This is a genomic window from Amycolatopsis sp. NPDC114478 (genome assembly GCF_055633805.1).
Window position 1 is genome coordinate 1 of the sequence record NZ_JBVKDO010000037.1, and the last position, 56,924, is coordinate 56,924.

Annotated in this window: 48 protein-coding genes and 1 other RNA gene (1 of these 49 running past the window's edge); 17 read left to right on the forward strand and 32 right to left on the reverse strand. The window is 71.7% G+C overall.

From position 1 onward, the window contains the following. Nucleotides 1–408 precede the first annotated feature (408 nt). The 3 genes from ACZ7OH_RS48695 to ACZ7OH_RS48705 all read right to left on the reverse strand — a co-directional run bounded on the left by ACZ7OH_RS48695 (nt 409) and on the right by ACZ7OH_RS48705 (nt 4,647). Entirely contained in the window at nt 409–1,962 is a 1,554-nt protein-coding gene (locus tag ACZ7OH_RS48695) for an amidase (protein ID WP_470287174.1), read from the reverse strand. Then, nucleotides 1,962–3,305 carry a type I glutamate--ammonia ligase gene (glnA, locus tag ACZ7OH_RS48700; protein ID WP_086676528.1) on the reverse strand — a complete coding sequence of 448 codons (1,344 nt, stop codon included), beginning with the start codon at nt 3,303–3,305 and terminating at the stop codon, nt 1,962–1,964. The genes ACZ7OH_RS48695 and glnA overlap by 1 nt, the downstream gene beginning before the upstream one ends. 61 nt (nt 3,306–3,366) lie before the next feature. Then, nucleotides 3,367–4,647, reverse strand: coding sequence for an MFS transporter (locus ACZ7OH_RS48705; protein WP_470287175.1), 1,281 nt, complete (start codon nt 4,645–4,647; stop codon nt 3,367–3,369). A 98-nt stretch (nt 4,648–4,745) separates the two neighbouring features. On the opposite strand from ACZ7OH_RS48705, the gene ACZ7OH_RS48710 reads away from it, so the two are divergent. After that, nucleotides 4,746–5,402 (forward strand): LppX_LprAFG lipoprotein, encoded by a 657-nt coding sequence (locus tag ACZ7OH_RS48710; RefSeq protein WP_470287176.1) that lies wholly within the window; start codon nt 4,746–4,748, stop codon nt 5,400–5,402. Here ACZ7OH_RS48710 and ACZ7OH_RS48715 read toward each other — a convergent pair. Then, nucleotides 5,399–6,859, reverse strand: coding sequence for an alpha/beta hydrolase (locus ACZ7OH_RS48715; protein WP_470287177.1), 1,461 nt, complete (start codon nt 6,857–6,859; stop codon nt 5,399–5,401). The two genes, ACZ7OH_RS48710 and ACZ7OH_RS48715, sit on opposite strands and share 4 nt — an antisense overlap. Continuing rightward, nucleotides 6,844–8,400, reverse strand: coding sequence for an alpha/beta hydrolase (locus ACZ7OH_RS48720; protein ID WP_470287178.1), 1,557 nt, complete (start codon nt 8,398–8,400; stop codon nt 6,844–6,846). Before ACZ7OH_RS48720 ends, ACZ7OH_RS48715 begins: the two co-directional genes overlap by 16 nt. A gap of 156 nt (nt 8,401–8,556) precedes the next feature. Between ACZ7OH_RS48720 and secA2 the strand changes: the two genes are divergently transcribed. The 3 genes from secA2 to ACZ7OH_RS48735 all read left to right on the forward strand — a co-directional run bounded on the left by secA2 (nt 8,557) and on the right by ACZ7OH_RS48735 (nt 13,306). Beyond that, nucleotides 8,557–10,896 carry an accessory Sec system translocase SecA2 gene (gene secA2 / locus ACZ7OH_RS48725; RefSeq protein ID WP_470287179.1) on the forward strand — a complete coding sequence of 780 codons (2,340 nt, stop codon included), beginning with the start codon at nt 8,557–8,559 and terminating at the stop codon, nt 10,894–10,896. Nucleotides 10,897–10,973: 77 nt separating this feature from the next. Further along, entirely contained in the window at nt 10,974–11,525 is a 552-nt protein-coding gene (locus ACZ7OH_RS48730) for an RNA ligase 1 family protein (protein ID WP_470287180.1), read from the forward strand. Between the two features lie 59 nt (nt 11,526–11,584). Further along, nucleotides 11,585–13,306 carry an NAD+ synthase gene (locus tag ACZ7OH_RS48735; RefSeq protein WP_470287181.1) on the forward strand — a complete coding sequence of 574 codons (1,722 nt, stop codon included), beginning with the start codon at nt 11,585–11,587 and terminating at the stop codon, nt 13,304–13,306. Between the two features lie 13 nt (nt 13,307–13,319). On the opposite strand, the gene ACZ7OH_RS48740 is transcribed toward ACZ7OH_RS48735, so the two are convergent. Further along, nucleotides 13,320–13,970 (reverse strand): VOC family protein, encoded by a 651-nt coding sequence (locus tag ACZ7OH_RS48740; protein WP_470287182.1) that lies wholly within the window; start codon nt 13,968–13,970, stop codon nt 13,320–13,322. Between the two features lie 40 nt (nt 13,971–14,010). Here ACZ7OH_RS48740 and ACZ7OH_RS48745 point away from each other — a divergent pair, with 40 nt between their 5' ends. After that, on the forward strand, nt 14,011–14,535 hold the full coding sequence (locus ACZ7OH_RS48745; protein WP_470287183.1) for a methylated-DNA--[protein]-cysteine S-methyltransferase: 525 nt from the start codon (nt 14,011–14,013) through the stop codon (nt 14,533–14,535). Between the two features lie 5 nt (nt 14,536–14,540). On the opposite strand, the gene ACZ7OH_RS48750 is transcribed toward ACZ7OH_RS48745, so the two are convergent. The 3 genes from ACZ7OH_RS48750 to lysX all read right to left on the reverse strand — a co-directional run bounded on the left by ACZ7OH_RS48750 (nt 14,541) and on the right by lysX (nt 19,159). Continuing rightward, nucleotides 14,541–15,128 (reverse strand): DinB family protein, encoded by a 588-nt coding sequence (locus ACZ7OH_RS48750; RefSeq protein ID WP_470287229.1) that lies wholly within the window; start codon nt 15,126–15,128, stop codon nt 14,541–14,543. A 70-nt stretch (nt 15,129–15,198) separates the two neighbouring features. Next, entirely contained in the window at nt 15,199–15,771 is a 573-nt protein-coding gene (locus ACZ7OH_RS48755) for a hypothetical protein (protein ID WP_470287184.1), read from the reverse strand. A 64-nt stretch (nt 15,772–15,835) separates the two neighbouring features. Further along, entirely contained in the window at nt 15,836–19,159 is a 3,324-nt protein-coding gene (gene lysX, locus ACZ7OH_RS48760; protein WP_470287185.1) for a bifunctional lysylphosphatidylglycerol synthetase/lysine--tRNA ligase LysX, read from the reverse strand. 237 nt (nt 19,160–19,396) lie between these two features. On the opposite strand from lysX, the gene panB reads away from it, so the two are divergent. Continuing rightward, nucleotides 19,397–20,260 (forward strand): 3-methyl-2-oxobutanoate hydroxymethyltransferase, encoded by an 864-nt coding sequence (panB, locus tag ACZ7OH_RS48765; RefSeq protein ID WP_285999667.1) that lies wholly within the window; start codon nt 19,397–19,399, stop codon nt 20,258–20,260. On the opposite strand, the gene ACZ7OH_RS48770 is transcribed toward panB, so the two are convergent. Continuing rightward, nucleotides 20,257–21,126 carry a cytochrome c oxidase assembly protein gene (locus tag ACZ7OH_RS48770; protein ID WP_470287186.1) on the reverse strand — a complete coding sequence of 290 codons (870 nt, stop codon included), beginning with the start codon at nt 21,124–21,126 and terminating at the stop codon, nt 20,257–20,259. The two genes, panB and ACZ7OH_RS48770, sit on opposite strands and share 4 nt — an antisense overlap. A 1-nt stretch (nt 21,127) precedes the next feature. Further along, nucleotides 21,128–22,057 carry an undecaprenyl-diphosphate phosphatase gene (locus tag ACZ7OH_RS48775; RefSeq protein WP_470287187.1) on the reverse strand — a complete coding sequence of 310 codons (930 nt, stop codon included), beginning with the start codon at nt 22,055–22,057 and terminating at the stop codon, nt 21,128–21,130. Nucleotides 22,058–22,478: 421 nt separating this feature from the next. Between ACZ7OH_RS48775 and pip the strand changes: the two genes are divergently transcribed. Then, nucleotides 22,479–23,423 carry a prolyl aminopeptidase gene (pip, locus tag ACZ7OH_RS48780; RefSeq protein ID WP_470287188.1) on the forward strand — a complete coding sequence of 315 codons (945 nt, stop codon included), beginning with the start codon at nt 22,479–22,481 and terminating at the stop codon, nt 23,421–23,423. Between the two features lie 449 nt (nt 23,424–23,872). Here the strand turns inward: pip and ACZ7OH_RS48785 are convergent, their stop codons facing one another. From ACZ7OH_RS48785 to ACZ7OH_RS48805, 5 genes are all read right to left on the reverse strand, one after another. Next, nucleotides 23,873–24,661: an ABC transporter permease gene (locus tag ACZ7OH_RS48785; protein ID WP_400899830.1), complete on the reverse strand. Its 789-nt coding sequence runs from the start codon at nt 24,659–24,661 to the stop codon at nt 23,873–23,875. Between the two features lie 8 nt (nt 24,662–24,669). After that, nucleotides 24,670–25,509 (reverse strand): ABC transporter permease, encoded by an 840-nt coding sequence (locus ACZ7OH_RS48790; protein WP_400899832.1) that lies wholly within the window; start codon nt 25,507–25,509, stop codon nt 24,670–24,672. A gap of 75 nt (nt 25,510–25,584) precedes the next feature. Continuing rightward, nucleotides 25,585–26,787, reverse strand: a complete 1,203-nt coding sequence (locus tag ACZ7OH_RS48795) for an ABC transporter substrate-binding protein (RefSeq protein WP_400886945.1) — start codon at nt 26,785–26,787, stop codon at nt 25,585–25,587. Nucleotides 26,788–26,805: 18 nt separating this feature from the next. Further along, nucleotides 26,806–27,933 (reverse strand): ABC transporter ATP-binding protein, encoded by a 1,128-nt coding sequence (locus tag ACZ7OH_RS48800; protein WP_470287189.1) that lies wholly within the window; start codon nt 27,931–27,933, stop codon nt 26,806–26,808. A gap of 8 nt (nt 27,934–27,941) precedes the next feature. Continuing rightward, nucleotides 27,942–29,363, reverse strand: a complete 1,422-nt coding sequence (locus ACZ7OH_RS48805; RefSeq protein ID WP_470287190.1) for a gamma-aminobutyraldehyde dehydrogenase — start codon at nt 29,361–29,363, stop codon at nt 27,942–27,944. A 109-nt stretch (nt 29,364–29,472) separates the two neighbouring features. Here ACZ7OH_RS48805 and ACZ7OH_RS48810 point away from each other — a divergent pair, with 109 nt between their 5' ends. Then, nucleotides 29,473–30,207 carry a FadR/GntR family transcriptional regulator gene (locus ACZ7OH_RS48810; protein WP_470287191.1) on the forward strand — a complete coding sequence of 245 codons (735 nt, stop codon included), beginning with the start codon at nt 29,473–29,475 and terminating at the stop codon, nt 30,205–30,207. Between the two features lie 34 nt (nt 30,208–30,241). Then, the gene (locus ACZ7OH_RS48815) at nt 30,242–30,952 is read left to right on the forward strand and encodes a cache domain-containing protein (RefSeq protein ID WP_470287192.1); all 711 of its coding nucleotides are present in this window, start codon (nt 30,242–30,244) and stop codon (nt 30,950–30,952) included. Here ACZ7OH_RS48815 and ACZ7OH_RS48820 read toward each other — a convergent pair. Beyond that, a complete protein-coding gene (locus ACZ7OH_RS48820) occupies nt 30,949–31,332 on the reverse strand; it encodes a hypothetical protein (RefSeq protein WP_470287193.1) in 384 nt (127 codons plus the stop codon). The two genes, ACZ7OH_RS48815 and ACZ7OH_RS48820, sit on opposite strands and share 4 nt — an antisense overlap. Before the next feature lie 34 nt (nt 31,333–31,366). After that, entirely contained in the window at nt 31,367–32,806 is a 1,440-nt protein-coding gene (locus ACZ7OH_RS48825) for a PucR family transcriptional regulator (RefSeq protein WP_470287194.1), read from the reverse strand. A 104-nt stretch (nt 32,807–32,910) separates the two neighbouring features. Here ACZ7OH_RS48825 and gabT point away from each other — a divergent pair, with 104 nt between their 5' ends. The 3 genes from gabT to ACZ7OH_RS48840 are packed head-to-tail and all read left to right on the forward strand — an operon-like array spanning nt 32,911 to nt 36,087. Beyond that, nucleotides 32,911–34,266 carry a 4-aminobutyrate--2-oxoglutarate transaminase gene (gabT, locus tag ACZ7OH_RS48830; protein WP_470287195.1) on the forward strand — a complete coding sequence of 452 codons (1,356 nt, stop codon included), beginning with the start codon at nt 32,911–32,913 and terminating at the stop codon, nt 34,264–34,266. Beyond that, entirely contained in the window at nt 34,263–35,690 is a 1,428-nt protein-coding gene (locus ACZ7OH_RS48835) for an aldehyde dehydrogenase family protein (protein ID WP_470287196.1), read from the forward strand. Before gabT ends, ACZ7OH_RS48835 begins: the two co-directional genes overlap by 4 nt. 10 nt (nt 35,691–35,700) lie before the next feature. Then, nucleotides 35,701–36,087 carry a hypothetical protein gene (locus ACZ7OH_RS48840; protein ID WP_470287197.1) on the forward strand — a complete coding sequence of 129 codons (387 nt, stop codon included), beginning with the start codon at nt 35,701–35,703 and terminating at the stop codon, nt 36,085–36,087. Here the strand turns inward: ACZ7OH_RS48840 and ACZ7OH_RS48845 are convergent. Then, entirely contained in the window at nt 36,015–36,785 is a 771-nt protein-coding gene (locus ACZ7OH_RS48845) for a helical backbone metal receptor (protein ID WP_470287198.1), read from the reverse strand. The genes ACZ7OH_RS48840 and ACZ7OH_RS48845 overlap by 73 nt on opposite strands. Next, nucleotides 36,782–38,182 (reverse strand): RNB domain-containing ribonuclease, encoded by a 1,401-nt coding sequence (locus tag ACZ7OH_RS48850; RefSeq protein WP_470287199.1) that lies wholly within the window; start codon nt 38,180–38,182, stop codon nt 36,782–36,784. The genes ACZ7OH_RS48845 and ACZ7OH_RS48850 overlap by 4 nt, the downstream gene beginning before the upstream one ends. A 126-nt stretch (nt 38,183–38,308) precedes the next feature. Here ACZ7OH_RS48850 and ACZ7OH_RS48855 point away from each other — a divergent pair, with 126 nt between their 5' ends. Beyond that, nucleotides 38,309–39,253 (forward strand): ATP-binding protein, encoded by a 945-nt coding sequence (locus ACZ7OH_RS48855; protein WP_470287200.1) that lies wholly within the window; start codon nt 38,309–38,311, stop codon nt 39,251–39,253. Here the strand turns inward: ACZ7OH_RS48855 and ACZ7OH_RS48860 are convergent. Then, complete coding sequence (locus tag ACZ7OH_RS48860) at nt 39,250–39,447, reverse strand: hypothetical protein (RefSeq protein ID WP_400899856.1); 198 nt, start codon at nt 39,445–39,447, stop codon at nt 39,250–39,252. The two genes, ACZ7OH_RS48855 and ACZ7OH_RS48860, sit on opposite strands and share 4 nt — an antisense overlap. 730 nt (nt 39,448–40,177) lie before the next feature. On the opposite strand from ACZ7OH_RS48860, the gene ACZ7OH_RS48865 reads away from it, so the two are divergent. Both ACZ7OH_RS48865 and ACZ7OH_RS48870 read left to right on the forward strand, forming a co-directional pair. Then, complete coding sequence (locus tag ACZ7OH_RS48865; RefSeq protein WP_470287201.1) at nt 40,178–40,585, forward strand: hypothetical protein; 408 nt, start codon at nt 40,178–40,180, stop codon at nt 40,583–40,585. 321 nt (nt 40,586–40,906) lie between these two features. Then, nucleotides 40,907–41,212, forward strand: a complete 306-nt coding sequence (locus tag ACZ7OH_RS48870; RefSeq protein WP_470287202.1) for a hypothetical protein — start codon at nt 40,907–40,909, stop codon at nt 41,210–41,212. A gap of 1,864 nt (nt 41,213–43,076) precedes the next feature. Here ACZ7OH_RS48870 and ACZ7OH_RS48875 read toward each other — a convergent pair. From ACZ7OH_RS48875 to ACZ7OH_RS48925, 11 genes are all read right to left on the reverse strand, one after another. Beyond that, entirely contained in the window at nt 43,077–44,063 is a 987-nt protein-coding gene (locus ACZ7OH_RS48875) for a C40 family peptidase (protein ID WP_470287230.1), read from the reverse strand. 17 nt (nt 44,064–44,080) lie between these two features. Beyond that, nucleotides 44,081–44,683, reverse strand: coding sequence for a hypothetical protein (locus tag ACZ7OH_RS48880; RefSeq protein WP_400899862.1), 603 nt, complete (start codon nt 44,681–44,683; stop codon nt 44,081–44,083). A gap of 3 nt (nt 44,684–44,686) precedes the next feature. Then, entirely contained in the window at nt 44,687–46,771 is a 2,085-nt protein-coding gene (locus ACZ7OH_RS48885) for a magnesium transporter (RefSeq protein WP_470287203.1), read from the reverse strand. A gap of 97 nt (nt 46,772–46,868) precedes the next feature. Further along, on the reverse strand, nt 46,869–49,838 hold the full coding sequence (locus tag ACZ7OH_RS48890; RefSeq protein WP_470287204.1) for an ATP-binding protein: 2,970 nt from the start codon (nt 49,836–49,838) through the stop codon (nt 46,869–46,871). Between the two features lie 3 nt (nt 49,839–49,841). Beyond that, nucleotides 49,842–50,324 carry a hypothetical protein gene (locus ACZ7OH_RS48895; RefSeq protein ID WP_470287205.1) on the reverse strand — a complete coding sequence of 161 codons (483 nt, stop codon included), beginning with the start codon at nt 50,322–50,324 and terminating at the stop codon, nt 49,842–49,844. Nucleotides 50,325–50,333: 9 nt separating this feature from the next. After that, nucleotides 50,334–50,603 carry a hypothetical protein gene (locus tag ACZ7OH_RS48900; protein ID WP_470287206.1) on the reverse strand — a complete coding sequence of 90 codons (270 nt, stop codon included), beginning with the start codon at nt 50,601–50,603 and terminating at the stop codon, nt 50,334–50,336. A gap of 450 nt (nt 50,604–51,053) precedes the next feature. Further along, nucleotides 51,054–51,911, reverse strand: a complete 858-nt coding sequence (locus ACZ7OH_RS48905; RefSeq protein ID WP_470287207.1) for an SCO6745 family protein — start codon at nt 51,909–51,911, stop codon at nt 51,054–51,056. 72 nt (nt 51,912–51,983) lie between these two features. Further along, nucleotides 51,984–52,381, reverse strand: an RNA gene (gene rnpB / locus ACZ7OH_RS48910) — RNase P RNA component class A. Nucleotides 52,382–53,185: 804 nt separating this feature from the next. Then, nucleotides 53,186–54,436, reverse strand: coding sequence for an NAD(P)/FAD-dependent oxidoreductase (locus ACZ7OH_RS48915; protein ID WP_470287208.1), 1,251 nt, complete (start codon nt 54,434–54,436; stop codon nt 53,186–53,188). After that, a complete protein-coding gene (locus tag ACZ7OH_RS48920; protein WP_470287209.1) occupies nt 54,433–55,230 on the reverse strand; it encodes a ferredoxin in 798 nt (265 codons plus the stop codon). The genes ACZ7OH_RS48915 and ACZ7OH_RS48920 overlap by 4 nt, the downstream gene beginning before the upstream one ends. Nucleotides 55,231–55,238: 8 nt before the next feature. Next, nucleotides 55,239–55,907: a DUF4142 domain-containing protein gene (locus ACZ7OH_RS48925; protein ID WP_470287210.1), complete on the reverse strand. Its 669-nt coding sequence runs from the start codon at nt 55,905–55,907 to the stop codon at nt 55,239–55,241. A 234-nt stretch (nt 55,908–56,141) separates the two neighbouring features. Between ACZ7OH_RS48925 and ACZ7OH_RS48930 the strand changes: the two genes are divergently transcribed. Then, nucleotides 56,142–56,720, forward strand: a complete 579-nt coding sequence (locus tag ACZ7OH_RS48930; RefSeq protein ID WP_470287211.1) for a sigma-70 family RNA polymerase sigma factor — start codon at nt 56,142–56,144, stop codon at nt 56,718–56,720. Continuing rightward, on the forward strand, nt 56,717–56,924 hold the beginning of the coding sequence (locus ACZ7OH_RS48935; protein ID WP_470287212.1) for a zf-HC2 domain-containing protein. Its footprint extends 296 nt past the window's final position; only the first 208 of its 504 coding nucleotides appear in the window; the start codon lies at nt 56,717–56,719; its stop codon lies beyond the right edge, outside the window. Before ACZ7OH_RS48930 ends, ACZ7OH_RS48935 begins: the two co-directional genes overlap by 4 nt.

Sequence of the window (56,924 nt, forward strand, 5' to 3'; positions counted from 1 at the left end):
TTTAATGCTCTCAAAGGAACCTCATACGAGGTTCAATACATAAGCTCTACTGGCTTAGTTCACTAGCACACTGTTGAGTTCTCAAGCAACACACTCTGGACTCACCGCCTTATCAGCGGCTTTATCCTCGGCAGTTGTTCCAAGCGATATTCAAAGCTTTTGGTCGAGCATGCCTCAGCCTACGGTGTTAGTCGTAGGGATTCGGCGGCCGCTCGTGGGCCGACGCTGAACATTACCCGGTCCGATCCGCGGTGTCAACCCGCTCGGCCCGGCCGGATCTTCGAGGCTTGCGGCCCCGGGGCGACCCGGTGTTCCTGGCGACGAAGAGAAGATTACATGCCCTGAAACCGGTCCCGAACAGGGGGGTCACTTAACGCCATTGCCGCAGGTCAGAGCGTGTCCGGAACCCTACGACGGCAGCGTCGCCAGATAGCGCGGCGGAACGCGGGCCGGAGCCACCCGGGAGAAGTCCGCCGCGAGCGCGAGCATCCGGCCGTCCGACCACCGCGCGCCCATGAACGAGATACCCACGGGGAGCGGTCCGGCAAACCCGGCCGGCACCGTCACGTCCGGGTAGCCCGCGACCGCGGCCGGGGTCGACGACGGGATCACGTCGTCGTCCCCCACCGCGCAGTCGGTCTTCCACGCGGGCGGGTTGGTCGGCGACGCGATCGCGTCCAGGTGGTACTCGGCCAGGGTCTCGTCCAGCGAACGGCGGGCGAGGTCCGACAGCTCGGCGCGGCCGGCCAGGTAGCCGGGGTCGGTCGGCGGCGGCGCGGCCAGTGCCTGCTCGAACAGCTCCTGACCGGCGAAGCACGTCCGCTCCAGCGGGTCCGCGCGGTTGTAGGCGATCAGCTCGGCCAGGTTCCGCGGGCCGCGCGGGCGGGTCGCGAGGTAGGCGTCGATGTCGCGGTGGAACTCCGTGAGCAGCGCCGGGAACTCCAGCTCCCCGAGCCGGTCCTGGTACGGCGGGGTCACCTCGACGACCGTCGCCCCGGCCTTGACCAGGGAGTTCTTCGCGGACGTCATGACCGCGTCCGTCGACGGGCCGAGCACGGGCAGGCGCCACAACCCGATCCGCGCACCACGTAGGACACCCGGCCGGAGCAGCTTCGCGTAGTCCGTCGGCTGCGAGTCGGGGTACCGGAGCGTGGCCGGGTCCGCCGGGTCCCGTCCCTGCAGGACCGACAGCGTGAGCGCGACGTCGACGACGTTGCGGGCGATCGGCCCGGCGGTGTCCTGCTCGGCGGAGATCGGCACCACGCCGGTGCGGCTGACCAGGCCCAGGCTGGGTTTGTGCCCGACCGTCGCCGTCATGCCGGCGGGGCAGACGATCGAGCCGTCGGTCTCCGAACCGATCGCGACCTGCGCCAGCGACGCGGCGACGCCGGCCGCGGACCCGGCGGACGACCCGCACGGGTTGCGGTCCAGCACGTACGGGTTGTTCGTCTGCCCACCCACGCCCGACCAGCCCGACGTCGGTTTCGCGGCGCGGAAGTTCGCCCATTCGGAGAGGTTCGCCTTGCCGAGGAGCACCGCTCCGGCGTCACGCAACCGGGTGATCAGCGTGGCGTCTTTCGCCGGGTAGCTGCGCAGGGCCCGGGATCCGGCGGTCGTCCACTGGTCACGCGTGTCGACGTTGTCCTTGACCAGCACCGGGATGCCGTCGAGCGGCCCGCGTAGGCGGTGCGCGCGACGCCGCGCATCACTCTCGAAAGCCTGCCGCAACGCCGCCGGGTTGAGCGCCAGGACCGCGTTGACCTTGCCGTCGAGCCGGTGGATCCGGTCGAGGTACGCGCTGGTCAGGCCCACCGCGGTGAGCCGGCCCGACGCCATCCGGGCCTGCAGCGCCGGGATGTCGGCGGAGTCGAGGTCGAACTTCGGCGAGGCCACGGCGGGCGTCGCGGGAACGAACAGGAGTACGGCGGCCAGCAGGACGAGGAGTGCCGGCCGCCGACCCATCAGAGCACCGGCAAGAGGGTTCGGAGTTCGTACGGGGTGACCGCGCTGCGGTAGTTGTCCCACTCCACGCGCTTGTTCCGGAGGAAGAAGTCGTAGACGTGCTCGCCGAGCGCTTCCGGCAGCAGTTCGGACTTCTCCATCTCGGCCAGGGCTTCTCCCAGGTTCTGCGGCAGCTGGGCGTACCCGGCGGCGCGCCGCTCGGCGTCGCTCAGCTGCCAGATGTTGTCCTCGGCGGGTGGCGGCAGCTCGTAGCCCTTCTCGATCCCCTTGAGCCCGGCGGCCAGGATGACCGAGTACGCCAGGTACGGGTTGCACGCCGAGTCCAGGGTACGGATCTCCACCCGTCGGGATGACGCCTTTCCGGGTGAATACATCGGGACGCGGACGAGTGCCGAGCGGTTCGCGCGGCCCCACGAGACGGTCGTCGGGGCCTCACTGCCGCTGATCAGGCGTTTGTAGGAGTTCACCCACTGGTTCGTGACCGCGGAGATCTCCTTGGCGTGGTGCAGGACGCCGGCGACGAAGGCCTTGCCGGTCTCCGACAGCTCGTGCGGGTCCTCGGCGTCGTAGAAGGCGTTGCGGTCGCCTTCGAACAGGCTGACGTGCGTGTGCATGCCCGAACCGGGCTGGTCGGTGAACGGCTTGGGCATGAACGTCGCGCGCACGCCCTGGGTCAGCGCGACCTCCTTGACGACGTAGCGGAACGTCATCACGTTGTCGGCCATCGTCAGCGCATCGGCGTAGCGGAGGTCGATCTCCTGCTGGCCCGGTGCCCCTTCGTGGTGGCTGAACTCGACCGAGATGCCCATCGCCTCGAGGGTCTCGATGGCGTGGCGGCGGAAGTGCGTCGCCGTGGCGTGGCTGGCCTGGTCGAAGTAGCCGCCGTTGTCCGCGGGCTCCGGCTCGCTGCCGTCGTCGGGCATGGTCGAGAGCAGGAAGAACTCGATCTCGGGGTGTACGTAGCAGGTGAAGCCCGCTTCGGCGGCCTTCGACAGCTGGCGGCGCAGCACGTGCCGCGGGTCCGCCCACGACGGCGAGCCGTCGGGCATCGCGATGTCGCAGAACATGCGGGCCGAGTACGGGCCGCCGTCGGGGGTCTCCCACGGCAGGACCTGGAAGGTGGCCGGGTCGGGCTTGGCGACCATGTCCGATTCGTAGACGCGCGCGAAGCCCTCGATGGCCGAGCCGTCGAAGCCGATGCCGTCGTTGAACGCGCCTTCGAGCTCCGCCGGCGCGACCGCGACGGACTTGAGGAACCCCAGCACATCGGTGAACCAGAGACGGACGAAACGGATGTCGCGCTCCTCGAGCGTGCGGAGCACGAATTCCTGCTGGCGATCCATGGCCGCACCCTAACGACAGCGTGTTAACGGGATGTTTCACGACGCGCCGGGGTTGACCAAGTCACGTCGCGAGCACCGGTACCGGCTTCTTCGCGCGGGTGATGGCCAGCGAGGCGATCGACGCGAGCACCGCCAGGACCGCCGCCGCGTACCAGGCCAGGTCGTAGTTGCCCAGCTGGTCGCGGACCAGGCCGGCGGCCGAGGCCGCGAACGCCGCGCCCAGCTGGTGGCTGGCGAAGACCCAGCCGAACACGATCGGGCCCGCGTCGCCGAAGGCTCGGACGCAGAGCGCGACCGTCGGGGGGACCGTGGCCACCCAGTCGAGGCCGTAGAACAGGATGAACGCCCACATGCTCGGCTGCACCGAATCCGTGAACAGCTGCGGCAGCAGCGCCAGCGAGAGGCCGCGAAGCGCGTAGTAGACGCCGAGCAGGATGCGCGGGTCGACGCGGTCGGTCAGCCAGCCCGAGAAGATTGTGCCGACGACGTCGAAGACGCCGACCAGGGCCAGCAGGCCCGCCGCCGTCGTCTGGGGCATGCCGTGGTCGTGCGCGGCCGGGACGAAGTGGGTGCCGACCAGGCCGTTCGTCGTCGCGCCGCAGATCGCGAAGCCGACCGCCAGCAGCCAGAACGTCCGCGTCTTCGAAGCTTGCCCCAGCACCGAAAGCGCCCGGCGGGCCGAGCCGGTCTTCGATACCGGGCGCGCGACCTCGGCGTCGGCGGGCGCGCCGTACGCCGTGGTGCCGACGTCGGCCGGGTGGTCGCGGATGACCAGCAGGACCACCGGGACCACCGCCAGCGCGGCGATCGCGATCACCAGCGACGCCGTCCGCCAGCCCGAGGTCACCGCGAGGTTCGCGATGAGCGGCAGGAAGATCAGCTGGCCGGTGGCACCCGCCGCGGTCAGGACGCCGGTGACGACGCCGCGGCTGCGGACGAACCACCTGGTCGCGACCGTCGCGGCGAAGCTCATGGCCATCGAGCCGGTGCCCGCGCCGATGAACACGCCCCAGCACAGGATCAGCTGCCAGCTCGCGCTCATGAAGACCGTGCCGGCCGCGCCGACGGCGATGACGAACAACGCCGTCGCCGAGACGCGGCGGATGCCGAACCGCTCCATCAGCGCCGCCGCGAAGGGTGCGAAGAGGCCGTAGAGGACGAGGTTGACCGAGACGGCCGAGCTGATCGTTGTCGTGGACCAGCCGAACTCCTCGTGCAGCGGGTCGATGAGGACGCCGGGGGCGGACCGGAAGCCGGCGGAGGCGAGCAGCGCGACGAACGCGGCACCGGCGATGAGCCAGGCGCGGTGCAGCTTCGGGGCGGGGCGGGTCTCGACAGTCACCCCAGCAGTTTCGCCGCGCGCGCGTGACGCCGAAAGTGGCTTGAAGGACATCGTCCGAAAGGATCGAGCCACGCCCGGCCGCTCAGTAGGCTCGGGGGATGTCCCGCTTCGCCCTCCTGCTCGTGCTCCTGCTGACGGCCGGCTGCACCGGATCGCCGGACACGCGCGGGCCGTTCCCGGCGGGGTCCGAGCTGGTCCGCGACGCCGCGACGTCGTTCGCCGAGGTCCGGAGCGTGCACTTCGCGGCCGGCGTCAACGGCGTGCTGCCCGGCTTCCCGCTCCGGCTGATCGAGGGCGACGCGACCCTCGACGGCGGCGGCGCCGCGACCGGCACGGCCGACGTCCAGGACGGCGAAGGCCACACCAAGTACCGCTTCACCGTGCGGGACGGCCAGGTCAGCACCGAAGCCGGGACCACGCCGCTGCCCGAGGTGTACGCCGTCGGGAGGTTCCTCGGCCTGTCCGCCGGCTTGAAACGCCTGCTCGACGGGGTCACCGCCGCGAAGACCGAGGGCCGGGAGAACGTCGACGGCGCCGCCGCCCTGCGCGTCGGCGGCGTGGTGCCCGCGGCCGTCGCGCACGGCGTGCTTCCGCAGGTCAACGACGACGTCGTCGTCAAGGTCTGGGTGTCGGCCGACGGGCCGCGCCGGTTCGTCCGCCTGTGGGCGCAGATCCCGCCGGCCGGCGACCACCTCAGCCCGGTGATGATCGAGCTGTCGCTCACCAAGCAGAACGAGCCCGCGGACCTCGGCTAACAGCGGGTCTCGGCGGCCGTCCCGTCGACGAGGTACGCGATGCCCGCGCGGTCCACACATGAATTGCCCTGCAGGAACACCGTGTGCTGGACGCCTGCGTAGGTGAGCAGGACGCCGCCGAGGTCCTTCGCCAGGTCGACGCCCTGCTGGTACGGCGTCGCCGGGTCGTGCGTCGTCGAGATGACCAGCGGCTTCGGCAGGCCGGCGGGACGCGGCGCGTGCTCGGTGGACGTCGGCGGGACCGGCCAGGTCGAGCAGATGTCCAGCTCGCTCGTGTCGGGCGTGCCGCCGGCCAGGAAGGGTGCGCCGGCCAGCATCTTCTCGTGCGCGCGGTCGATTTCGGCGCGGTCGGTGACGCGGGTGTGGTCGGCGCAGCGGACCGCGAAGTAGGCGTCGATCGCGCCGCTGTAGTGGCCGTCGCGGTCGCGCTGGTAGTAGTCGTCGGCGAAGGCCAGCAGGGTCCGGCCGTTGCCCTGGGCCACCTGCGCGAGCGCGGCTTTCAGGGCGGGCCAGTCGCCGCGTGAGTAGAGCCCGGCGAACGTGCCCGTGATCGCGTCCTCGAACGACAGCTTCCGGGTCCCGGCCGGAAGGGGCCTCGTGATCAGGGGACGCACGAGCCGCTGGAACGCTTCGGTGCTGCCGGCGAGCGGGCACGCGCACCACTTGCCGAACTCGTTCAGCGCGTCCTGGAAGCCCGCGGCCTGCGTGACCAGCGAGTCCACCAGGCCCTGGGCCGGGTCGACCGCGCCGTCGAGCAGCAGCGCGCGGACGTTGCGCGGGTACGCCTCGGCGTAGGCCGCGCCGATCTGCGTCCCGTACGAGTAGCCGAGGTAGGTCAGCTTCTCGTCGCCGAGCGCGGCGCGAAGGACGTCGAGGTCGCGTACGACGTCTCGCGTGCCGACGTGCGCGAGAAACTCCTTGCCGTACTTCGTCGCTTCAGCGCACTTCGCGCCGTACGCGGTCGTCTCGGCGATCTGTTTTTTCACCCCTTCGGGCGACATGTCGCTCTCGACGTCGGCCGCGCGGTCCGCGTCGACCTCGGCGTCGGTGCGGCAGGTGATCCGCGGTTCGCTCGTGCCGACGCCACGCGGGTCGAAACCGACCAGGTCGAAGCGCTCGAGCAGCGGTGCGGCGGCGGGCGTCTTGGCCAGCGCCGCGGCCGTCGCCGTCCCCTGGCCGCCGGGCCCACCGGGGTTCACGACCAGCGAGCCGATCCGCTGTTTCGTGGCCTTGTGCCGCAGCAGGCCGACGGTGATCGCGGGCCCGTCCGGGGCCGCGTAGTCCAGCGGCACGGTCAGGTGCGCGCAGTCCAGAGCCTCCCCGCACGGCGTCCACGCGAGCTTCTGCTGAGTGAACTTCCCCAGGTCAGGCGGGGGTGGCGGCGGCGCGGGCGCCGGAGCGCCCGTGCACGCTGCCAGCAGCACCGCGCACGCGGCCAGGCCTACTGCCCGGTGCACCGCTTGCCGTCCGGCGGGACCGTGCCGTCGACGAGGTAGTCCGTGCCTGCCTCGTCGACGCACTTCACGCCCTGCAGGAACACCGTGTGCTGCGTGCCCTCGAAGGTCAGCAGCGCGCCCTTCAGGCCCTTCGCGAGGTTGACGCCGGCCTGGTACGGCGTCGCCGGGTCGTTGGTCGTCGAGATGACCAGCGTCTTCGCCAGGCCTTCGACGTTCGGCGCGTGCGGTTTTGAGGTGTTGGGCACCGGCCAGAACGCGCAGGCGTCACGGGCTGCCGAAGCCGGGCGGCCGTCGTCGAGGAACGGCGCCACCTTCACGTACTCCTCCTGCGCCTTGAGGATGACGGCCGGGTCGGTGACGCGCGGGTCGTCGACGCAGCGGATCGCCGTGAAGGCGTCCTGGGTGGTGCCGTACTTGCCGTCGGTGTCGCGCTCGTTGTAGATGTCGGCGAGCTTCTCCAGCGTCGCGCCGCGCTGCTGGCGCAGCTCGTTGAGACCCGAGTTGAGCGTGTCCCAGAGGCTCTCCTGGTAGAGCGCCTGGATGACGCCGGTCGTCGCGTCTTCGTAGGAGAGCTTGCGGCCGTCGCCGACCTGCACCGGGAAGTCGATCAGCGGCCGGACGAGGTCCTGGAACGCCTTGACCGCGGCGTTCGCGTCCTGGCCGAGCGCGCAGTCCTGCTGGGCGGTGCACCACTTCGCGAACTGCGTGAACGCCGTCCCGAAGCCCTGGCCCTGGGCGACCAGCGACTCGACCGCGTCCTGCTCGGGGTCGACGGCGCCGTCGAGGATCATCGCGCGGACGTTCTTCGGGAACGCCTCGGCGTAGGCCGACCCGATCCGGGTGCCGTACGAGTAGCCCAGATAGGTGAGCTTTTCGTCGCCGAGGACCGAGCGGAGGACGTCCAGGTCCTTTACGACGTCCCGCGTGCCGACGTTGGCCAGCATGCCGGTGCCGTCTTCAGTGCGCTGGGCGCACTTCGCGGCGAAGTCCTTCTCCTGCGACTCCTGCCTGAGGACGCCGGCCGGCGAGCCGTCGGTCTCGCTGTCGTCGGCGCGGTCGGCGTCGCGCTCCCGGTCGGTCAGGCAGTGGATGGCCGGCTGGCTCGCCCCGATCCCCCGCGGGTCGAAGCCGACCAGGTCGAAGCGCTTGCCGAGCCCGGTGCTCGTCATCGGCTTGGCCAGCCCGGCGGCCGCGACCATGCCCGACGCGCCCGGTCCACCCGGGTTGACCACGAGCGACCCGATCCGCTCCCCGGTCGCCTTGCGGCGGAGCAGGCCCAGCGTGATGGTGTCCCCCGCCGGTTTCGCGTAGTCCAGCGGCACGGTCAGCCGGGCGCACTGGACGTCCTTCGCCTGGAACGCCGAACGCGCGTCTTCCGACGTCGCGTAAGGTGCGCAGTCGGCCCAGCTCAGGCTCTGGCCGTAGAACCGCTCCAGCCCGGCGGGCACCGGCCCGGACGGGGGGTGCGACTCGGTCGTCGGCGCCGGTGGCGCCGGCTTTCCGGTGGACGTGCAGGCGGCCAGCGAGGCCGCCATCAGCACGGATGTCGCAATTGCGGTGATCCGGCGACGTCCGGACCTGGCGCTGGGATGAGGGAACACGGTTGGATCGTCCCATCCGGCCGCGGAACTCGAACGCACCACCGCCACGTTGGGTGGGGCAGGCCGGTCGAGCGAAGAGAGAACGGGAGACCAGGGGTGGCAGCACTGATCAGCCGGGTGGGCAAGAAGCTCCGCCGGATCATCCAGCGGCCGGGCAGCGTCGAGCTGACCCGCTACGAAGCACTGCTGCCCGCGGTCGAGAAGCTCGAACCCGAGCTCGAGAAGCTCTCCGACGCGGAGCTGACCGAGCGGGCGGGCGAGCTCCGCGAGAAGCTGAAGGACACCGCCTTCGGCGACGACCAGCTGATCGAGGTGTGCGCACTGGGCCGCGAGGCCGCCCGCCGCGCCCTCGGCGAGCGCGCGTTCGACGTCCAGGTGCTGGGCACGATGGGCCTGCTCACCAAGCACGTCGTGCAGATGGAGACCGGTGAGGGCAAGACGCTCGCCGGCGCGCTGGCCGCCGCCGGCTACGCGATCCGCGGAAAGCGCGTTCACGTCGTCACGGTCAACGACTACCTGGCCCGGCGCGACGCCGAGTGGATGGGCCCGGTCTACGCCCTGCTCGGCGTGTCGGTCGGCTGGGTCGAGCCCGCGCACTCGCGCGAAGAGCGTCGCGAGGCCTACGCCAAGGACGTCACGTACGGCGCCGTCGCCGAGATCGGCTTCGACGTGCTGCGCGACCGGCTGGTGACGTCGGTCGACGACCTCGTCCAGCCGCCCCCCGAGGTCGCGATCGTCGACGAGGCGGACTCCGTGCTGGTCGACGAGGCCCGCGTCCCGCTGGTGATGGCCGGCTCGATCGACCACACCGACGCCGACGAAGAGGTCGCGAAGGTCGTCCGGCGGCTGCGGCTCAACCTGCACTACGAAACCGACTCCGAGGGCCGCAACGCGTGGCTGACCGACGCGGGCGCGTCCGTCGTCGCGAAGTCGCTCGGCCTGGAGGTCGACGACCTCTACGGCGAGACGGCGTCCGACCGGCTGCCCGCGGTGAACGTCGCCCTGCACGCGCACGCGCTGCTCACCCGCGACGTCGACTACCTGGTCCGCGACGGCAAGGTCCAGCTCATCAACGCCGCCCGCGGCCGCGTCGCCGAGCTGCAGCGCTGGCCGGACGGCCTGCAGGCCGCCGTCGAAGCGAAGGAGCAGGTCACCGCGACCGACCGCGGCGAGATCCTGGACTCGATCACCGTCCAGGCGCTGCTGGCGCGCTACCCCGAGGTCGCCGGCATGACCGGTACCGCGGTCGCCGTCGCCGAGCAGCTGCGCGAGTTCTACGAGCTCGAGGTCGCGGTCATCCCGCCGAACACCCCGAACATCCGCGAGGACCTCGAGGACCGCGTCTTCGCGTCGCCGTCGCAGAAGCTGCGGGCGATCGAGGAGGAGATCCGCACGGTCCACGAGACCGGGCGGCCGATCCTCGTCGGCACCCAGGACGTCGCCGAGTCCGAAGAGCTGGCCGAGAAGCTGGCGAAGGTCGACCTCGAGTGCGTCGTGCTCAACGCGCGCAACGACGCCGAAGAGGCCGCGATCATCGCCGAGGCCGGCAAGAAGGGCGCGGTCACCGTGTCCACGCAGATGGCCGGCCGTGGTACGGACATCCGGCTGGGCGGCACCGACGGCGCGACCCGCGACGAGGTCGTCGAGCTGGGCGGGCTGCACGTCATCGGCACCGCGCGGTACCCGTCGAGCCGCCTCGACGGCCAGCTGCGCGGCCGCTCCGGCCGCCAGGGCGACCCGGGCAGCGCGATCTTCTTCGCGAGCCTGAACGACGAGCTCGTGCTGTCGAACGCGCCGGACGTGCCCGAGGGCATCGTCGACGACGAGGAGACCGGCGAGATCAAGGACCCGGCGGCGCTGCGGCAGCTCAACCACGCCCAGCGCGTCGCCGAGGGCGTCGACCTGGAGATCCACCGCAACACCTGGCGCTACACGCGGCTGATCGAGCGGCAGCGGCGTGACCTGCTGGTGCACCGCGACAAGGTGCTTCACACCGCGTACGCGGCGGAGCAGCTGGAGAAGGCGCACCCGGAGAAGTTCGCCGAGCTGAAGGAAAAGCTCGACGACCAGGAGAAGCTGGAGCAGATGTGCCGCGAGGTGCTGCTGTTCCACGTCGACCAGCTGTGGTCGGACCACCTGGCGTACCTGACCGACGTCCGCGAGAGCATCCACCTCCGGGCGCTGGCGCGTGAGACGCCGCTGGACGAGTTCCACCGCGCGGCGATCCCGGAGTTCCACAAGATCATCGCCGAGGCGGACTCGCGGGCGGCGAAGACCCTCGAAGAGGCCGAGCTGACCGATGAGGGCATCGACCTCGGCGAGGCGGGCGTCCGGCGGGCGAACACGACGTGGACCTACCTGGTGCACGACAACCCGTTCGACTCCGACTTCGAGCAGACCATCAAGAAGGTCCGGAGCATGATCAAGCGGAAGTAGCCGTCCGCTCGGAAAACCCCCGTCCGGTTGGTCCGGGCGGGGGTTTTCTCGTTTGCCCCGGCCGGGAGAATCGGGGCATGCGCAAGATCCCGACGCTGTTCCGGCGCGACCCCGAAGACCTTCGGCGCGTCACGCGCGAAGTGCACCCCGCGTGCCAGTGGGTGCTCGACGGCGAAGGCGTGCCCACCCGCAAGTACGACGGCACCTGCGTCCGGCTCGACGAGTCCGGGACGTGGTGGGCGCGGCGCGAGGTCAAGGCGGGCAAGGCCGCGCCGGACGGGTTCGAGGCCGTGCAGACCGACCCCGAAACCGGGAAGACCGTCGGCTGGGAACCGGTCGGGCAATCGGCGTTCGCGAAGTTCTTCGAAGAGGCGCAGGAGCGGCTTTTCGGTGCGGCGCCGGGGACCTACGAACTGTGCGGGCCGAAGGTCAACGGCGATCCGGAGCAGCTCGGCGCGCACAAGCTGGTCCCGCACGCGAACGCGCAGGAGTTCGCCGGCGTCCCGCGCGACTTCGACGGGCTGATGGCGTGGCTGCTCGCGCACCCGGAGTTCGAGGGCATCGTCTGGCACCACCGGGACGGGCGGATGGCGAAGCTCAAGCACCGGGACGCGGTCGCGTCGACCTAGCGTGGCGTTTCGCCCACATTCGCTCGGCCTCCCGGGTGACGGTGGGACAGAATGGCGGCATGCCGCAACTGCGCATCGCGCTCGCCCAGGTCAACCCCACCGTCGGTGACCTCGACGGCAACGCCGACCTGCACGTCTCCTGGACCCGCCGGGCCGCCGAGGCCGGTGCCCACGTCGTGGTCTTCCCCGAGATGTCGCTGACCGGCTACCCCGTCGAGGACCTCTCGCTGCGCAAGACCTTCGCCGCCGCTTCCCGCCAAGGCGTCGAGTCGCTGGCGCGCCGCCTCGACGAGGCCGGGTGCGGTGAGGTCCTGACCTACGTCGGCTACCTCGACTCCGACGAGGTGGGCCCGCGCGACGCGGCCGCCGCGCTCTACCGCGGCGAGGTCGTCGCGCGGCAGTTCAAGCACCACCTGCCGAACTACGGCGTCTTCGACGAGCACCGCTGGTTCAAGCCGGGCACGACGCTCGACGTCGTCCGGTTCCACGGGCTCGACATCGGCATGGTCATCTGCGAGGACATCTGGCAGGACGGGGGGCCGATCTCCGCGCTGGGCCGCGCGGGCGTCGACCTGGTCGTCGCGCCGAACGCGTCGCCCTACGAGCGGTCGAAGGACGAGCAGCGGCTGCCGCTCATCGCGCGCCGCGCCGCCGAAGCGGGCGCGCCGCTGGTCTACACCAACCAGATCGGCGGGCAGGACGACCTCGTCTTCGACGGCGACTCGCTCGTCGTCGCCGCGGACGGCACCGTGTTGGCGCGCGCTCCGCAGTTCGTCGAGCACCTGGCCGTGCTCGACATGGACCTGACCGCGGGCGGCCACGCCGGCGACGGCGAGCTCGAAGGCCTGCACGTCCGGCGCCGCGTCCTGAGCGAGGAACCGCTGCCCGCGTACGAGCCCACCGCGCATCCGGTGATCAGCGAGCCGCTGCCGGACGAGGCCGAGGTGTGGCACGCGCTGGTCGTCGGGCTGCGGGACTACGTGCACAAGAACGGCTTCTCGTCGGTGACGTTCGGCTTCTCCGGCGGCATCGACTCGGCGGTCTGCGCGGCGCTGGCGGCGGACGCGCTGGGCGGCGACAACGTCTACGGCGTCTCGATGCCGTCGCAGTACTCGTCGGGCCACTCGAAGGACGACGCCGCCGACCTCGCGCGGCGGATCGGGGCGCACTACCGCGTCGAACCGGTCGAGGACATGGTCCGCGTGTATGTCGAGCAGCTTTCCCTGACCGGCCTGGCCGAAGAGAACATCCAGGCGCGCACGCGCGGCATGCTGCTGATGGCACTGTCCAACTTGGACGGTCACCTCGTGCTGGCCACGGGCAACAAGACCGAGCTGGCGGTCGGGTATTCGACGATCTACGGCGACGCGGTCGGCGCGTTCGCCCCGATCAAGGACGTCTTCAAGACGCACGTCTGGCAGCTCGCGCGGTGGCGCAACGCCGAAGCGGCGAAGAACGGCGAGATCCCGCCGATCCCGGAGAACTCGATTTCGAAGCCGCCGTCGGCCGAGCTGCGGCCGGGTCAGATGGACTCGGACTCGCTGCCGGACTACGCGCTGCTCGACGACATCCTCGACGACTACGTCGAGGGCGACCGCGGGTACGCCGACCTGATCGAGGCCGGGTTCGACGCGGAGACCATCGACCGCGTGGTGCGGATGGTCGACAAGGCCGAGTACAAGCGGCGCCAGTACCCGCCGGGCACGAAGATCACGTTCAAGGCCTTCGGGCGGGACCGGCGGCTGCCGATCACCAACGCGTGGCGCGAGGGCAAGGCCTAGCCGCTTCCCGCATTCAGCTCAGCGCGACCTGGCGGCCTTCCGACGTACGGAGGGCCGCCGTCAGCGTGGCCTTTTCCGCGCGGCGGACCAGGAGCTCCAGGCCGAGCGCCTCGGTCGCCGTGTGGACCGAGGACGGGTCCGGGTGCGTGGCCGTCACCATCAGCAGCGGGATCGACGGCAGGCCGCGCGTCGTCGGGTGGGGGGTCGTGCCCCAGTCGATGAGGAACGGGCGCAGCGTGCCCGGGGCGCTCGGCGGGGTCAGGCGCCAGTTCAGCGTCTCGCCGTCGGCCGTCGCGCGGGACATCTCCAGCGCGTCGCCCGGGTCGAAGCCGTGGGCGCGGGCCTCGGCGATCGTCGCGTCGAGGTCGGTCGTGCGGACCGCCCACGCGACCAGCGCGGGCTCCGTCAGGTCGTCGATGCCGAACGGCCGCGGCACGTCCGGGTCCGGCTGCGCCGGGTCCGGGCCGATCACCTCCAGGTACATCCCCGCGCCGAGGTCGGCGAGGTGGTTGGCGGTGCCGAGGCCGACGTGGCTGCCGCCCGGCGCCGGGGTGACCCCGGTCAGCTCGGCGACGTGGGCGACGGCGGCGGCGAGGTCGGGGCCGGCGTAGACGAGGTGATCGAGCACGCCGCCATCATCCCGCGCCGGCAGCGCTCGCCGCATCGGCCACTCCGCAATTCCTCTTCGGTCGTAGGCTGATCGCATGACAACCGGGTTCACGGTGTTCGACACGGCGATCGGGCCGTGCGGGCTGGCGTGGCGGGACGACCTCGTCGCCGGGACGTCGCTGCCCAGCACCGGACTGCGCGCCTGGATGGCGAAGCGCTTCCCGGACACCGTCGAAGGGCCGCCGCCGCCTGCTGCGCGGACGGCCGCCGCGGCCATCGTCGCGCTGCTGGACGGCGGGCGTCCGGACCTCGCCGCGATTCCGCTCGACCTTTCGGGCGTGCCGGAGTTCAACCGGCGCGCCTATGAAGTCGCGCGGACGATCCCGCCGGGCAAGACCGTGACCTACGGCGAGATCGCGCGGCGCCTCGGCATGCCGGGGTCCGCGCAGGCCGTCGGGCAGGCGATGGGGCACAACCCCTTCCCGATCATCGTGCCGTGCCACCGCGTCCTCGCCGCGGGCGGCAAGGACGGCGGCTTCTCGGCCCACGGCGGCGTCGCGACCAAGCGCCGGATGCTGGTGATCGAAGGCGCGCTGGCCGACGAGCCGACCCTGTTCTGACCGGCTCAGGCCGGCGCGGTCGCCTGCCACGGCTTGACCCACGCGGTCTCCGGCCAGCCTTCGACGGCCGCCATCAACGGGATCGCCGTGCCGCCGTCGACGTGCTCGCGGATGATGTCCGCGTGGCCGGCGTGGCGGGCCGTCTCCTCGATCAGGTGCAGCAGCACCCAGCGGACCGACCACGCCTCGATGTCCTGCGGGTACCACGGCACGCCCTTCGGCACCGGAACCGGCTGGCCGAGGTCCTCGATCCCCGCGATGACCTCCGCCGTGCGGGCGGCGACCTCGTCGTACCGGGCCAGGACGCCCGCCAGCGTCTCGTCCTCGCCCAGCCGGTAGCCCGCCGCGTAGTCCGCCATCGCGTCGCCGAACGGCTTCTGCGGCAGCTTCAGGATGATGTCGAGCCAGCCGTCCTCGGTCGTCGCGACGTGCTTGACGAGGCCGCCCACCGACAGCGCGCTGTTCGTCGGGGTGCTTCTCGCCTGCTCGTCGGTCAGCCCGTGGGCGGCCACCTTGAGCACGTACCGCTGCTGCTCGAGGAAGCGCAGCAGCCCGTCCCGCTCGTCGGCCACCGGGGGCACGTTTCCCGCCATGTCGATCCACTCCTTCGCGTTCGTTGCGGGCATCGTCCCACCGGCCACCGACAATTCCGGCGGGAGCTGCTCAGCCGCCTCGAGGAGCATGTCGTGGCGCGGGCTTGATGAAGGCGTACGCCCCGCCCATTCCGTAGAGGACGGCTCGCACCACCTGCTCGATCCGGCTGACCACGCCTTCGGCCGTGTCCAGCTGCCGCGCGAGCACGAGGGCGGCCCAGGTGACCAGCACGACCACCAGCCCGGCGACGGCGAGCGCGCGCCAGCCCGGCGGCCACCACAGGATCAAGCTGATCACGCCGCCCACGAGCACGACGGTCGCCACGGACGAGAGCACGCCGCTGCGCTCCGGGTAGGCGGCCTGCAGCAGCGCGACCACGCCGAACGCGCTCACCGAGATCGAGCTGAACCGCGCCGCCCACTGGACCGGGCCGAGCCGGTGCAGCGGGGGCCCGGCGAGCAGGAACGCGACCCCCGAGACCGCCAGCAGCACGCGGAACACCGGCGGACCGGTCAGCAGCGCCTCGACCGGGTCGTGCACCGGCGAGACGCCCGTCGGGACGAAGAACTCCAGGACCCACCCCGAATACGCCAGCACGGCCAGTCCCATGAGGAGGGCCGAGGCGAATCGAGCCGTGCGCACGAGGCACACATTAAGCGACCCCGCCGGATCCGGCGGAACCAGCGTGATCAGATCGACCGAGTCGTTACGCGTGCGGACGGACGAAGGGGAACAGGACCGTCTGGCGGATGGAGGCCCCCGTGAGCATCATCAGCAGCCGGTCGATGCCCAGCCCGAGCCCGCCGGTCGGCGGCATCCCGTGCTCCAACGCGAGCAGGAAGTCCTCGTCCAGCTCCATCGCCTCGACGTCGCCGCTGGCCGCCCGCAGGGACTGCGCCTCCAGCCGCCGCCGCTGCTCGACCGGGTCGGTCAGCTCGGTGTAGGCGGTGCCGACCTCGGAGCCGAACGCGATGAGGTCCCAGCGCTCGGCCAGCCGCGGGTCTTCGCGGTGCTCGCGGGTGAGCGGCGAGACGTCGGTCGGGTAGTCCGTGTAGAAGGTCGGCAGCACGGTCGCGCCCTCGACGAGGTGCTCGAACGCCTTGAGCACGAGGTCGCCGTGGCTCGGGTCCTCCCCCACCGGCACGCCCGCCGCCTGGCAGAGCCGGCGCAGGTCCGCCACGGACGTCCCCGAGTCGACCTGCTCCCCGAAGGCCGCCGAGACGGCGTCGTGCACCGTGATCACCGGCCAGTCGCCGGAGATGTCGTGCTCGGCGACCTTGCCGTCGGGGCCGGGCCGGCGCACGATCTGGGCGCCGTACGCCGCTTCGGCCGCGTGCTGGACCAGCTCGCGCGTCAGCGTCCGCATCGTGTCGTAGTCGGCGTACGCCTGGTAGGCCTCGAGCATCGTGAACTCGGGGTTGTGCGTCGCGTCGACGCCTTCGTTGCGGAAGTTGCGGTTCAGCTCGAAGACGCGCTCGACGCCGGCCACGCACAGCCGCTTGAGGTACAGCTCGGGCGCGATCCGCAGGTACATCCGCATGTCGTAGGCGTTGATGTGGGTGACGAACGGGCGGGCGTTCGCGCCGCCGTGGACCGCCTGCAGCATCGGCGTCTCGACTTCGAGGTAGTCGGCGTGGTGCAGCCGGTCGCGCACCGCGCGGACCACCGTGGACCGCAGCCGCAGCATGTTCGTCGAGTCGGGGTTGACCGCGAGGTCGAGGTAGCGCTGCCGCACCCGCGTCTCCGGGTCGGTGAGGCCCTTCCGCTTGTCCGGCAACGGGTGCAGGCACTTCGCGGTGACCGTCCACTCGTCGACGAGCACCGAGAGCTCGCCGCGCTTGGACGTCACGACCTGGCCGCTGACGCCGACGTGGTCGCCGAGGTCGACGCCGGTCCGCCAGCCCTTGAGGTCGAGCTCGCCGGTCTCCAGCATCAGCTGGATCTCGCCGCTGAAGTCCTTGACGCGCGCGAAGCACAGCCCGCCGAGCGTGCGCATCGCCAGCACGCGCCCGGCGATCCGGACGCGGTGGCCGGTGGCGCTGTCGGGCTGCAGGCCGCCGAACTTCCGGACGACATCGCCGATCTGGTCGTCACGGCGGAACCCGACCGGGTAGGGGTCGATCCCGGCTTCCCGCAGCTTGGCCAGCTTCGCCATCCGGACGCGGACCTGTTCCGGCCGCCGGACCGGCTTCCCCGCCGGGACCGCCGCGGACTCCTCGATCTCCCGGACGCGCGCGACGAAGTCGTCGCCGACCGTCTCCAGCCGCAGCGACCGCGACCGGCCGGTCGGGACGAACCCTTCGAGCGCGCCCGCGACGATGCCGACGCGCGGGAGCCGCCGCGCCGAGGAGTAGCAGAGGAACCGCGGCTCCCACTCCGGCCCGTACTTGGCGTTGGACCGGTACAGCGACTCCAGCTGGAAGAACCGCGAAGCGACGCTGAGGACGCCGCGCCAGGCCCGCAGCACCGGGCCGGCGCCGATCCGCTCGCCCTCGGAGAAGACCGCGCGGAACATGGCGAAGTTGAGCGAGATCCGCTGCGCGCCCAGGTGCTGCCCGGCCGCGACGACCTCGGCGATCATGTACTCGTTGAGGCCGTTCTCGGCGTCGCGGTCGCGGCGCATGAGGTCGAGCGAAAGGCCGCGCCGGCCCCACGGGACGAACGACAGCAGGCCGCGCAGGTCGCCGCGGGCGTCGTAGGCCTCGACCATCACGCTGCGGCCGTCGCTCGGGTCGCCGAGCCGGCCCAACGCCATCGAGAAGCCGCGTTCGGTCTCGGCGCCGCGCCACGCCTGGGCGCGGGCGAGCAGCTCGGCCATCTCGTCGTCGGGGATCTCACCGTGCCGGCGGACGCGGGAGGTGTAGCCGGCGCGCTCGATGCGCTTGACGGCCTGGCGGACCGAGCGCCGCTCCGGCCCGGCGAGGCTGAACTCGCGGACGTCGAGCACGGCTTCGTCGCCGATCTCCAGGGCGCGCAGCCCCGCGTCGGTATACGCCTTCGCGCCGCGCTCGCTCGCGCCGAGCACGCCGGGCGTCCAGCCGTAGGTACGCGTCTCGTCGAGCCACGCGCGGACCGCGTCCGGCCACGCCTCGGGGTCGCCGATGGGGTCGGCGCTGGCGACGCTGGTGCCGCCGAGCACGCGGTAGGTCACCGCCGCGCGGCCGTTCGGCGAGAAGACGACGCTCTTGTCGCGCCGGGTCGCGAAGTAGCCGAGGGAGTCGTCCTCGCCGTGTTCGGCGAGGAGCTTGCGCACGCGAAGCTCTTCCTCGTCGGTGCGCAGGCGACGGCTGCGTACGCCGCGGAAGAGCTGGTACAGCGCCGCGGTGGCGACCATGGTCGCGCCGAGGTCGAGGAAGACGTCGAGCCAGCCCGGCCCCTCGCCGACGCCGATCCGGCGCAGCTGCAGGTTCTCGCCGGTGGCGTGGTTGACGACCCAGGCGAACCGCTCCCACGAGTCGCCGAGGTGGCCGGGGAACGCTTCCGCGAGCGCCCAGCCGATCAGGATGACCGCGAGGAACCCGCCGAAGAGCACGGTCAGGCCGTCGCGCCAGGCGCTCGGCGCGAGCCGGGCCGGGAACGCCGGGCGCAGCGCGAGCAGGAAGACGATGAGCGCGACCGACAGGACGTCGGCGGCCGTGAGGGCCCACAGCTGGACCGGGATGTGCCGGACCTGCTTCGACCCGAGCGAGAGCAGCTCGGGCGACCACAGCAGCGTCGCCTGCAGGGCCAGGGTGAGCACCAGGCCGACGACCTGGAACAGCACCAGCGTGTACAGCGCGGCCTTCTTGCGGCGGCGCAGGGCGCTGCCCAGGACGACCAGCAGCAGCACCATCACCAGGCTCGCGCTGGTCGGCACGCTCAGGCTCGAGAACGCCATGTCGATGCCGTTGAGCAGGCGCCCGTGCGGGCCGCTCGTGATCAGGAGCAGCACCGAGAACACCGCGGCCAGCTGGACCACGGTCGCGACGATGCCGCCCGCCTTCGCCTTCCAGGCGGGCAGGCGCGGGCGCGTGCTCGCGAGGTTTCCCATCGTTGCTTTCGTCGCCTTTCCCGGCTGATCGTAGGTCTTGCCTGCTATTGACGTAAGTGAACCCGGGTTGGTTGTCCCCGGGCATCAACCTGAAGGCTGACGGCCCGTGCTACCCGGGGGTGTGAAGCTGGTCGCACCGGGTTGGGGCCGGTCCGGGGGCGTGTCACGCTTTGAGACGCCTCTGCTCCACGACCCGGGGACCTCACCGAGGCCTCGAGGGAAGGACGGTCGACGACGATGTCTGCCAGCGCCGAAGAACCCGCCCCCTACGGCACCGGACCCGCCGCCAAACCGGCGCCGGGCCGGAAGGTCCGCGTCCACCACCTGCGTGAGCTCAAGGAACGCGGCGAACCGTGGCCCATGCTCACCGCGTACGACATGTACACCGCCGCGCTGTTCGACGAGGCCGGGATCCCCGTGCTGCTCGTTGGCGACTCCGCGGCCAACAACGTCTTCGGTTACGACACGTCGCTGCCGGTGACGGTCGACGAGCTGCTGCCGCTGGTCCGGGCGGTCACCCGGTCGGTCAAGCGGGCCCTCGTCGTCGCCGACCTGCCGTTCGGCTCCTACCAGCTCTCGCCGCAGCAGGCGCTCGAAACCTCGGTGCGCTTCATGAAAGAGGGCCGCGCGCACGCCGTCAAGCTCGAAGGCGGGCGGCGGTTCGCCGCGCACGTCGAGGCGCTGACGTCGGCGGGCGTGCCGGTGATGGGCCACATCGGGTTCACCCCGCAGAGTGAACACAACCTCGGCGGCTACCGGGTGCAGGGGCGCGGCGAAGCGGCGGACGTGCTGCTCGCCGACGCGCTGGCGCTGCAGGAGGCCGGGGCGTTCGCGGTGGTGATGGAGATGGTGCCCGCCGAAGCCGCCAAGCGCGTCACGGCGGAGTTGAAGATCCCGACGGTCGGCATCGGCGCCGGCCCGGACTGCGACGCCCAGGTGCTCGTCTGGCAGGACATGGCCGGGCTGCGGCGCGGCAAGGCCCCGCGGTTCGTCAAGCGGTACGCCGACGTCGCGACGGTGTTGCAGAACGCGGCGACGGCCTTCGCGGAGGACGTCCGCCGCGGCGAGTTCCCGGCACCGGAGCACGCTTTCCACGACTAACCCCGGCTCCGGAACCGCTCGGCGAGCGCCGGGTCGTTCTCCCACCACAGCCCCGACGTCGATGCGGCGCCCGAAGCGGCTTCTTCGTCCAACTGGACGTCGATCTGCTTCGCGCGCCGCTCGTCGTCGCGGGCCCAGCGGACGAACAACGCCACCACGAACGGCAGGCCGGCGACGTCGCCGCCGATCCACAGCACGCCCGCGCCGATGATCTGGTCGGTGCGCGGATCCGGCCCCTGGCCCGGGTGCGCGGCCGCGTAGTGCGCCGGCGCGAGCAGCGGCCCCAGCCACAGCACCAGGCCAAGCGCGCCGTCGAAGACGACCTCGGTGAACGCGATCCACACCGACACGAGGTGCGGGTCCTGCCGGGGCGTCGGGTCGAGGGCCAGGCGCGTCCAGAAGTACGTGAACCCGGCCAGCACGAGCGCGAGCCGGACCAGGCCGTCCACCACCGGCGAGCGCAGCGTGAGGTCGTAGAGCGGGGTCAGGTAGAGCACCAGCACCGGCACGACCAGGGCGAGCGTGACGACCGGCGGGAACGTCAGCGCGCGGGCGAGCGGGCCGCGGCCGTGCTCGCGCAGCCACCGGGCCGGGACGGTGTCGAGCAGGAGCCGGATCGGCGAGCCCAGGGCCAGCAGCAGCGGCGTGATCATCAGCAGCGTGACCGTCTGGACCGCGCGGACCCAGAAGAACGTCGTGTCGTAGACGGCCAGCGGCGAGCACGTGACGACCACGATCGTCGCGAGCCCGGCGAGGAACGCGGCCGTCCGGCCCGGCGGCCACTCGCGGTGGCGCGCCGCGCGGACGTAGAGCGTGCCCAGGACGAGCACGCACAGGACCGCCGGGGCGTCGAGCGTCAGCGGCACTTCACACCGCGAAGAAGATCAGGCTGCCGATTCCGGCGACCACGCAGTAAATGGCGAACGGGGTCAGAGTGCGCGTTTCGAAGTATCCGGTGAGGAACCGGACAGAAATGTACGAAGCGACTCCCGCGACGAGGCTGCCGACGAGCGCCGGGCCGAGCGAAGCGTGGTTCTCCGGGGCGAACAGCGTCGGCATCTTGAGCACGCCCGCCGCGAGGATGACCGGGGTGGCGAGCAGGAACGCGAAGCGCGCGGCGTCCTCGTGGCCGAGCCCGCGGCGCAGCCCGGCGACCATCGTGATGCCGGAGCGGCTGATGCCCGGCAGCAGCGCGAGGATCTGCGCCGCGCCGATCAGCACCGCTTCGCCGACGCGCAGCTTCGCCAGCCGGACGTCGGTCGCCTCTTCGACGCTGACCGCCCGCATGACCATGGTGTCCTCGGCGGAGAAGTCCACGGTGTCCTCTTCCGCGGCGGCCTTGCTGGGCCGGCTGAACTTCTCGGCGGCGTAGAGGACCCCGCCGTTGAGCGTGAGGAAGATCGCCGCCGGCACCGGCTTGCCGAGGAAGTCGCGCAGCAGCCCTTCGAAGAGCAGCCCGGCCAGCCCGACCGGGATGGTGGCGAGCACGAGCAGCCAGGCGAGCCGCTGGTCGGGCGTGCGGACCTCGCGGTGCCGGACCGACGTCCAGAGGCCGCGGATGATCCGCACCCAGTCCTTGCGGAAGAACAGCACGAGCGCCAGCGCGGTGGCGACGTGCATCGCCACGAGGACCGCCAGGTACGGCGAATCCTTGCCGATGCTCAGGTCGCGCTGCCACGATCCGCCGAGCCAGGCGGGCAGCAGGATGCTGTGGCCGAGACTGGACACCGGAAACAATTCCGACACCCCCTGCAAGGCGCCGACGACAATCGCCTCGAGATAGGTCACCGCGGACATTCCGAGCCTTTCCGTCCTGCTTTTCCGATCCCCGACACCGGAACGTACCGGCTCATCCGTTAAGCGCCGGCAAGGGGCACCACCCAGCTCAGCGTCCTCTCAGCACGTGTTCACGTATATGAACTTCAATCATGTCCTTGACTGACGTTCGCACTGTGGCTTAGCGTTTAGCCCGTCGCCGCCACGACGAAGATTCGGACCCTCGACGAGGAGGACGGGAATGCTGCGTGTGCGGGTTGTCAGCGGCCGTGACCGCGCCCCCTTTTCGTCGGACCCGGCCGCCTCGGGCGGCTGACCCCCTGGACGGGAGCCCGCTCAGCCCGGCGGCGGGGGCGGGCTCCCACCTTTCTTGGTCGTCGTCCCGGCTCTCGGCGGCGGGGTGTCGGGGCGACGGCCAGGACCCTCCGGCAGAGTGTCGGGTATGGAGGAGCTGTACCCGCCGATTCCCCCGCGCGCCGAAGGGTTCCTGGACGTCGGCGACGGCCACCGGATCCGGTACCAGGAGGCGGGCAACCCGGCCGGGAAGCCGGTGGTGGTGCTCCACGGCGGGCCCGGCAGCGGCATCGCGCCGATGGCGCGGCGGCACTTCGACCCCGCGGCCTACCGGATCGTCCTGTTCGACCAGCGCGGCTCGGGTCAGTCGACGCCGGGCGCGGACGAGCTGTCCACGAACACCTTGTGGCACCTGGTTTCCGACATGGAGAAGCTGCGCGAAAAGCTCGAAATCGAGCGCTGGCAGCTCTTCGGCGGTTCGTGGGGCGCGACCCTCGCCCTCGCGTATGCGGAGAGGCACCCTTCCCGCGTCAGCGAGATCATCCTGCGCGGCGTGTTCACCGTGCGCCGGAGCGAGCTCGACTGGATCTACCGCGGCGGCGCGGCCAACCTGTTCCCGCGCGAGTGGGAGGCCTTCCTGGCGCCGATCCCGGAGCCTCGTCGAGACGACCCGTTGGCCGCGTACGCCTCCCTGCTCGAGGACTCCGACGAGAAGGTCCGCCACCGGGCGGCGGTCGCGTGGAGCACCTGGGAGGGCGCAACGGTTTCCGTGCAGCCGCAGGAGTCGTTCGTCCGCCAGTATGCGGAACCGGCATTCGCGCTGACGTTCGCACGGCTCGCGATCCACTACTTCCGCCACGGCGCCTGGCTAGAAGAGGGCCAGCTGATCCGCAACGCGGGCAAGCTAGCGGGCATCCCGGGCGTCCTCGTGCAGGGCCGCTACGACACGGTGTGCCCACCGACCACGGCGTACGAGCTGCACCGGGCATGGCCGGGCTCGGAGCTGAAGCTCCTGGAGGGCGCCGGGCACGCGGTGACGGACCCGGGTGTGCTGGCCGCGCTGCGGGCGGCAACGGACGCATTCCGCGCATAGCGCGACCCACAAGAGGAGCTGGGTGGTCATCCCGTCGCCTGAGGCCGTGAAATCACTTTGAGCCGGGCCCGCAACCCAGAGACCAAGGCGAGGGAGCATGCCAGGCTTGCGGGCCCGGCTCAAAGTGATAGGCCTCAATCAGGCGACGGGATGACCACCCAGCGGCCCACCTCGAAAAGGTGAGAAGACTCGGAAAGCCCCGGTCATCCCGGAGCCCTGCCCGTCCGGCGAGGACAGTCTTTTTCTTTGAAGCCGCGGCAGACCGGGTCCGACCTCCCCCGCCCTCCGTTCGGATTGTCCGTCGCCGCCCGGGTTTGTCAAGGCGGGAAAGCGTGCCTTGACAAACCCGGTCGTCGACTGAATGCAGCTGGGGAGGAGGGCGGGGGAGGTCTGGTGACGCCGTGCTCTCGTCGCGCTGCCGGCTTCCCGTTTTGCAGACCGCCCGGAAGTCACAGCCGGCCACCCGACGCCGTGTCGCCGGACAGCCTCTGCGCCAAGTACACCGGGACCGTCGACACCACGATCAGCACCGCGGCGACGACGTTCACGATCGGCGCCTGGTTGGGCCGGAACAGGTTGTCGTAGATCCAGATCGGCAGCGTCTCCATGCCCGTGCCCAGGGTGAACGTCGTCACGATGATCTCGTCGAACGACAGCGCGAACGCCAGCAACCCACCCGCGAGCAGCGCCGAGCGCAGCATCGGGAACGTCACCAGCCGGAACGTGGTGAAGCCCGTCGCGCCCAGGTCCATCGACGCCTCCTCCAGGCTGCCGCCCATCCGGCGCAGCCGCGCGACGACGTTGTTGAACACCACCACGATGCAGAACGTCGCGTGCGCGATGATCGCCGTCAGCAGGCCCAGGTTGATGCCGAGGATCGTCCGGAACGCGTTGTTCAGCGCGATGCCCGTCACGATGCCCGGCAGCGCGATCGGCAGGATGATCAGCAGCGACACCGGGTTGCGCCCGAAGAAGCGGTAGCGCTGCAACGCGAACGCCGCCATCGTGCCCAGCACCAGCGCGATCGCCGTCGCCGCCAGGCCGGCCTGGACGCTCGTCCACAGCGCGTGCAGCGCCCCTTCGTTGGACGCCGCGCGGCGCCACCACTCCAGGGTGAAGCTCGACGGCGGCCAGCCGAACGTCGTGTCCGCGTTGAACGAGTTGAGCAGCACCACGACCAGCGGGAAGTAGATCACCGCCAGGCCGAGCCCCAGCGCCGTCCGCAACAGCGTCCGCATGAGCGCTCCTAGAGGTTGTCGAGCGCGCCGGTGCGGCGCACCGCGGCCAGGTAGGCGAGCATGATCACGACCGGCACCGTCGCGACCGTCGCCGCGAACGGGAGGTTGTTCGCCGCGCCGATGTTGTCGTAGACGACGTTGCCGAGCATCTGGGACGTGCCGCCGACGATCTTCACCGCGATGTAGTCGCCCAGGGACAGCGAGAACGTGAAGATCGAGCCGGCCACGATGGCCGGAAAGGTCAGCGGCAGGATCACCGACCGGAACGTGCGGAACGAGCGCGCGCCGAGGTCGCCGGACGCGTCCACCAGGGAGTCCGGCAGCCGGTCGAGGCCCGCGTAGATCGGCAGGATCATGTACGGCAGCCACAGGTACGAGAGCGTGATGATCGTCGCCGTGACGCCGTAACCGGGCGAAATCGAGCTCAGGGCGCCGTTTCCGGACAGCATCGAGCGCCACGCGTACGCCTTCACGAGGTAGCTGGCCCACAGCGGGGTCATCACCGCGATCACGAGGATCCGCTGCGCGCGCGGCGAAGCGAACTTGGCCATCGCGTACGCCATCGGGAACGCGACGACCGCGTCGATCACCGTGACCAGCGCCGCGATCCCGACCGTGCGGAAGGTGATCGTGCGGTACACGGCGTCGGTGAACAGCGTCTTGAAGTTGTCCAGCGACCAGTCGATGACGACCTGGCCGGTGAAACTGTCGGTGTGCCAGAACGCCGTGACGAACAGCGCGGCGAGCGCGCCCAGGTAGGCGAGGCCGAGCCAGAGCAGCGGCGCCGACAGCAGGAAACCCAGGCGCAGCTTGGGTTTCCGGTAGAAGAAGGCCGATACGGCGGTCATCACACCTCGCAGGAAGAGGTCCGGGAGCGGCGGGCGGAGTGGGGGGACACAGCCCGCCGCTCCCGGGGATCGGGGTCAGCCCTTGATCTCGGTCCAGGCCTTGGTCCACTCGCCGTAGTCCTTGCACTTGACGTCCGTGCGGCCGTCGAGGCACTGCTGGATCGGCGTGGTCCAGTACGCGATCTTCGCCGCGTACCCGGCGTCGTTGGCGTGGTAGGTGTCGCAGAGCGTCTTGTCGGTCATCTCCGCGCACGCCTTGGGGTTGGCCGGCGCCTCGCCGAAGTACTCGGCGACCTGGGCGTTGACCTTGGGGCTGATGATGTAGTCGAGCCACTTGTACGCGCACGTCTTGTGCGCCGACTTCGCCGCGACCATCCAGGTGTCCGACCAGCCGGTCGCGCCCTCGCTCGGCACGGACGCCTCCAGCGGCGCGCCCTCGCCCTTGGTCAGGTTGACCGTGACCTGCCACGCGGTGCCGACGACGGCGTCGGCGTTCTTCAGCGCCTGCGACTCCTTGAGGTAGTCCGACCAGTACTCGCTCACCAGCGGCCGCTGCTGCTTGAGCAGGTTGACGGCGGCGGTGAACTGCTTGTCGTCGAGGGCGTACGGGTTCTTGATGCCCAGGTCCGGCTGGTGGGCCTGCAGGTACAGCGCGGCGTCGGCGATGTAGATCGGCGAGTCGTAGGCGATCACCTTGCCCTTGTAGGGCGAGTTCGCGTCGAACATCACCGACCACGACGTCGGCGCCGGCGTCACCTTGTCGGTGCGCCAGGTCAGCAGGTTCGCGCCCCAGCCGTGCGGGATGCCGTAGGACACGCCGCCGACGCTGTTCCAGGACTTGTCCTTGAGGAACGGCTGGACGTCGGCGTAGTTCGGGACGAGCGCGGTGTTCACCGGCTCGGCGTCGCCCGAGGCGACCAGCCGCAGCGACGCGTCACCCGAGGCGGACACGACGTCGTACTGCCCGGTCTTCATCAGCGTCACGGCCTCGTCGGACGTGCCGAACGGCTTGACGTTCACCTTGCAGCCGGTCTGCTGCTCGAACGGCGTCACCCAGTTGACCTTCGGGTCGTTCGAGCCGTTCTCCGCGTACCCCGGCCAGGCCAGCACGTTCAGCTGGCCCTCCGGCTGCCCGAGCGCCTTGAGCGCCTCCAGCTTCGGCGGGGTGAACCCCTGCGCACCGGGCGGCGCGGACGAACTCGTGCCCGACGTGCCACATGCAGCCAACAGCAGGCTGGCGCCGAGGAGCCCGGCAAGCCGCGTCTTCCTGTTCTTCATGGCAACCCTTTCGAGGTACTACTGGCGCTTTTCGGGGGTTCCGGGTGGCGGAGCCCCCGGCCCCGGGGCGAAGCCCCGGACATCACTGACCTGGAAGCTGTGTTCGTTCCGCCAGCTCAGCCGGACGCGCCCGTCTGCGAAAACCGCGTCATCGACGTTCTGCCGGACGACCGACAGCTGTCCCCCGGCGTCGAGCGCGACGGCGTACCGGACGGTCGCCCCGGCGTAGACGACGTCGGTGACCGTGCCGGTCGCGCTGGTGTCCCCCGCGGCGGCGGGCTCGGACAGCTCGCCGTCGATGCGGATCTTCTCCGGCCGGATGCTGAACAGCCCCGGCCGGCCGATCACGGACTCGGCGCCGCGGCCGCCCAGCAGGTTGGACGTGCCGACGAACCCGGCGACGAACGCGCTGGCGGGCCGCTCGTAGACCTCTTCCGGCGTCCCGACCTGCTCGATCTTCCCGTCGTTGAACACCGCGATGCGATCGCTCATGGTCAGGGCTTCGTCCTGGTCGTGGGTGACGAAGACGAACGTGATGCCGACGTCGCGCTGGATCTGCTTGAGCTCCAGCTGCATGGCTTGGCGCAGCTTGAGGTCGAGCGCGCCGAGCGGCTCGTCGAGCAGCAGCACCTTGGGCCGGTTGACCAGCGCCCGGGCGAGCGCGACGCGCTGGCGCTGCCCGCCGGAGAGCTGCGCGGGCTTGCGCGAGCCGTAGTCGTCCAGCCGCACGGTCTTCAGCGCTTCGAGCGCGCGCTCCCGGCGTTGCTGCTTCGGGACGCGCTTGACGCGCAGGCCGTACTCGACGTTCTGCTGCACGGACATGTGCGGGAACAGCGCGTAGTCCTGGAACACCGTGTTGACGTCGCGCTCGAACGGCGCCAGCCGGCTGACGTCCCGGCCGTCCAGCTCGATCGTGCCCTCGGTGGGCAGCTCGAAGCCGGCGATCATGCGCAGCACCGTCGTCTTGCCGGAGCCGGACGGGCCGAGCATGGAGAAGAACTCGCCGGGCGGGATGTCGAGGTCGACGCCGTCGACCGCGTGGACGTCGCCGAAGTGCTTGCGCAGCCCGGAAAGCCGGATCGCCGGACGCGTGCTTTCGGGGGCCGCGGGCTCTTCCCGCGTCTCGGTGGGTGCTTGGTTGGGCATCGCGACCCTCACAATGCGCTCATCACGTGCTTGACGCGGGTGTAGTCCTCGAGGCCGTACAGCGAGAGGTCCTTGCCGTAGCCGGACTTCTTGAACCCGCCGTGCGGCATCTCGGCGACCAGGGGGATGTGGGTGTTGATCCAGACGCAGCCGAAGTCGAGCTTCGCGGCCAGGCGCATCGCGCGCTGGTGGTCGCGGGTCCAGACCGAGGACGCGAGGCCGTACTGCACGGCGTTCGCGGACTTGAGCGCCTCGGTTTCGTCGGCGAACCGCTGGACGGTGATGACCGGGCCGAAGATCTCGTTCTGGCTCAGCTCGTCGTCCTGCTTGAGGCCCGAGACGACGGTGGCTTCGTAGAAGTAGCCTTCGTCGCCGGCGCGGTGCCCTCCACAGTGGACGGTCGCGTGCGCCGGCAGCCGGTCGATGAACCCGGCCACCTTCTCCAGCTGGGCCGCGTTGTTGAGCGGGCCGTAGGCGACGTCTTCGTCGTCCGGCTTGCCGGTCTTGGTGTTCTCGGCCTGCCGGGCGAGCGCCGCGACGAACGTGTCGTGGACTTCGTCGGCGACGAGCACGCGCGTGGCGGCGGTGCAGTCCTGGCCGGCGTTGAAGTAACCCGCGATGGCGATGGCCTCGGCGGCCGCTTCGAGGTCGGCGTCGGCGAAGACGATGACCGGCGCCTTGCCGCCCAGCTCCAGGTGGACGCGCTTGACGTCGTTGGCGGCACTGCGCGCGACTTCGATGCCGGCCCGGACCGAGCCGGTGATCGACACCATCGCCGGGATGTCGTGCTCGACCAGCGCGCGGCCGGTGTCGCGGTCGCCGCAGACGACGTTGAACACCCCCGGCGGGAAGAACTCGCCGGCGATCTCGGCGAGCAGCAGCGTCGACGCCGGCGTCGTGTCGGACGGCTTGAGCACGACCGTGTTGCCGGCGGCGAGCGCGGGCGCGATCTTCCAGATGGCCATCAGCAGCGGGTAGTTCCACGGCGTGACCTGGGCGCACACGCCGACCGGCTCCCGGCGGACGAACGACGTGTGTCCCTCCATGTACTCGCCGGCCGAACGGCCTTCGAGCACACGCGCGGCTCCCGCGAAGAACCGGACCTGGTCCAGGATCATCGGGATCTCTTCGGCCATGGTCAGCGCGATCGGCTTGCCGGTGTTCGCGGACTCGACGGCCACGACCTCCTCGGCGCGGGCTTCGAGCGCGTCGGCGAGCTTGAGCAGCGCGAGCTGGCGCTGCGCGGGGGTCGTCGCGCGCCAGCTCTCGAACGCGGTCGCGGCGACCTGCAGCGCGTTGTCGACGTCCTCGGGCCCGGCGATCGGCGCGGTGCAGTACGGGCGCCCGGTGACCGGGTCGATGATCTCCGCCGTCCGGCCCGACTTGGACTCGACGTATGCGCCGCCTACGTAGTGCTTCAGCTCCTGCACGATGGACTCCTCCAGCGATCGGAGCTAAAACATATAAGTCCATATGTAATAGGACAAGAGGATCAGGCAAGATTGGTGCGAACGGGTAGCGGCGAGGCGAAGGGTCACGATGCGCAAGGGCATGTCGCACAGCGCGCGGTCCGCCATGTTCGCGCCGCTCGGCCAGGTCGGCCGCGCGGAGGCGGTGGCGGCGCGGCTGGCCGACGCCATCACGCTCGGCCTGCTCGCCGACCAGGAACAGCTGCCCAGCGAAGCCGACCTCAGCGCGCAGTTCGGCGTCTCGACCGTGACCGTCCGGGAAGCGCTGGTGGCGCTGCGGCAGCAGGGGCTGGTCGAGACGCGGCGAGGGCGCAGCGGCGGCAGCTTCGTCCGGGCGCCGGCCAACCCGCCGCCGGACGCGTGGCGCTCGCGGCTGCGCGAGGTGTCGCTGTCGGACCTGCGCGACGTCGGCGACCACTACCTGGCGATCGCCGGGGCCGCCGCCAAGCTCGCGGCCGAACGCAGCTCGCCGGAAGACATCGAGCGGCTGCGGCTCGCGGCCGACGACCTCCGCACGGCGCACGGCATCGACTTCACGCGGGCGGAGCGGCAGTTCCACCTGGAGATCGCGGCGGCCGCGCAGTCACCCCGGCTGACGCACGAAGAGCTCCAGCTGCAGACCGAGCGCGGCGGCCTGCTGTGGCTCCCGCTCGACCCGGCGTCCCACGCCCACGAGGAGCACGCGGCGATCACCGCGGCGATCGCGGCCGCGGACGGCGAGCTGGCCCGCAAGCTCACCGAGGAGCACATCCTGGGGGCGCTCGACCGCCTCGCGGACGTGCACCTCGACCTGCTGGCCCCGTAAACTCCGGCACACTCCGCGCATCGAGGTGAGCACCGTGAACGACACCCGCACGCTGACCGGCGACGAGGTCGTCGAGCAGGTCTCGGCGCTGGTGGAAGGGGTCTTCGAACGGCTGAAGCCCCTGCTGGCGGCGGCCGAGTCGGTGCTGGCCGACGACCCGTCCGCGTCGGCGTTGCACCGGATCCGCCCGCAGGTCATCGAGGCGCTGGGCGGCCTGGTCATCGGCGCGGGTTTCGTCAGCGCACCGCGCGTGCTGGCCGATTCCGAGTTCGGCTTCGAGTGGTGGACGTGCTCCACGGGCGAGCCGCCGTCCCAGCTGTTCATCAGCCTGGACCCGGCGAGCGAGAACTTCCTGGACTACACGCGCCAGTCGTGGTTCACGGTCCCCCGCGACACCGGGCGGCGCCACATCAACGGCCCGTACGTCGATTACCTGTGCACCGACGAGTACACGTTGACGTTCACGATCCCGGTGTTCCGCGGCGGTGCTTTCGCGGGCGTGGTCGGCGCGGACGTGTACGTGCGCGAATTCGAGCGGGCGGTGCGTCCCCGGCTGAGGTCGCTGGGTCGCGGGGCGGCACTGCTGAACGCGCAGGGGCGCGTGATCGTCTCCAACAGCGTCCGCCAGCCGACGGGGTCGCTGGTGCGCGAGGCCGACGTCCCGGCCTGGTGGTCGGCGGGCGCGGAACCGGGACCGGCCCTGCGGCGCTGCGGCGACTCACCGATCGTGCTCGTCACCGGCTAGGGGCCGCCCATCAGCGCGTAGCCGACGAAGCAGTTCCCGTCCGCTCGCACGAGAACCCGGATGGGGACGCCGTCGGTCACGGGCTCGGCGGTGTAGACGGCGTGCGCAGTCCCGAACCACGTGCCGACCTCGTCGACCTGGGTCAACGCCGTCTCGTCGACGCTGAACGGCACGCAGTAAGGCGAACCGGCGCACCAGTCGGCCCCGGCGCAGGCGGCACCGCGGTAGTCGCGGCCGGCGTGGTGGATGCGGTACGGCAGCCCGTGGTCGCCGGGCAGCGCGTAGCCGAAGTGGTTGGCCGTCCACGGGAGGAAGGCAGCCCCGCCCGCGGCGAGGACCAGCCCTCCCGCCACCGCGGCGGCGGCGATTCGGTAGCCCACGAAAAGGGGACGCCCGGCGCGGTGCCGCCGTTGCTCACGCCTGCAGCGCCACCCAAAGCTCCGCGCGGACGCCCGGTGAGTCCAGGTCCCGGCCCAGCAGTTCGCCGGCTTTGCGGATCCGGTTCCGCAGCGTGTGCCGGTGGACGCCCAGCCGCGCGGCCGCCACGTCCCAGTGGCCGTGGTGTTCCAGCCAGCAGCGCAACGACGTCTCGAGGTCGCCGCGGCCCGTCTCGTCGTGGTCTCGCAACGGGGTCAGCAGCCCGCGCGCGAACGCTTGCGCCACCGCGGGCTCGATCAGGGTCAGCAGGCCGCGGCCCGTGTGCTCGGCCGCCGACACCAGGACCTTGCCCTCGGCCTCCGCGACCCGGCACGCCAGTTCCGCCTGCTCCAGCCCGACCGCGAAGTCCGCCGGGGCCACCGGGCCGGCCACTCCCCCGTGCAGGCCGCCGATCCGCAGCGCCGCGTCCGTCACGGCTTCCGCGGCGCCGAGCACGACCACCGACGAGCCGTGCCGCGCGGCAAACACCGGCTCGTTCTCCAGCGCGCCGAGCAGCTTGCGCCGCGCTGCGGGCACGCCCGCGAACACCAGCACCGACCACGGCGCGGCCGGCGCTTCGGTCCCGGAAGCGGCCAGCACCCGCAGGGCCAGCTCCGCCTGCCCGCCCACCAGCAGCTCCAGCAGCCCGGTCCGCAACGCCTCGCGCGCCGCCGCCTGCGCGCGATCCTGTTCCAGCGCCAGGGAAAGCACCGAAACCGCTGTGTTGACGATGTGCCGCCCCGCCGTGTCCAGCGAAGCACCGACGGCGAGCACCCGGCGCGCGCTGGTGTCGAGGGTCTGCAGCACGACTTCCTGTCTGTCGAGCGCGACAACCCGCGTACCGGTGCGAAGCCGCTCCAGCTCTTCGCGCAGCGAAGCGCCGTACGCGCGCGCACTCGCCGGAGCCGCTTCGGAGACGGTTGTCCGGTCGAAGAGCAGCACCCAGCCGTCGACGAGCTTCGCCAGCTTGCGCAGCACCCCAGCCGGGCCGCCTTTGCCGACCGCCGTGCGCGTCAGCTCCTGCTGGGCCCGGCCGATCCGGACCGTCGTCGCGTACTCGTCGGCCGCCACCGCCCGGGACACCGCGCGGGTGATCGCGATGAACGGCGTCTCGCGCGGCACCTCCAGCACCGGCAGGCCCACGTCGGCCGCCGTCGTCACGAGCGAGCGCGGCACGGACTCGTGGCTCAGCCCGACGCCGAAGCCGAGCCCCGCGACCCCGGCGTCGACCAGCCGGCGCACGTAGGCCGGCGACGACTCTTCGTCCAGGGCCAGCCCGGTCGTGAGCAGCAGTTCGCCGCCTTCGAGGAAGGCCTGCGGGTCGGTCAGCTCCGTCGGGTGGACCCAGCCGATCGGCCGATCGAGAACGTCTTCGCCGGTCAGCACCCGCAGCCCGAGCGGGCGGTCGGTGGCCAGTCCGGCCAGCGTGAGTGCCATGACGGCCAATCATACGCACCGATTTAGCCAGAACGTCCAGCTGACGACCGTCCGGTGACCGCTCATCCTGAGGACGTCCACCGACTTTCCCCAGGGAGCACGCCGTGACCGCAAGCACCACCGCCGAGCCGCAGGCCCCGGCGCCCCGGCAGCGCAGGCTGCGCACCGAGATCCCCGGCCCCGCCTCGCGCGAGCTGCAGGAGCGCCGCGCGAACGCCGTCGCCGCCGGGGTCAGCTCGGTGCTGCCCGTCTACGTCACCTCGGCCAGCGGCGGCCTGCTCACCGACGCCGACGGCAACGTCCTGATCGACTTCGGCTCCGGCATCGCGGTGACGAACGTCGGGCACTCGGCGCCCGCGGTCGTCGACCGCGTCCGCAAGCAGGCGTGCTGGTTCACCCACACCTGTTTCATGGTCACGCCGTACGAGGGGTACGTCGAGGTCTGCGAGGCCCTGGCCGAGCTGACGCCGGGCGACCACGCGAAGAAGTCGGTGCTGTTCAACTCCGGCGCCGAAGCCGTCGAGAACGCCGTGAAGATCGCGCGCGTGGCGACCGGGCGTCAGGCCGTCGTCGTGTTCGACCACGCCTACCACGGCCGCACCAACCTGACGATGGGCATGACCGCGAAGTCGGTGCCCTACAAGCACGGCTTCGGCCCGTTCGCGCCCGAGGTCTACCGCGTGCCGGCCTCGTACCCCTACCGCGACGGCCTGTCCGGCCCCGAAGCGGCCGCGCTGGCGATCGACCGGATCGAGAAGCAGGTCGGCGGCGACCAGGTGGCCGCGGTCGTCTTGGAGCCGATCCAGGGTGAGGGCGGGTTCATCGAGCCCGCGCGCGGCTTCTTGCCCGCGATTTCGGCGTGGTGTCGCGAAAACGGCGTCGTGTTCGTCGCCGACGAGGTCCAGACGGGCTTCTGCCGCACCGGCTCCTGGTTCGCGTCCACCGACGAGGACGTGGTCCCGGACCTCATCGCGACGGCGAAGGGCATCGCGGGCGGCCTGCCGCTGTCCGCCGTCACCGGCCGCGCGGAGCTTCTCGACGCGGTCGGCCCGGGCGGCCTCGGCGGCACGTACGGCGGCAACCCGATCGCCTGCGCAGCCGCGCTCGGCTCGATCGAGACCATGAAGACCGAAGATCTGGCGGCATCGGCGAAGCGCATCGAAGGCGTTGTCCTGCCTCGGTTGCGGGCGTTGGCTGATGAGACCGGCGTGATCGGTGACGTCCGCGGCCGCGGCGCGATGCTGGCCGCGGAGTTCGTCCGTCCGGGAACTTCGGAACCGGACGCCGACCTCACCAAGCGCGTCGCGGCGGCCTGCCACCGGGCCGGCGTGGTGGTGCTGACCTGCGGCACCTACGGCAACGTCGTCCGGCTGCTGCCGCCACTGTCCCTGTCCAACGACCTGCTCGACGAGGGCCTCTCAGTCCTCGAGCACGCTGTCCGCACGGAGGCTCGCGCATGACTTCCCCCTTCTGGGTCGCCGGAAAGCCGGTGACCGGCGGTCCTCCGGTCGACGTCCGCCACTCCTTCGACGGCTCGACGGCCGGTTCGCACTTCGTGCCGTCGGCTTCGGACGTCGAAGCCGCGGTGCAGGCCGCGCACGACGTCGCCGACGAGTTCGCGACGCTGCCCGCGCACGTCCGCGCCGGCGCGCTGGACCACGTGTCCCGGGAACTGGGTGAGCGGTCCGAAGAGATCGCGGCGTTGATCACCGCCGAGTCCGGCAAGCCGCTGAAGTGGGCGCGCGGCGAGGTCGGGCGCGCGGTGTCGACGTTCCGCTGGGCCGCCGAGGAGGCCCGCCGCTTCTCGGGCGAGCTGCAGCGGCTCGACACCGACCCGGGCGGCACCGGCCGGCTCGCGCTGGTCCGGCGCGTGCCGCGGGGCCCGGTGCTGGGCATCACGCCGTTCAACTTCCCGCTCAACCTGGTGGCGCACAAGGTGGCCCCGGCGATCGCGGTGGGCGCGCCGATCGTGCTGAAGCCGGCGCCGGCGACGCCGCTGACGGCGTTGCTGCTGGGCGAAATCCTGGCCGGCACGGACCTCCCAGCGGGGTCGTGGTCGATCCTGCCGGTGGACAACGAGACCTCGTCCCGGCTCGTCGAGGACCCGAGGCTGCCGGTGGTGTCGTTCACCGGCTCGGTCCCGGTCGGCTGGGCCATCCGCGACCGCGCGCCGCGCAAGCACGTGGCGTTGGAGCTGGGCGGGAACGGCGCGGTGCTTGTCTGTCCGGATTGGACGGACCTCGACTTCGCGGCGCAGCGGATCGCGACGTTCGCGATGTACCAGGCCGGGCAGTCGTGCATCTCGGTGCAGCGGGTGTACGCGCACGATTCGGTTTTCGACGCTCTGGCCTCGAAGGTCGTCGAGCAGGTCGCTTCGCTGCGCACCGGCGACCCGCGTGCGGAGGGCGTCGACGTCGGCCCGCTGATCAACGAAGACGCCGCCACGCGGGTGTCGTCATGGATCTCTTCGGCGGTGTCCTCGGGCGCGCGCTTGCTGACCGGCGGCGGCCGCTCGGGAGCAACGGTGGAGCCGACGGTGCTGGCGGACGTCCCGGAGGACGCGTCGGTGATGGCCGAGGAGGTGTTCGGGCCGGTGGTTTCGCTGGTCCGGGTGCCGTCGGTGGCCGACGGGGTGGCGCGGATCAACGCGTCGCGCTTCGGGCTGCAGGCGGGCGTGTTCACCCGCGACCTGCCGACGGCGTTCGAGGTGTCGGCGGCGTTGAAGGTCGGCGGGGTGCTGGTGGGTGACGTGCCGAGCTTCCGCGCGGATCAGATGCCGTACGGCGGGGTGAAGGACTCCGGGGTGGGCCGCGAGGGCCCGGCCTCGGCGATGGCGGACTTCACCGAGGAGCGGGTCACGGTCCTGACGGGATTGACGTTCTGAAAATGCTCGCTTGTCGCTCGGCCTCGACGTAGGTTCGAGGCCGAGCGGGGAGGGCTTCATGACGCCAGCGCGCAAGGGTTCGCGGCCAATCACGATCGACGGCACGAATTACCGCTGGTCGGTCCGCCCCAGGCCGACCTACTCGCAAGGGCTCGGCGCCACGATGACCTTCGCGGTCGAACTCGCCGACCGGCCCGGCGCCACGCTCGTCGTCGACACCGGGCGGCCGCGGCCGGACAACTGGCTGCACCTGGCGACCGAGCCGGTCCGCCCGGCCGAAGTCGTCGACGCCGTTCGCGCCGCCCTCGCGCGGGGTTTCGACTTTCACAGCCCGGCCAGCGCCTCCGTCAACGCGGAATGCGCCTCGACCAGCGAAGGTCCGTACCACGTGAGGTGACGGCCCGAGACCAGGACGTACCGCGCGTCCGGGAAGTGGTCCGGGCCGTCCTCCTCCGTGAACACGTAGGGCTCGTCCGGCAGCACCAGCAGGTCCGCGTCGGCCGCGAAGTGCGCCCGCAGCTCCGCGATCTCCGGTCGCGGGTACCGCTCCGGCGAACCCGCGTAGACGTTCGCCACCCCCACCCGGCGCAGGACGTCGCCGCCGAAGGTGTCGCGGCCCAGGACGATCCACGGCTTGCGCCACACCGGGACCACCGCGTGGAAGCGCACCGGCCGGGTCTCGCGCCAGACCTCCTCCGCCGCGACCAGCCACTCCGGCTCGTCCAGCTCGTACGCCTGGGTCAGGATCCGCCGCAGCGAGCCCAGCGCCGCCGGCACCGACGCCGCCGCGGCCATCACCCACACCGGGATCCCGTTGGCACGCAGTCGTTCCACGTCCTCCGGGCGGTTCTCCTCCGAGTTCGCCAGCACGAGGTCGGGCGCCAGGTCCAGCACCCGGTCGAGCTTCGGGTACTTCGACCCGCCGACCCGCGGCACGTCCAAGTCAGCCGGATGCGTGCAGTAGTCCGTCGCGCCGATCAGCCGGCCGGGCGCGCTGAGCTCGACCGCTTCGGTCAGCGACGGCACCAGCGAAACCACGCGCGAAGCCGGGCTGCTCAGCGGCACCGGCTCCCCGAGATCGTCGACGAGAGTCATGCGCGTTCGAACGACACCTTCCGCTTCTCGACGTCCACCGCGGTCAGCCGGACGCCGATCCGCTCCCCCGCGGTCAGCTTCTCGCCCGCGCACTTCGCCATCACCGTCGGGTCCTCGACGAGGATCTCCGCCTTGTTCTCGTCCGCGCGCAGCACGACCGCGCTGAACTCGCCGCCGATGTGCTCGGCCAGCACCCACGCCTCGACCTGGTCGATGCACGCGCGCTCGACCTTCGCGGCGAGCGTGTCCGACGCCATCATGCGGTCCGGGACGTCCGCCAGCGCCGCCCGGACCCAGTCAGGCACGTCTCGCTCGGCCGAGACGGCCAGGCAGATCTCCGTCGCGAACCGGTCGACCAGCCGCCGGATCGGCGCCGTCACGTGCGCGTACGCGCCGCCGATGCCCGCGTGCGTCGTTAACGCGGGCAGTTCGCCGTCGAATGCCGTGTAGCCCGCGCCGCGCAGCAGCCGCGTCGTGTCGGCGTAGAGCGCCATCGACGCCGGCTGCCCCGGATCAAGCCGGGACAGGAACTCCGAAACGGTCGCGCCGGGCGCCCACGCGATGCCCAGCGCCTCGGCGGACCGGCGCAGCCAGTCGACGGCCTCGGGTTCCGGGTCGGGCAGCGTGCGCAGGACGCCGACCCGCGCGTCGATCATGATCCGCGCCGCGGCCATCCCGGTGAGCAGCGAGATCTCGGCGTTCCACGCGTCGACGACCGTGCGCGGCCGGCGCGCGAGGACCCAGCCGCCGTCCGGGTTGCCGCTGATCTCCTGCTCCGGCAGCTGCAGCTCGACGGCGCCGCGCCGGACGGCCAGCTCGCGCCGTCGCCGCCCCAGCTCGGGCAACGCGGCGACCGACGGGTGCGGGTTGCCGGCGTCGAGCGCGGCCTGGACCGTCTCGTAGTCGAACTGCTCGGTGGACCGGACCAGCGCGCGGCGGACGCGGGTGGCGGTCGGCTCGCCCGCTTCGTCGGTCTCGATGGTCCAGAGCACCGCGGGCCGGATCTCGCCGGGCAGCAGGCTCGCGGCGCCTTCGGACAGGACCGGCGGGTGCAGCGGGACGTTCCCGTCCGGCAGGTAAAGCGTCTGGCCGCGCAGGCGCGATTCGCGGTCGAGCGCGCCGCCGGGCGGGACGAACGAGGCGAGGTCGGCGATCGCGTAGTGCACGCGGAAGCCGTGCGCGGTCTTCTCGACGACCATCGCCTGGTCGAGGTCTTTGGCTCCGGGCGGGTCGATGGTGACGAACGGCAGGTCCGTCGCGTCCTCACGGCGCTCGGCCAGCGGATCGAGGACCGCCGCCTCCGCCTCGGCCAGCACGTCGGGCCCGAACGACTCCGGCAGCGAGAACTCGGCGCGCAGCGGACCGAAGTCCCCGCCCGCCGAGTGTGTCCTGATCACCAGGGGAGGCACCCCCCAACCCTAACCCCGGAAGGGGCCGATGATCGCCCGATCGGGCGCGGGCCGGTCGGGTGTACGTTCTCGAGCAATAATGAAAACCGTCTTCATTCTCAGGAAGGGCATCCCGTGAAGATCGCGTTCGTCGGCAAGGGCGGCAGCGGCAAGACCACGTTGTCGTCGCTGTTCGTCGCGTACCTCGCCGACGCCGGCCGGCCGGTGCTGGCCATCGACGCCGACATCAACCAGCACCTCGCGGTGGCGCTCGGCGCGACCGAGGAGGAGGCGCTCGCCTGGCCGACGCTCGGCGACAACATGGCGCTGATCAAGGACTACCTGCGCGGCGACAACCCGCGGATCCCGGACGCGGCGTCGATGATCAAGACGACCCCGCCCGGCCGCGGGTCCCGGCTGGTCCGGCCGTTCGAGGAAAACCCGGTGTTCTCGGCGTGTTTCCGGCAGCTGGGCGGCGTCCGGCTCGGCGTCACCGGTCAGTTCGACGAGGACGACCTGGGCGTCAAGTGCTACCACTCGAAGGTGGGGGCGGCCGAGCTGCTGCTCAACCACCTGGTCGACGTCGAGGGCGAGTACGTCGTGATGGACATGACCGCGGGGGCGGACGCGTTCGCGTCGGGGCTGTTCACGCGGTTCGACGTGACGTTCCTGGTGTGCGAGCCGACGGTCCGGAGCGTGGGCGTGTACCGCCAGTACGCGGACTACGCGCGCGACTTCGGCGTGCGGCTGGTGGTGGTCGGCAACAAGGTGACCGACGCCGACGACGTCGAGTTCCTGCAGGACCAGGTGGGTTCGGCGTTGCTGGGGTGGCTGTCGGCATCGGGGCACGTGCGCGCGGCGGAGCGCGGCACGGCCCGGCCGATCACCGAGCTCGAGCCGCGCAACCTCTCGACGCTGCGGTCGATGCACGCGACGGTCGACGCGGAGCAGCGCGACTGGGCGCGCTACCAGCGCCAGGCGGTGGAGTTCCACCTGCGCAACGCGCGCGCCTGGGCGGGCGCGGACTTGGCTGCGCAGGTGGACCCGGAGTTCGTGCTGGGGCCGCGGCTAGCGGTCTAGTCGTCGTTCCAGTTGGCGTCGGCGGCGTCGGCCTGCCGCGTCCGTTCCTTGGCGATGTCGAGCGCCCGCCGGGCGGTGGCTTCGTCGGGGTAGGGGCCGAGCAGGTCGACGCCGCGGCCGCGTTCGAGGTGCTCGACCTGGTGGGTGCGGGTGTTGTAGTACCACCCCGGGTCCGGGTTCGGGTCTTTGGACATGAACCCAGGTTCGCACTACCCGGCCGGATTTTCAGCGCTTGTACCGGTAGGGGATTTCGGTCGGCTGCCCGGTGGGGCCGAAGTCCTGCGGTTCTTCGGGGTCTTGGGGGTCCTGAGGCTGGTCGTTGAACTCGTCGAACCACCCGCGAGGAGTCCCCCGCGGCGGGGTGGCGGGCTCTTGCTGGTCTTTGGTGGGTTGCGGGAGGGGGGTGTCCGGCCCGGGGAAGACGGGACGCGCGGTGGGCGGGGTGGCGGGCATGGTGCCGGGACCGGGGAAGACGGGGCGCGCGGGGGCGGCGTGCCGGGTGGGGAAGGGCTGGGGGGTCGATTCCGGGCCCGGGAAGACGGGTTTGCCGGACCGCACAGGCGGAGGGGCGGGAGCGGTCGGACGCCAGGAAGGGGCGGCCGCAGCGGGCGGCTGAGCCGGGGGTTCGTGGGCCGGGGGCTGTTGGGCCGCGGGCTGCTGGGCGGGAGGCTGCTGCGGGGCAGGCGGCTCCTGAGCCGGGGGCTGCTGGGCAGGCGGTTGCTGCTGCGGGGCAGGCGGCTGCGGCCCGGGCTGCTGCGGTTGGGCAGGGGGCTGCGGCCCAGACTGCAGGGGCTGGGCAGGTCGCGGCGGGGTAGGCGGCTGATGCTGGGCCGAGGCAGACGGTTGCGGCCCCGGCTGCTGCGATTGGGCAGGCGGCTGCGACCCGGCCTGCTGCTGGTCAGGTCGCGGCGGAGTGGTCGGCTGATGCTGGGCCGCGGCAGGCGGCTGCGGCCCCGGCTGCTGCGATTGGGCCGGTTGCTGCGGTCCGCCGGGCGGCGGCTGCTGGGCCGCGGCAGCCGGTTGCGGCCCTGGCTGCTGCGGCTGGGCCGACTGCTGCGGTCCGCCGGGCAGCTGATGCTGGCCCACGGCAGGAGGTTGCGATCCCGGCTGCTGCGGCTGGGCCGACTGCCGCGGTTCGCCGGGCGGCTGATGCTGGCCCGCGGCAGGCAGTTGCGCCCCAGCGGGCGGCTCGAAGCTGGTGGGCAGCTGCTGCGGGGCAGCAGGCTGCGATCCGGCGGCCGCCTGAGGCGGGGCCACAGCGGGCGATCGCGATTCCGGCCCATCGGGCGCCTGCAACCGCACCTCCGACTCAGCAACGGGTTGCTGAGCTGACGGCTCACCGATCGGCGGCCGCGGGGAAGACTGCTGCTCGGCGGGCGCCTGATGGTGATCCGCGGCGGAGGGTTCCGCTTCCGACACAAGGGGCTCTGGCGAGCGCGACTCAGCGGAAGACTCCGACCGCACGACCGGCTCATCGCCCGACTGCAACCGCACCGCCGACTCACCAGACTCAGCCGACGAGCGCGACCGCGACCGCGACTCCAGCCGAACCACCGGCTCATCCCCCGGCTGCGCCCCCACCGCCGACTCGCCAGACGAGTGCGACTGCGACTCAGCCGCCGGCTGCGGCCGCACCGTCGACTCGGCAGGCGCTTGCGGCTGATCCGCAACTCCCGATTCCGGCTGCGCCTCGACCGGCGGCTGCGGCCGATCCATCGGCTCGGCAACCGGTTGCTGCTCAACGACGGCAGGCGGCGGCACCGCCGAATCGGCAGCCAGCTGATCCGCAGCCACCGATTGTGGCTGCGACTCGACTGGCGGCTGCGGCGGCACCGACGAATCGGCGATCGACTGCTGCTCAGCCGACGACTGCGGCTCCAGCTGTGCCGACGACTCGGTCGGCGATTGCGGCTGAGCACCGGCCGGCGACGAGGCCAGGGGCGGCTCCGGCTGTGCTGACGACTCAGCGGGCGATTCCTGCTGTTCCGCAGCGCCCGATTGTGACTCGGCAGGCGGCTGGACCTGCGACTCGACGACCGGCTGCGGCTGCGCTGCCGATTGCGACTCGGCAAGCGGCTGCACCTCGGACTCGGCAGGCGGCCGCGGTTGCACCTGCGATTCGTCTGGCGATTGCCGCTGGTCCACCTCCGCCGATTGCTGCTCCGAGTCGATGACCGGCTGAGCCGGTGACTGCGATTCAGCAGCCAGCTGCGCACCCACCGGTTCGACAGCCGATTCCGCCTGAACCACAGGTGGCGACTGCGACTCCCCCGCCGATTCGGCGGGCGACTGCGGCTGCGACTCAGCAGCCGGCTGCGCCGGCGACTCCGACTCGACAGCCGACTGCGGCAGCTCCGACTCAGCCGAGTGCGGCTGCGCCTCCGACTCGGCCAACGGCTGGACCAGCGACTCGGCGACCGGTTCCGGGAGCACCGAGAACTGCGGCTCGACAGCCGACTGCCGCCGCAGCTCCGACTCGGCCAACGAGTGCGGCTGCGCCTCCCGCTCAGTGGGCGGTTGCTGCCGGTCCGCGGTCACCGATTGCGGCTGGGACCCAGCTAGTGACTCCGAATCGGCCAACGAGTGCGGCTGTGCCTCCAACTCAGCGGGCGGTTGCTGCCGATCCGCGGTCACCGATTGTGGTTGGGGCTCAGCTGGCGACTCCGACTCGACAACCGATTGCGACTGTGACCCAACAGGCGGCTCCACCGCCGATGGCCGCTGGTTGGCCCCCGCCGACTCCGGTCGCGGCTGTAGCTGCGACTCCGTGGGCGATTGCCTCTGGTCTGCGGCAGGCGACTGCGCCTCTGGCTCGGTCGGCGCTTGCTGCTTGGCACCGGCGAACGTTTGCCCGCCATCGGAGGGTTGGTCCTCCGTCTCGGCAAATAACCGCTCCCGCGCCGCAACAGATGCCTGCCGCTCGGTCGGTGGCTGCTGATGAGCAGGATCCGGTGCAACGAAAGGCTGATCGTGCGCCCCTTCAGGCGGGTGCTCCTCCTCGGCCCCCTTCAGCGGCGAAGACGGCTCCGGCGCCGCATGGCGAGGCGCCTTCGCCGGCTCAACAGGGCGCCCAGACCACCCAGAAGCACCCTCCTCCGACGGACGCCCCCACCCCGACGGCTGCTGCGGAGTACCCGGCACCGGCGGCGGCTGCGGCACCGTCCGCCAAACCGGCGCCGGACCGATGTTCATCGGAGCCGGCGCCTGCCCAGGCGCCGGCGGAGCCCCAGGAGGAGGCGGCGCAGGACGCGCAGCCGGCCGGGGAATCGGGTCCAGGCACGACACCAGAACCGACGTGTTCTCCGGGTCGTCGACCTTCCGCCCACTCCGCTCGCGGTAGACCATCTCGCCGTCCGCGTCCATCTCGACCAGGTAGCCCGCCTCCGCGAGCTGCTCCTCGTCCAGGTCCGCCAACCGCTCGTACCGCGAGGGCACCACCCGGTAGATCGGCCATGCCAAAGACGCGTGCTCCGCGTGGAACTGGGCCAGCAACGCCGCCATCTGGTGCTGCCACGGCAGCGACATGCCCTCCGCCAACGACCGGGGCAACACCACGTACCCCGGGTCCACGCCCGGGTAGCCCTGGGCCAGCTGGTCGGCCAGGGGCGTGCTGGACGCGGGGCGCGCCGACTGCCTCGGCGGCTGGGGTGCGCCGAACAGCGCCGCCGGGTCCTGGGGCGAGCCCGTGCCGGGCTTGCCTCGTTTGCCGAATTTGCGTCCCACGTGCTCATCCTCTGCCAGTACGCGGCCACCTGCTCGTGGAAGCGCCGCGACGTCGGGTGAATCGGCCGGCCCCGTTCGGGTCAAGGGCTCTCGACCCATGCTAAACGCCGGGCCGGACCGCCTGCGGTACGACTTCCGCCTCGTCGAACGAGAACGCGCGCGTGTGCACCGGCACGCCCGTCTGCTGGGCCTCGACGACCTTGCCGTCGCCCAGGTACATCATCACGTGGTGGATCGTGTCCGGGTTCGACGGGTCGTTGGCCAGGAAGATGAGGTCACCGGGCTGCGCCTCGCGCACCGGCAGCAACGCGCCCGCGTGGTACTGGTCGCGCGAAACCCGGGGCAGGATGATCCCCGCCGACTCGTACGCGCGCAGCATGAGGCCCGAGCAGTCGTACGAGTTCGGGCCGGTGGCGCCCCACACGTACGGCTTGCCCTGTTCGCCCAGCGCGAAGCTGATCGCCTTCCCCGCGGCCTGGCTCGGCGGCAGCAGCTGACCGAGGCCGGTTCCGCACGCGACGACGTCGACGACCTGGCCGACGTTCTGCACCAGCGTCGCCGCCATCGGCTCCCACTTGTGGTACCGGTCCGGGAAACCCGAGCGCTCGACGGCCTGCGCCGCGTCGCCGGGACGCTTGTTCTCCCAGTCCGGCACCCCGAGCAGCACGTCGTAGAACTTGTTGACGGCGTACGTCGGGTCGGTGACCTGCGACACCGTCCCCCAGCCCATCGACGGGCGCATCTGGAAGATGCCCTGGGAGTCGCGGTCACCGTAGGTGAGGTTGTGCAGCCCGGACTCGGTCATCCCGGCCTGGATCGCGACCTGCCACGCGCGCGGCGCCAGGGACCGCTGCTTGCCGACCGAGATGATCAGCGCGACGGTCCCCTTCTGCTCGTCGTCCAGCTTCGACGCGTCGACCGTGCCGCGGTCGCCCTGGCCGGGCTGGGTCGGGCCGACCGAGGCGTCGCAGCTCATCAGCGACACACCCCGGGCCTGCGCCTGCTGGTTGTCGATGACGACCTTGGCGGCGACGGCGGTGACGACCAGGGCGCCGATCGCGACGAACACGACCAGCCCCAGCCACAGCCCCAGCCGCCGCACGGTCAGCTCGCCTGGTCGTAGTCGGCGACGCGCCAGCCGGCGTTGGTGTTCACGACCGTAATGGCGAGCTTCGGCCCGTCCGTCGGGATGGTCAGCTGCACCGAGCTGGTGTACGACGTCCCGACGACGGGCTCACCGGTGACCTTGGTCGCCGGGATGTTCGCCGGGTCGACCGACGCCATCACCGGCAGGTACTCCTCGGTCGTGAACGGCTTCAGCTGCGCGAGCCACTGCTCGGAGGTGATGCCGGCGGGGTGGTTGACCCACGCCGCGGCCCACTCCTTGGCGACGCGGACGGCGTCGCCGTTCGGCGCGGCCGTGGTCGGGGTGGCCAGCGGCGCGGACAGCCGCGTCGGCAGGTTCGACGTCGGCACCGGCGCCGCGACGCCCGGCGGGGTCGCGGTGACGGACGTCGTCGGCGTCCCGGTGGTGGGCGACGCCTTGGCCTGCGGCTTGCCGACCACCTTCGGCAGCACGATGCCGAGCGCGGTGACCAGGATCGCGAGGACGACCAGCGTCCCCATCAGGTGGCGGGGCGAGCGCAGCGGCCAGCCCCACAGGCGGCGGTAGACCGCGGCGCGGCCGCGGTTCGTGCGGATCGGCATCGGTCACCGCCCCATGACTTGGTCGGTGTCCCGCGGCTCTTCGCGGACCTCGATGCCGCGCGACGGCCGGTACAGCACGAAAACCGGCTTGCCCGCGACGACTTCGGGGTCGACGCGCCGGGGTTGCGCCCGCACGCCCGGCGTCCGCGGCACGTCCTGCGGTGCGTAGTCGCTGAAACCGGACTCCGGCGTGCGCAGATCGGACGGCACCACAACGGGTTCGGGCTCGTCGTTCCAGCGCCGGTCGGCGACCGGCGAGGTGTCGACGCGCCGGCTTTCCTCGCGAGCGGTGGTCGGCCGCCCGCCGGCGCCGACGACGACGTAGTCGCCGGGGTCGCCGTTGGCGGGGTTGTACTGGCCGAACACCGGCGCGCCTGGACGACCGCCGGCGGGCAGCGCGCCCGCGGAACCGCCGCCTCCGACGGCTCCCGGCCAGGCGCCGGACCAGGCGGCGGCCGGGCGGGCCGCACCGGAGGTGTGGTCGAGGCGCTGGGCGTTGGCGAAGATCGTGGCTTCGGGCCGGAACCGGCCACCGCCGGCGGTGGCGCCGAGCGGGCCGCGCTGTTCGCCGTCGACGACGTCGTCGGTGTCGCGCACGGTCTGCCAGAACTCGTCCTGCGGCGTCGGGCCGTTCTTGTTGCGCCGGAACCGCGAGAAGATCCCACCGCCCGGCGACGGCACGGCGGCGCCGACCATGCTGACCGACATCTCGACCATCTGCCACAGGCGGCGCACGGGCCGTCCGACCATGAACAGCAGCACGGTGATGAGCCCGGCGAGGACCATCTGCGTGAGCATGTTGAGCGAGTTCCCGGCGTCGAAGATGGCTTGCAGGAGCAGGGCGTGCACGCCGGCGAGCACGGAGAGCACGACGAGGTTGAAGGCGACCCCGCCGGCGACCTTGAGGACGCGGCGGAGGATTTCCGGGTGCAGCAGGGCGATGAGCCCGATCAGGGGGGCGGTGAGGGCGAAGAGGCGGATGAGGACTTGGGCCAGGAGGACGCTGGCCTTGGCCAGGAGCTGGAAGAGGGAGTAGACGAGGGCCTGGCCCAGGGAGAGGAAGCCCGCGCCGGTGCGGCCGCCCGCTTCGCCGGTGAAGTAGCCGGTGGCGGGGCCGAGCTTGGTGGAGATGTCCTTGTAGGCGTTCTTCTTGCCGTCGATGACCGCCTGGTTGGCGTCGTCGCCGTTCACCAGCTGGTTGCGGGTGAACGCCTGGGCGTCGAGCAACGGCTTGCCGTACTGCTCCGCCTGCGGCGCCGTCGGTGTGCCGAATTCCCCGCGCAGCCAGTTGTTGTAGACGATCTGCGTGTGGAGCTGGGTGGGCAGGATGTCCCGGATGATCCGGTCGCCGCTGTCGTCGACGAAGCCCGCCTGGATGTTCGTGGTGGTCTGGACGATCGCTTTGTCGATCGGGTCGAAGTAGCGCAGCATCGCCAGCGACGACGCCGCGAGCCACACCCCGGCCAGCGCGTAGAGCGCCCGTTTGCTGACCGCGGCGAGGTCACCGCGCCAGATGTTGCGGAACAGCATGATCGACAGGATCAGCGCGACCAGGCCGAACAACTGGGCGTAGATGTTGTTGTAGACCTTCTCGGCGCCCGACTTCACCGCGGCGTAGATCGGGTTCAGCAGGCCGCCCTCGAGCACCGTGTAGTGCAGCGAGTTGGTCGCGCCGACGATGTTCTTGCCCAGGTTGAACAGCTGGTTGCCACCCCAGGTGTCCAAAGTGGACCCTGCCGGGGTGAGGTTGAGGCCCGAGCAGTTGGTCTCGAAGGTGTTCCAGACCATGCCCGCGTAGCTGTAGTCGATGTAGGCGCTGTTCGGTTCGCCGTGGCCCTCCGGCGGGTCGATCGCGCCGACCATGCCCGCGCCCGGCCGCTCCGGGTTCGGCGCCTCGCCGCACGCGGCCGCGCTGGCCGCGGGCGCCGTGGCGATGGCTTGCAGGCCGAGCACCAGCATGACGGCGAACATCGTCGCCTTGCGGCTCGGGACGCGGCGCGCCTTCGGGCCTTCCTTGATCCGGCGCTTCAGCGCGTGCCAGGCGGCAGCCAGCGTCAGCAGCACCGCCAACGTCAGCAAGGTGTTCATGCGGCACCCTCCGCGGTCGCCCGCGCCGGTGCCGAGGAACGGCAGGTCCGCCTCGCGCTGCCGGAGGCGGTGCGGCTACTTCGGCTCCGGGCGGCGCTCATGCGGCGTCCCGGCCGGTGCCGCCCTTTCCGCCCGTGCGGGCGTGCTGCTGCCCGCCGTTGCCGTTTCCGTTGGAGGACACGCCGCCCTCCACCTCGCCCGTCTCGGACGCCAATGGGTCGGGCGCGCCCAGGAGGTTTTCGTCGGCGAGGCCGACCTCCAGTTCCGCCGCCAGCTCGAAGTCCTGCTCCAGCTCGATGTCGTCCTCCGGCGGGACCGCGACGTACGGCTTCTTCTCCTCCGCCGGCAGCGCCAGCTCGTTCCCCGGCCGGCGCGAGGGCGCCGCGTCCTTGGAACCCGGTGTCGTGTCCATGACCGCCCGCAGGTGGTCCAGGTGCGGGCCCGAGAAGTCGACGCGGATGCGCTCCACGCCGCCCGCGCCGTCGCCGAAGATGAACTGGCGCGGCTCGACGTCCCGCTCCAATCCACTTCGCTGCGCGCCAGGACGACGGCCCAGCGCCGCCACGACCTGCTCGTAGCCCACGCCCACCGGAACCTTCAGCAGCCGCAATGCGTCCGCCTGGGCGTCGTCGTCGTCGAGACGACCCACGAACACCGAGTCCAGCAGCGCCACGAAACCCTGGATCTTCAAGAAGTCCGCCGGGATCTGCGAAGACAGCAACACCCGGACGTTCCACTTCCGCGAGTCACGCGCGAAGCGGTTCATCAGCACGCGCCCGGTCGGGACCTCCGACAGGAAGAACGCCTCGTCGATCCAGACGCCCTTGCGCATCTCCTTGGGCTTCTCGTACACCGACCGCTGGGTCAGCCACGCCGCCAGGTTCAGCATCTCGACGCCGAGGGACTCCGCGTCCGTCCAGTACTCGCGGGGGACGCCGTCCTTCGGCAGCGTCAGCCCGGCCATCGTCAAGACCGTCAGGCGGTCGTCGCGCGTCTCGGCGTACGGGTCCGCGTCCGTCTCCGGGATCAGCAGCGCCATCCGCTCGCGCATCTCGTCGAGGAAGTCCGCGACGACGCCCGCGTGCTCGTGGTGTTCCGACGAATCCCGCCGGAGCGCATCGATTACCTGGCCGGGATCCGCGTCGAAACGGCCCCCGACGGCTCGCACCGCGCGCAGCAGCACGATCCGGGTCTGGGCCATCCGCGAGACCTCGTACGGCAAGACACCCGTCAGAACGTCCAGCACCAGACGACGTCGCGTCGCGCCCGCGAGGGCCTTCTCGCGGCGCCAGGAGCGCTCGGGGTCGTCCTCGTCCATGAAGTGCTCGATCAGCGGCTCGGCGACCACCCGGTACGGGTTCAAGATCCCCGGCTGGGCGTTGAGCAGGTTGATCGGCCGCGCGTACGGGCGCAGCTCCGGCAGGTCGCACAGCCGCGACAGCGGGCCGGACGGGTCGAGGATCGTCCAGTTCGCCCCGGCCCGCAGGGTCTTGTAGACGATGCCACCGCCGAGGAACGACTTACCACCACCCAGGCCCGCCACCATGGCCGTCAGGCCGGAGCCGTCGCGGATCTCCTGGGCCATCCACGGGTCCCAGGCCACCGGGCGCCGCGTGGCCGTGCACGTCTCGCCGAGCAGGATGCCGCGGCGGTCGCCCACCTCCGCGGTCGCCGTCGGGACCGCCGAGGACGCCCAGACCACCGAACCGCGGCGCATGTACGCCGCCGAGGCCAGCGGCTCGCCCGGGATGAACTCCCGCGCCAGCGCGTACTGGGCCTCGGGGTGCTCGATGGCGATCTTCGGCTTGTACAGGTCGAGCAGCTGCTGGGCCAGGCGCAGCGCGTCGCGCTCGGTCGGGCCGGACACCGCCAGCCGCCACCAGGACCGGACGCGGGTGGCCAGCGCGGTGAAGCCCGACGTCATCTCGTCGTCGATCTCCAGCACGCGCCCGGCCTGCCGGGACAACGACTGCGGCGGTTCCAGCTCGTGTTCGTCGGTGTAGTGCTTGACCTGCGAGCGCACCTTGTTCATCTGGCGCTGCAGCTCGCCGGCGACCTCTTCCGGACGCCGGACGTAGATGCGCGCGGACACCTCGACCGCGGCGGGCAGGCGGTCGGCGTGCTGGATCCACGGGTCGTCGACCTCGGGGATCTGCAGGCCGTGCATCTGCCCGACGGTCAGGATCGCCAGGTGCCGCGAGACGCCGGCGTTGGAGCCGGTGCGGCCGCGGACGGTCACCGTCGGCGCGTACGGGTCGGCGTAGTAGTCGGCGGCGTCGGTGAAGCTGGCCAGGTCCTCCGGCTCCCAGGCCGCGCCGGGCACCGCGGGCATGTTCCGCGGCGCGGGCAGGCCGAGCGAGCACGAGCGGTGCATCAGCCAGGACATCTCCTCGGCGTGCACCGGGCGGCCTTCCAGCCCCGCGCTGCCGATGACCTGGTCGAGGTGCTCGACCTCGGAGTCCAGCGCGGTCAGCTCCGCGTCGACGGCCTCGGGCAGGATCTTGCGCAGCACCGGCGCGGCCCGCTCGACCGCGCGGTCGACCATCCGCCGGGTCTGCACCTGGACGCCCAGGTAGACCTCTTTTTCGGCCATCGAGCGGCCCATCAGCTGCTGCTGCTCGCCGATCAGGTAGTCGTCGAACGACAGCGCGCCCGGGACGTCGCCGGGGCGGCCGTGGGCGTTGTAGACATGCGCCTCGGCCCACATCCGGATCGGGTACGGCCGGTTCGTCACGCGCAGGTGCAGCCAGCGGCCCTGCAGCTCGGCGTACTGGCCGGCGATGGCCGCGATCAGGTCGCGCCGCTGCGAGTCCGACCGGAACGACCAGCGCTGCGGCGCCAGCCGGTACCAGGCGTAGACCTCGTACCCGGTGCGGACGAGGTGCCCGTCGATGCTTCGCACCGCGATCGAGGGGGTATACGCGGGGATCGCCTGCTCGCCGGTCAGGCGACGGCCGTTGCCGCCCCCCGAGCCGTTCCGCGCCGCGCGGACCTGCTCGGGCGGTTGCCATGCGCCCGAGTGCGTCTCCCGACCCCGTTTTCCTCGGCTACCGCCGCGACCGAACAACGACTACCTCCCGGCCCGAGCCGCGTTGCCGCGGCTCCGGCGCGCTCGTGGTGTTCCCTGGGTGAAGGCAGCACCCGGCGGCGCGCCGTGGTGCTGGTACTGCCGCCTCCGGCGGTGCTTCGGCAGCGGGCGTTCGGCCCGTACCCGGACGCGGCTGGCGCTGACCGCGCCACCGGTGCCCGTGGTCACCTCTCTGGGGGTGTTGAGCTCGCGCCCGGCCATCGCGACCACGGTGCCCAGCGGGCGCTCGTGGCTGATCTTGGCGGTGAGCAGCCGCGTGATCGCGATGGTGGCGACGAACGCCCAAGCGGTCGAGAAGAACCCGAAGCTCCACCCCGCCCAGCGTTCGATGCCGAGGACGACGAAGAACGCCGGGATGCCGATGAGCCACGCCACATAGCGGGCTCTCCAGGGAAAAGTCGCTTTCGGCGGGCCGAGCCAGACGGCGTCGACCCGGTAGACCTCGTCATCAGTCCTGATCCGCACGCCGCCGCCTCAGCCGGTGAACAGGCCGGCGATCCACTGGCCCACGTTCACGCCCGCGCCGCTGACCGCGAGACCGATGATGGCGAGCGCGATGACCACGCCGGCGAGCCGGCGCATGACACCGGCGTTGTCGCCCTTTCCGCCGCCCAGCCAGAGAAGCAGGAGGGCAACGGCCAGCAGCACCAGGGGGATGACGTTGTCAAGCAGCCACTGGCGCACGTTGCTCGTGCCCAGTTGGCCGCCGGCAGCCAGCGTGTCGAGGGTGGTCAAGGTCATCATCGCGATACTCCCGGTGCGCGGTGGGGCCCGCGCGGCTCTGGCTCAGGCGGTGCTTCGAACATAATGGAGGCTACGAGGGGTAGTGGTCAAAGCGCGCTGCGTAGACGACGGCTGGGGTGTCAACCGGTGTGGCGCGCACGGCACACGAAAACTCCACGCCCACCATCATCGCGGCAAGGGCCCTCGGGTTAAAGCCCGGGCACCCATCATTCTCAGTGTGCTGACGAACTCACCCCATTGCTCGGGATTTGCTCACTGTGGGTACTGGCACCGTGGCCGTCGTGCGGCCTGGAACAGTGTGACATGACCCGAACGGCCCCGTCGCGCGAGTCCGCTCTGTGACCGCCCTGCGGCCGGTCGGCGGCCATGTCGATCTTGCCGCTCCGAACGGTCCGTCACACGGCGCTCAAAACCTCACACGCCTTTCACTACATAGCGTGATCTTGGCACTCAGGAGCGGCGCTGGGCGAAAACGCCCTTCGGGAACGCACCGGCAGCTACCACGCGCCGCGTGAGATCCCGGCCGAGCTCCTCCAGCCGGGCCAGCTTCTCCGGCCCGAGGTGGTCCCACGGGCCGCGCGCGGCGGCTTCGGTGGCCGCCTCGACGCGGTCACGGACCGCGACGCCTTCGCCGGTCAACGCGCCTTCGCCGTCGAGCAGCCCGCGGTCACGCAGGCGCTGCTCGGCGGCGGCCCACTGCTCGTCGCTCCAGCCGCGCGTCAGCTTGGCGGAGTCGACGGTGAAGCCGGCACCGGTGGCGACGTGCGTGACGAGCGCTTCGACGCCGCTCAGGCCGTTGAGGAGCAGCGCCGCGATGTGGCCGTCGCCGCGGTGCTCGCGCAGCAGCGTGATGGCGTGCCAGAGCGCGAGGTGCGGCGGCTCGGGCCAGTCCAGGCCGGCGTGGGCGGCGTAGAGGGGCCGTCCTTCGACGGCGCACCCGGCGGTGGCCTCGCGGGCGAGCTCGGCGCCCTCGACGACCTGGTCGCTCTTCAGCTCGCCTTCGCCGAGGAGCCGGGTCAGGGCCTGGTCGACGCCCTCGAGCCGAGCCACGAGGACCTGCTCGGGCGTCGCGAGGGTCCAGGCGCGCGGGATCACGCGGGCGACGACCTCGGGGTTGAAGTTGTAGAAGGTGGCGGCGACGACCTCGGGCCCGACGGCACCCATCGCCGCGGACCGGCTCGCGAAGTACGGCATCCGGCCGGGCCGCAGGCCGATGCCGGTGAGGGCCTGGTCCACCTCGGGCGCGAAGTACGCCAGAGCGTGAAGGGAGTCGAACGCCGACTTGAACCGCTTCTCGTCACCCGCCATGGGCGCACCCTACTACCGGGTAACCACGCGGGGACAGGCCGAAGGGGACATTGCGTCCCCTTCGGCCCGGGGCGGACGAGCGGGCATGTAAGCCGGATCCTGTTCCCCGGTCGCCTCACGGCTCGCGGGGCGGCGGCCATCCATCTCGGCCTGCCGTCGCCGGCAGGCTCCAGCGGCCTACCCGCAGGCTCGGACGGGCCGTCCTCGAACGCCTGCGCAGAAGCCCGGGGGCTTCCTCTTGGCCTTGCTCCGGGTGGGGTTTACCCAGCCGTCCCGGTCACCCGGGACGCTGGTGGTCTCTTACACCACCGTTTCACCCTTACCCCGGCCCTCGCGGGCCGGGGCGGTCTGTTTTCTGTGGCACTTTCCCGCGGGTCACCCCGGGTTGCCGTTAGCAACCACCCTGCCCTGCGGAGTCCGGACTTTCCTCGGGCCGGGTCACCCCGGCCCGCGACCGCCCTGCCTGCTCGTCCGCGGAGAGGATGGTAGCCCAGCGCCCGGGCCCGGCTCGGCCGCGGACGTCTTGGATGACTCATTCAGGTCTTCCGCGGTGCTGAAGGAGTCGTTCAGGACCGCGGGGACGGGGCGGCGCGGGGTGGCGGGCGCCGGTCGGCAAGGACGGGCCCCGGCGGGCGCGGGCTGGTAAGGACCGGCGCCGGTCGGCAACGGGCGGGCGCCGGTCGCCAAGGGACGGCCGCCGGTTGGCAGGGGCGGCGCGGGTGGCGCGGGTCGGCGAGGGGTGGGCGCGGGGTCGGCAAGGGTGGGCGCCGGTGGGCGCGGGTCGGCAAGGGTGGGCGCGGGTTGGCGGGCGCGGGCCCCTAGGGGCGGGCGCCGGTCGGCAAGGGGGGCGGGCGCGGGTTGGCGGGCGCGAGCCCCCAGGGGCGGGCGCCGGTCGGCAAAGGGGGCGGGCGCGGGTTGGCGGGCGCGAGCCCCCAGGGGCGGCCGCCGGTCGGTAAGGGGGCGGGCGCGGGTCGGCGCGGGTCGGCGCGAGCCGGCAAGGGCGGGCGCGAGCCGGCAAGGGCGGGCGCGAGTCGGCGGGCGCGGGTGGGCAAGGGCGGGCACCCGTGGGCTCGGGTGCGGGCTGGCAAGGGCGGGCGCCGGTCGGAAAGGGGCGGGCCGGCTAGGGCGAGCGCAGGTCCGCAAGGGCGAGCGCAGGTCCACAAGGGGCGGGCGCGGTCGGCAGAGGTGGGCGCGAGTTGGCGGGCGCAGGTCGGCAAAGGCGAGCGCCGGTCGGCTCGGGCGTGGGCCAGGCCCAGGCCCAGGCCCAGGCCGCGTCAGTACCCCGCCGCGGCTCGGCTGTGGTGGCGGGGCCGATCAACTTCCGGGGGCCGCTGCGGTGGCACCACCGCCGGCGCCGGGTGCTGGCGGGCCAGCTCCGCCGTCCAGTGCAGCACCGCCGCCGGGCTGTCGAGGCCGATCAGCCCGACCAACCGCCCGTCGCGGACGGAGCCCGTGATCGGCCGCGTCCCCGGGACCGGCGACTCCAGCAGCACCGTGTCGGTCCCGAGCATCGGCCGGCCCGCGACCTGGATGCGGACGCCGTGCTGCTCCGACCAGTACCGCGGCACCGGCGTGTACGCCGGCGACCCGGCCGGCCCGGCCAGCAGGTTCTCGGCCGCCGCGCGGCTCATCTCGACCGCGTTGAGCCAGTGCTCGTCACGCCGGGGCGTCGCGTCGTAGCGGAGGTTGGGCCAGCGGGCGACGTCACCCGCCGCGACGATCGTGTCCGACCCCAGGACGTGGCACGTCGGCCCGCAGACGACGCCGTCGTCCAGCGGCAGCTTCGCCCCGCGCAGCCACGACACCGCCGGCACGCTGCCGACCGCGACCACGACGCACGCGACGTCGATCGCCCGCCCGTCGGCGAACTCCAGGCCGACCGACATGGTCCCCGGATGCCACCGGCGGATCGTCGTCCCGAGCTCCAGCCGGACGCCGCGGGCGGTGTGCAGCGCGGTGAGCCAGTCGCCGATGTCGGGGCCCAGGACGTCGGCCATCAGCGCCCGCGCCCGGCCGATCAGCACCACCTCGCGGTTCATCTCGCGCAGGCTGGAGGCGACCTCGCAGCCGATGAAGCCGTCGCCGATGACCGCCACCGGACCCGAGTTGGTGGCCAGGGCGCGCTGCAACGCCGTCGTGTCGGACAGGGTCCGGACGACGACGACCCGCGGGTGGCCGTGCGGCGCGCCGGGCATCCGGCGGGGTTCGACGCCGGTGGCGATGATCAGGCCGTCGTAGCGGACCTCTTCGTCGCGCAGGTGCACGACCTGCCGGTTCGGCGACAGCGCGGTGACCGGGCTGTCGAAGTACCACTCCGCGTCGACTTCGAGCGGGTCGGCGAGCAGCGTCTGCGCGCGGCTGACCGCGCCGGTCAGCAGGCTCTTGGACAGCGCCGGGCGGTGGTAGGCGATGTCGGGCTCGGCGCCGAGGACGACGACTTCGCCGTCGAACCCGAGTTCGCGCAGCCGTTCGGCGGCGCGCAGGCCGGCGAGGCCGGCTCCGGCGATGACGATGCGTTCGCTCATCGGGTGGCTCCCAACACGTGGATGGCTCTCATGGGACAGGCGCGCGCGGCCGCGCGGACGTTCGGCGTTTCCCCGGCACCGGGCCGTTTCTCGTACTCGAGCTGCCCGTCGTGGCCGAGCTGGAAGACCCCGGGCGCCTCGGACTGGCAGACGCCGTAGGAGTGGCAGCGGTGGCTGTCGACGTCGACGCGCAGCGCGGCGACCTCGGGCTCGGGTTCGATCAGCCCGGCCCGGACGAGGGCGGACGCGGGCAGCACGCGCAGGGCCGAGAGCAGCACCGGCGGGACGAGCAGCGTGATCCCGGCGAGCCAGACGACCGCCAGGTGCCCGCTCGAGACGGCGCCGAGCCACGCGTGCACGGCGAGCAGCCCGATCGCAAGGTAGCCGAACTGGTGGAAGCGCAGCCAGCGGCCTTCGCGCGCGCCGCGGCGCAGGCCCGCGGTGACCGAGACGGCGATGACGAGCTCGAGGCCGAGGATGCCCAGCGCGTGCCGCGGGGTGCCGTCGTAGAAGGGCAGCAGCAGGTCGGCGACGCCGAAGGGGTCGTCCTCGAGGAAGAGGAACGTCAGCCCGTGCACGGTGCAGGTGGCGAGGGTGAACGCGGCGAGCAGGACGTGACCGGTGCGCAGCGCGTCCCGGCCGTTGAACCGGCGGACCCAGCCGGTGGCGGCCAGGACGCCCCAGCACAGCGTCAGGCACATGCAGAGGTACGTGAGGCGGCCGGACAGCGCGGCGGCCTCGGCGATCCCGGTGTCGTGCGGCGACACCGGGAACAGCGCGGCGGACGGGGACATGGGCGGGCTTACCTCCGGGTGCGCGGCTGGGTCCTGCCGGGGGTTCCGAGCAGGCGGAGCAGGGCGAACGTGGCGACGGCGGCGACGGCCACGAAGCCGGCCCCGAGGGCGACGTCCCCGCCGCCGAGGGTGTCGGCCTCGGTGGCGGAGACGAGCAGGGACGTGGTGTCGGCGAGCCCGGTGCTTTCGAGGAGCGTCAGGTGGCCGAGCGCGGTGTCGACGGCGGTCTGGGCGAACGCGCGGACGTCGTCGTCGCGGGTGCCGGCGCGGACGGCCGAGGCGAGGGAGAAGAGGGTGCCGTACTCGGCGCGGAGGCGGTTGACGTAGACGTGGTCGAACGCGTCGCCGGAGTCCGCGGCGAGCTCGCCCGCCCAGGCGCGCTCCTGCTCGGTCGGCTCGCCGGGGAGGGTGAAGGCGAGCCGGTCGGCGACCGCGCGCAGGGCGACGCCGAGGCGCGCCTGGTCGTCGGCGATGCGCACGGCGACCGCGCGCACGCGCCGGTTGGTGGCGCGCTCGGCGGCCTGCCGGCTCGCCGGCGTCGCCCACAGCGTGTGCTGCTTCAGGCGCGTCAGCAGAGTGCGGTCGGTCTGCTGCAGCTCGCCGGCGGAAGCGGGGAGAACGCAGCCGAGCACGAACGCGGTGGTGGCGGCGAACAAGGCCACGAATCGGAACGGCATCCGTTCTCCCTTCGCGAAGTAGTCCTCACCGGTGGTTACGGAGAAAAGGAGTGATCCGGTTCTCGCCGTCACCTTTTAGTGACTGTGACGTGGGTCACAAGACAGAAAATGAACCGGCGCGGTTCGGGTCGGGACTAATGGGGTACGGAAACTAATGCATATGGTCTATTAAGTGGTTGTGCGCTACGCTCCGGAGGCCCCACGGTCCGCCAGTCAGGTGAGGTTGCGAGCTTTATGGAAGCACTGGGCAGAGAAAGTCGCGACTCCGTCGGCTACACCTCGTCCGCGACCGCGGTCGCGCCGCGCCCGGACGCGGGAGACGATCTCGTCCCGTTGCTCTACAAGGACTTCCGCGCAACCCTGTTCGCCCAGGTACTGGCTCTGACCAACCATGATCGACAGTGGACCGAAGACGTCGTGCAGGAGACCATGATCCGCGCGTGGCAGCACTCCGGCACGCTCGAACGCGAGCCCGGAATGCTGCGCGGCTGGCTGCTCACGGTGGCGCGCCGGATCGTCATCGACGGCTGGCGGAATCGCCGGGTCCGCCCGCAGGAGGTCGCTCTGGAGATCCCGGAAAACGCCGAGTCCACCGACCGCGCGGACAGTTCGTTAGCCGCGCTAACGATTAGCCGGGCATTGTCGGAACTGGACGAGAAATATCAGGCCGTCATCGTCGAGACGTACCTCGCCGGAAACACGGTCCGGCAGGCGGCGACAATTCTGGGAATTCCCGAGGGAACCGTCAAATCGCGGTTGTACACGGCGATGCGGCAATTGCGGAAAGCGCTCGGGGAAGCAGCGGCCCGATGAAGGGGAAGCACCGGGAGGCGGCGGCCTACGAACTGGGTGTCCTCGACGACTCGGAAGAGTTCGAAACCCACCTGCGCGGGTGTCCTCGTTGCCGGGAGCTCCTCGAGGGGTTCCACCCGGTGTCCGAGGCCCTCGATGCGGCGGCCCGGCTCGGGTACCTGCCGGGCGGCGGTTCCCCGGGTGGCCCGGCCGGAGCCGGCGACC

What these genes read in the sequence shown, in the direction of transcription:
- ACZ7OH_RS48730 (WP_470287180.1), top strand. Translation starts at nt 10,974, where the DNA reads ATGCGCAAGATCCCGACGCTGTTCCGGCGCGACCCCGAAGACCTTCGG.
- ACZ7OH_RS48740 (WP_470287182.1), bottom strand. Translation starts at nt 13,970, where the DNA reads ATGCGGCGAGCGCTGCCGGCGCGGGATGATGGCGGCGTGCTCGATCAC.
- ACZ7OH_RS48795 (WP_400886945.1), bottom strand. Translation starts at nt 26,787, where the DNA reads ATGAAGAACAGGAAGACGCGGCTTGCCGGGCTCCTCGGCGCCAGCCTG.
- ACZ7OH_RS48735 (WP_470287181.1), top strand. Translation starts at nt 11,585, where the DNA reads ATGCCGCAACTGCGCATCGCGCTCGCCCAGGTCAACCCCACCGTCGGT.
- ACZ7OH_RS48920 (WP_470287209.1), bottom strand. Translation starts at nt 55,230, where the DNA reads ATGTCCCCGTCCGCCGCGCTGTTCCCGGTGTCGCCGCACGACACCGGG.
- pip (WP_470287188.1), top strand. Translation starts at nt 22,479, where the DNA reads ATGGAGGAGCTGTACCCGCCGATTCCCCCGCGCGCCGAAGGGTTCCTG.
- lysX (WP_470287185.1), bottom strand. Translation starts at nt 19,159, where the DNA reads ATGGGAAACCTCGCGAGCACGCGCCCGCGCCTGCCCGCCTGGAAGGCG.
- ACZ7OH_RS48925 (WP_470287210.1), bottom strand. Translation starts at nt 55,907, where the DNA reads ATGCCGTTCCGATTCGTGGCCTTGTTCGCCGCCACCACCGCGTTCGTG.
- ACZ7OH_RS48905 (WP_470287207.1), bottom strand. Translation starts at nt 51,911, where the DNA reads ATGGCGGGTGACGAGAAGCGGTTCAAGTCGGCGTTCGACTCCCTTCAC.
- ACZ7OH_RS48885 (WP_470287203.1), bottom strand. Translation starts at nt 46,771, where the DNA reads ATGAACACCTTGCTGACGTTGGCGGTGCTGCTGACGCTGGCTGCCGCC.
- ACZ7OH_RS48810 (WP_470287191.1), top strand. Translation starts at nt 29,473, where the DNA reads ATGCGCAAGGGCATGTCGCACAGCGCGCGGTCCGCCATGTTCGCGCCG.
- ACZ7OH_RS48835 (WP_470287196.1), top strand. Translation starts at nt 34,263, where the DNA reads ATGACTTCCCCCTTCTGGGTCGCCGGAAAGCCGGTGACCGGCGGTCCT.
- ACZ7OH_RS48785 (WP_400899830.1), bottom strand. Translation starts at nt 24,661, where the DNA reads ATGCGGACGCTGTTGCGGACGGCGCTGGGGCTCGGCCTGGCGGTGATC.
- ACZ7OH_RS48775 (WP_470287187.1), bottom strand. Translation starts at nt 22,057, where the DNA reads ATGTCCGCGGTGACCTATCTCGAGGCGATTGTCGTCGGCGCCTTGCAG.
- ACZ7OH_RS48880 (WP_400899862.1), bottom strand. Translation starts at nt 44,683, where the DNA reads ATGCCGATCCGCACGAACCGCGGCCGCGCCGCGGTCTACCGCCGCCTG.
- ACZ7OH_RS48865 (WP_470287201.1), top strand. Translation starts at nt 40,178, where the DNA reads ATGCTGGGCCGCGGCAGGCGGCTGCGGCCCCGGCTGCTGCGATTGGGC.
- ACZ7OH_RS48745 (WP_470287183.1), top strand. Translation starts at nt 14,011, where the DNA reads ATGACAACCGGGTTCACGGTGTTCGACACGGCGATCGGGCCGTGCGGG.
- ACZ7OH_RS48750 (WP_470287229.1), bottom strand. Translation starts at nt 15,128, where the DNA reads ATGGCGGGAAACGTGCCCCCGGTGGCCGACGAGCGGGACGGGCTGCTG.
- panB (WP_285999667.1), top strand. Translation starts at nt 19,397, where the DNA reads ATGTCTGCCAGCGCCGAAGAACCCGCCCCCTACGGCACCGGACCCGCC.
- ACZ7OH_RS48915 (WP_470287208.1), bottom strand. Translation starts at nt 54,436, where the DNA reads ATGAGCGAACGCATCGTCATCGCCGGAGCCGGCCTCGCCGGCCTGCGC.
- glnA (WP_086676528.1), bottom strand. Translation starts at nt 3,305, where the DNA reads ATGGATCGCCAGCAGGAATTCGTGCTCCGCACGCTCGAGGAGCGCGAC.
- ACZ7OH_RS48710 (WP_470287176.1), top strand. Translation starts at nt 4,746, where the DNA reads ATGTCCCGCTTCGCCCTCCTGCTCGTGCTCCTGCTGACGGCCGGCTGC.
- ACZ7OH_RS48790 (WP_400899832.1), bottom strand. Translation starts at nt 25,509, where the DNA reads ATGACCGCCGTATCGGCCTTCTTCTACCGGAAACCCAAGCTGCGCCTG.
- ACZ7OH_RS48800 (WP_470287189.1), bottom strand. Translation starts at nt 27,933, where the DNA reads ATGCCCAACCAAGCACCCACCGAGACGCGGGAAGAGCCCGCGGCCCCC.
- ACZ7OH_RS48930 (WP_470287211.1), top strand. Translation starts at nt 56,142, where the DNA reads ATGGAAGCACTGGGCAGAGAAAGTCGCGACTCCGTCGGCTACACCTCG.
- ACZ7OH_RS48845 (WP_470287198.1), bottom strand. Translation starts at nt 36,785, where the DNA reads ATGACTCTCGTCGACGATCTCGGGGAGCCGGTGCCGCTGAGCAGCCCG.
- ACZ7OH_RS48900 (WP_470287206.1), bottom strand. Translation starts at nt 50,603, where the DNA reads ATGATGACCTTGACCACCCTCGACACGCTGGCTGCCGGCGGCCAACTG.
- ACZ7OH_RS48860 (WP_400899856.1), bottom strand. Translation starts at nt 39,447, where the DNA reads ATGTCCAAAGACCCGAACCCGGACCCGGGGTGGTACTACAACACCCGC.
- ACZ7OH_RS48825 (WP_470287194.1), bottom strand. Translation starts at nt 32,806, where the DNA reads ATGGCACTCACGCTGGCCGGACTGGCCACCGACCGCCCGCTCGGGCTG.
- ACZ7OH_RS48695 (WP_470287174.1), bottom strand. Translation starts at nt 1,962, where the DNA reads ATGGGTCGGCGGCCGGCACTCCTCGTCCTGCTGGCCGCCGTACTCCTG.